The sequence below is a fragment of the Actinoplanes sp. HUAS TT8 genome (assembly GCF_051380535.1).
Classification (GTDB): Bacteria; Actinomycetota; Actinomycetes; order Mycobacteriales; family Micromonosporaceae; genus Actinoplanes.
Window position 1 is genome coordinate 6,660,686 of sequence record NZ_CP195646.1, and the last position, 57,671, is coordinate 6,718,356.

The 57,671-nt window shown below is 70.3% G+C and carries 34 protein-coding genes (1 of these 34 cut by a window edge); 11 read left to right on the forward strand and 23 right to left on the reverse strand.

Annotated features, from left to right (window positions below; genetic code table 11):
• Positions 1-397: 397 nt before the first annotated feature.
• From ACSHV8_RS29665 to ACSHV8_RS29680, 4 genes are all read right to left on the reverse strand, one after another.
• On the reverse strand, positions 398-6,652 hold the full coding sequence (locus tag ACSHV8_RS29665) for a DNRLRE domain-containing protein (RefSeq protein ID WP_436520921.1): 6,255 nt from the start codon (positions 6,650-6,652) through the stop codon (positions 398-400).
• A 263-nt stretch (positions 6,653-6,915) separates the two neighbouring features.
• Positions 6,916-7,395, reverse strand: a complete 480-nt coding sequence (locus tag ACSHV8_RS29670; protein WP_436520923.1) for a hypothetical protein — start codon at positions 7,393-7,395, stop codon at positions 6,916-6,918.
• A complete protein-coding gene (locus ACSHV8_RS29675) occupies positions 7,395-13,538 on the reverse strand; it encodes an RHS repeat domain-containing protein (RefSeq protein WP_436520925.1) in 6,144 nt (2,047 codons plus the stop codon). Before ACSHV8_RS29675 ends, ACSHV8_RS29670 begins: the two co-directional genes overlap by 1 nt.
• A 10-nt stretch (positions 13,539-13,548) precedes the next feature.
• Positions 13,549-16,917, reverse strand: a complete 3,369-nt coding sequence (locus ACSHV8_RS29680) for a LamG domain-containing protein (RefSeq protein WP_436520927.1) — start codon at positions 16,915-16,917, stop codon at positions 13,549-13,551.
• Positions 16,918-17,276: 359 nt separating this feature from the next.
• Here ACSHV8_RS29680 and ACSHV8_RS29685 point away from each other — a divergent pair, with 359 nt between their 5' ends.
• Both ACSHV8_RS29685 and ACSHV8_RS29690 read left to right on the forward strand, forming a co-directional pair.
• On the forward strand, positions 17,277-18,995 hold the full coding sequence (locus ACSHV8_RS29685) for a tannase/feruloyl esterase family alpha/beta hydrolase (RefSeq protein ID WP_436520929.1): 1,719 nt from the start codon (positions 17,277-17,279) through the stop codon (positions 18,993-18,995).
• An 82-nt stretch (positions 18,996-19,077) separates the two neighbouring features.
• A complete protein-coding gene (locus ACSHV8_RS29690; RefSeq protein WP_436520931.1) occupies positions 19,078-20,028 on the forward strand; it encodes a hypothetical protein in 951 nt (316 codons plus the stop codon).
• Positions 20,029-20,095: 67 nt separating this feature from the next.
• On the opposite strand, the gene ACSHV8_RS29695 is transcribed toward ACSHV8_RS29690, so the two are convergent.
• The 6 genes from ACSHV8_RS29695 to ACSHV8_RS29720 all read right to left on the reverse strand — a co-directional run bounded on the left by ACSHV8_RS29695 (position 20,096) and on the right by ACSHV8_RS29720 (position 28,937).
• The gene (locus ACSHV8_RS29695; RefSeq protein WP_436520933.1) at positions 20,096-21,016 is read right to left on the reverse strand and encodes an SCO6745 family protein; all 921 of its coding nucleotides are present in this window, start codon (positions 21,014-21,016) and stop codon (positions 20,096-20,098) included.
• Positions 21,017-21,132: 116 nt separating this feature from the next.
• The gene (locus tag ACSHV8_RS29700) at positions 21,133-22,881 is read right to left on the reverse strand and encodes a M28 family peptidase (RefSeq protein WP_436520935.1); all 1,749 of its coding nucleotides are present in this window, start codon (positions 22,879-22,881) and stop codon (positions 21,133-21,135) included.
• A gap of 202 nt (positions 22,882-23,083) precedes the next feature.
• Positions 23,084-24,796: an ABC transporter family substrate-binding protein gene (locus tag ACSHV8_RS29705; protein ID WP_436520937.1), complete on the reverse strand. Its 1,713-nt coding sequence runs from the start codon at positions 24,794-24,796 to the stop codon at positions 23,084-23,086.
• 82 nt (positions 24,797-24,878) lie between these two features.
• Complete coding sequence (locus ACSHV8_RS29710; RefSeq protein ID WP_436520939.1) at positions 24,879-27,020, reverse strand: ABC transporter ATP-binding protein; 2,142 nt, start codon at positions 27,018-27,020, stop codon at positions 24,879-24,881.
• Positions 27,017-27,952 carry an ABC transporter permease gene (locus tag ACSHV8_RS29715; RefSeq protein WP_436520941.1) on the reverse strand — a complete coding sequence of 312 codons (936 nt, stop codon included), beginning with the start codon at positions 27,950-27,952 and terminating at the stop codon, positions 27,017-27,019. Before ACSHV8_RS29715 ends, ACSHV8_RS29710 begins: the two co-directional genes overlap by 4 nt.
• Positions 27,953-27,962: 10 nt before the next feature.
• Positions 27,963-28,937, reverse strand: a complete 975-nt coding sequence (locus tag ACSHV8_RS29720; protein ID WP_436520943.1) for an ABC transporter permease — start codon at positions 28,935-28,937, stop codon at positions 27,963-27,965.
• A 628-nt stretch (positions 28,938-29,565) separates the two neighbouring features.
• On the opposite strand from ACSHV8_RS29720, the gene ACSHV8_RS29725 reads away from it, so the two are divergent.
• Entirely contained in the window at positions 29,566-32,571 is a 3,006-nt protein-coding gene (locus ACSHV8_RS29725) for a tetratricopeptide repeat protein (protein WP_436520945.1), read from the forward strand.
• Here ACSHV8_RS29725 and ACSHV8_RS29730 read toward each other — a convergent pair.
• From ACSHV8_RS29730 to ACSHV8_RS29740, 3 genes are all read right to left on the reverse strand, one after another.
• Positions 32,553-35,888: a TIR domain-containing protein gene (locus tag ACSHV8_RS29730; RefSeq protein WP_436520947.1), complete on the reverse strand. Its 3,336-nt coding sequence runs from the start codon at positions 35,886-35,888 to the stop codon at positions 32,553-32,555. The genes ACSHV8_RS29725 and ACSHV8_RS29730 overlap by 19 nt on opposite strands.
• A gap of 287 nt (positions 35,889-36,175) precedes the next feature.
• On the reverse strand, positions 36,176-37,972 hold the full coding sequence (locus ACSHV8_RS29735; RefSeq protein ID WP_436520949.1) for a CocE/NonD family hydrolase: 1,797 nt from the start codon (positions 37,970-37,972) through the stop codon (positions 36,176-36,178).
• A 70-nt stretch (positions 37,973-38,042) separates the two neighbouring features.
• Positions 38,043-38,510, reverse strand: a complete 468-nt coding sequence (locus ACSHV8_RS29740; protein ID WP_436520951.1) for a peroxiredoxin — start codon at positions 38,508-38,510, stop codon at positions 38,043-38,045.
• A gap of 95 nt (positions 38,511-38,605) precedes the next feature.
• On the opposite strand from ACSHV8_RS29740, the gene ACSHV8_RS29745 reads away from it, so the two are divergent.
• Positions 38,606-38,977 (forward strand): PadR family transcriptional regulator, encoded by a 372-nt coding sequence (locus ACSHV8_RS29745; RefSeq protein ID WP_436520953.1) that lies wholly within the window; start codon positions 38,606-38,608, stop codon positions 38,975-38,977.
• A complete protein-coding gene (locus tag ACSHV8_RS29750) occupies positions 38,974-40,341 on the forward strand; it encodes a permease prefix domain 1-containing protein (protein WP_436520955.1) in 1,368 nt (455 codons plus the stop codon). The genes ACSHV8_RS29745 and ACSHV8_RS29750 overlap by 4 nt, the downstream gene beginning before the upstream one ends.
• Positions 40,342-40,345: 4 nt before the next feature.
• Here ACSHV8_RS29750 and ACSHV8_RS29755 read toward each other — a convergent pair whose 3' ends face one another.
• Positions 40,346-40,939: a DUF4352 domain-containing protein gene (locus ACSHV8_RS29755; protein ID WP_436520957.1), complete on the reverse strand. Its 594-nt coding sequence runs from the start codon at positions 40,937-40,939 to the stop codon at positions 40,346-40,348.
• 377 nt (positions 40,940-41,316) lie between these two features.
• Here ACSHV8_RS29755 and ACSHV8_RS29760 point away from each other — a divergent pair, with 377 nt between their 5' ends.
• Positions 41,317-42,852 (forward strand): polysaccharide deacetylase family protein, encoded by a 1,536-nt coding sequence (locus ACSHV8_RS29760; protein ID WP_436520959.1) that lies wholly within the window; start codon positions 41,317-41,319, stop codon positions 42,850-42,852.
• A 94-nt stretch (positions 42,853-42,946) separates the two neighbouring features.
• Here the strand turns inward: ACSHV8_RS29760 and ACSHV8_RS29765 are convergent, their stop codons facing one another.
• The 6 genes from ACSHV8_RS29765 to ACSHV8_RS29790 are packed head-to-tail and all read right to left on the reverse strand — an operon-like array spanning position 42,947 to position 49,516.
• Positions 42,947-43,951 (reverse strand): N-acetylglucosamine kinase, encoded by a 1,005-nt coding sequence (locus ACSHV8_RS29765; protein ID WP_436520960.1) that lies wholly within the window; start codon positions 43,949-43,951, stop codon positions 42,947-42,949.
• On the reverse strand, positions 43,948-45,204 hold the full coding sequence (locus tag ACSHV8_RS29770; protein WP_436520962.1) for a 6-phospho-beta-glucosidase: 1,257 nt from the start codon (positions 45,202-45,204) through the stop codon (positions 43,948-43,950). Before ACSHV8_RS29770 ends, ACSHV8_RS29765 begins: the two co-directional genes overlap by 4 nt.
• Positions 45,201-46,079, reverse strand: coding sequence for a carbohydrate ABC transporter permease (locus ACSHV8_RS29775; RefSeq protein WP_436520964.1), 879 nt, complete (start codon positions 46,077-46,079; stop codon positions 45,201-45,203). The genes ACSHV8_RS29770 and ACSHV8_RS29775 overlap by 4 nt, the downstream gene beginning before the upstream one ends.
• On the reverse strand, positions 46,076-47,002 hold the full coding sequence (locus ACSHV8_RS29780; RefSeq protein ID WP_436520966.1) for a carbohydrate ABC transporter permease: 927 nt from the start codon (positions 47,000-47,002) through the stop codon (positions 46,076-46,078). Before ACSHV8_RS29780 ends, ACSHV8_RS29775 begins: the two co-directional genes overlap by 4 nt.
• A gap of 3 nt (positions 47,003-47,005) precedes the next feature.
• A complete protein-coding gene (locus ACSHV8_RS29785) occupies positions 47,006-48,322 on the reverse strand; it encodes an ABC transporter substrate-binding protein (RefSeq protein ID WP_436520968.1) in 1,317 nt (438 codons plus the stop codon).
• An 18-nt stretch (positions 48,323-48,340) separates the two neighbouring features.
• A complete protein-coding gene (locus ACSHV8_RS29790; protein ID WP_436520970.1) occupies positions 48,341-49,516 on the reverse strand; it encodes an ROK family protein in 1,176 nt (391 codons plus the stop codon).
• A gap of 190 nt (positions 49,517-49,706) precedes the next feature.
• On the opposite strand from ACSHV8_RS29790, the gene ACSHV8_RS29795 reads away from it, so the two are divergent.
• Positions 49,707-50,927: a chitosanase gene (locus tag ACSHV8_RS29795; protein WP_436520972.1), complete on the forward strand. Its 1,221-nt coding sequence runs from the start codon at positions 49,707-49,709 to the stop codon at positions 50,925-50,927.
• A 532-nt stretch (positions 50,928-51,459) separates the two neighbouring features.
• Here the strand turns inward: ACSHV8_RS29795 and ACSHV8_RS29800 are convergent.
• Together ACSHV8_RS29800 and ACSHV8_RS29805 are read right to left on the reverse strand one after the other, a co-directional pair.
• Complete coding sequence (locus ACSHV8_RS29800) at positions 51,460-52,095, reverse strand: TetR family transcriptional regulator (protein ID WP_436520974.1); 636 nt, start codon at positions 52,093-52,095, stop codon at positions 51,460-51,462.
• A gap of 111 nt (positions 52,096-52,206) precedes the next feature.
• Entirely contained in the window at positions 52,207-53,037 is an 831-nt protein-coding gene (locus ACSHV8_RS29805) for an oxidoreductase (RefSeq protein ID WP_436520976.1), read from the reverse strand.
• A 165-nt stretch (positions 53,038-53,202) separates the two neighbouring features.
• On the opposite strand from ACSHV8_RS29805, the gene ACSHV8_RS29810 reads away from it, so the two are divergent.
• On the forward strand, positions 53,203-53,796 hold the full coding sequence (locus tag ACSHV8_RS29810) for a restriction endonuclease (RefSeq protein WP_436520978.1): 594 nt from the start codon (positions 53,203-53,205) through the stop codon (positions 53,794-53,796).
• 136 nt (positions 53,797-53,932) lie between these two features.
• Here ACSHV8_RS29810 and ACSHV8_RS29815 read toward each other — a convergent pair whose 3' ends face one another.
• Entirely contained in the window at positions 53,933-55,051 is a 1,119-nt protein-coding gene (locus tag ACSHV8_RS29815; RefSeq protein ID WP_436520980.1) for an acyltransferase family protein, read from the reverse strand.
• Between the two features lie 311 nt (positions 55,052-55,362).
• Here ACSHV8_RS29815 and ACSHV8_RS29820 point away from each other — a divergent pair, with 311 nt between their 5' ends.
• The 3 genes from ACSHV8_RS29820 to ACSHV8_RS29830 form a co-directional block, all read left to right on the forward strand.
• A complete protein-coding gene (locus ACSHV8_RS29820) occupies positions 55,363-56,304 on the forward strand; it encodes a helix-hairpin-helix domain-containing protein (protein WP_436520982.1) in 942 nt (313 codons plus the stop codon).
• Entirely contained in the window at positions 56,301-57,296 is a 996-nt protein-coding gene (locus ACSHV8_RS29825; protein WP_436520984.1) for an OmpA family protein, read from the forward strand. The genes ACSHV8_RS29820 and ACSHV8_RS29825 overlap by 4 nt, the downstream gene beginning before the upstream one ends.
• 97 nt (positions 57,297-57,393) lie before the next feature.
• Positions 57,394-57,671 carry the start of a DUF6518 family protein gene (locus ACSHV8_RS29830; protein WP_436520986.1) on the forward strand. The gene runs 415 nt beyond the window's last position, so the window shows 278 of its 693 coding nt (coding positions 1-278); the start codon lies at positions 57,394-57,396; the stop codon falls past the right edge of the window.

A 57,671-nucleotide genomic window follows, 5' to 3' on the forward strand; every position in this document is an offset into this window, starting at 1 on the left:
GGTTTTCGTGCTTTCCGGTGCCGTCTGATCGCGACCGCCTCGATCACGGCCTCGCCCAACCTGCAGACCGATGACCAGGTCGCGTTGTCCTTCAGGTGGGCAGCGAAGTCGCCGGCCTCAGCCGGCTCTGCGTGTACAGGTTGGGCGACGCCTGTCCGCGCGCCGTGCTGACACTGGGCAAGCTGGATGCACGGCTCGCCGGGCCGCTGGCCGACGCGGACGCCACTGCTTACGTCGCCGGCTGGGAAGGCCGACGCCCAGGAGGCGATCGCAGCCGGCACTCGCACATGCCGTGGCGTCGTCCTGTAGATACCGTCGGCCGGAAGGCGGAAAGGCCCGCCAGAAACTGGCGAGCCTTTCCTTTTGGCATTGCGCTATACGACGGCGACTGCAGCCGTCAGCTCGCCCAGTCCCTGATGTTGAACCATCCCCAGTCCTGGATCCGAATCCACGTTTTCTTGCTTCCGAGTCGGTGCCGGTTAACGTAGCTTTCCGACTTCTCGTTGTACATCGAGTCGACGTCCCACATACAGCCGTGGGTGCGGGAGTTCTGCCCGTCCTGAAGCCACTGCCGCGTTCCCTTACCGCTCGGCTTGGAGGCGATGCGGATGCGGTGACCGGTCAAATTCTTGACCTTGCCGCAAGGTTTCCACCACTTCCAGCCGCGCTCGCAGTCGGTCTCGCCGCGGCCGTCGAGGTCGAAACGGTTGATCGGGTCGGCCGGGTAGATGTAGGCGTTGTCGTTTCCTCCGACGATCGAGTCGACGGAGAGGAAACGTCCGGTGGACGGGTTGTAGAGCCGCAGGCCCATGAGGACCAGCGACGCCTGCGCATCGCTGGAGCGCTGCGCCCCGCCGAGCCAGCCGTACCGTGTGCCGGCCGGAACCGTGCTCCGGGTCGTGCCGAATTCGGTGGACTCGAAGTACGCTGACGGGCTCGCGCCCGTGGTGTCCGTGGCGGACGGCACGTGGTTCGGCACCGTCCCCACGATGTCACCGTGGAGGTTGGTCAGCTGCAGGACGGAGGTCCCGTCGGAGCCGGCGGTGACGGCCAGGTTCTCGCCGATCCCGGAGACGTACCGTTCCCAGGTGTAGCTCGACCCGGCGTTGACCGAGGTCGCGATCCAGGACGGTGAGTCCGATTCGCCGGCGTAGTGGTTGACGATGCGCCGGGATTCCGTGCCGGAGACGGCGTCGGTGACCTGCCGGTAGCGGCCCGCCGGGTCCAGCGTCACCGTCTGGGTGTTGCTGCCCTGAGTGGTCTTCGCCGGCATGTCGTTGTCGTAGTAGGTGACGCTCAGTGCGCTGCTCCCGGAGGCCAGGGCGGCCGCCGGTACGGTCAGCGTGCGGCCCAGCTGGTCGTAGGTGTAGCCGCTGGTCGTCGCCCGGTTGGCGGTGTCGTAGGTGTTGGTGACGGTGCTGCCGGCCGTCGTCGTCTGGCAGGTGCCGTCGGCGTTGGCGGAATACGTGCGCAGCGTGGTGCGATCGGACTGCTGGGTGTACCCGTACGCCCGGGTGGTGCAGGAGCCGTCGACGTTGTCCTCGACCCGGGTCAGCCGGCCGACGTTGTCGTAGGTGTATTCCTGCGCCGATGCCGCCGACTGGGCCTGTGCCGTCCGGCCGGTCGCGTCGGGTGTGGCGGTGAACGCGAGGGTCGCCGCGGTGCCGCCGCTGTAGGTGGGCAGCGTGTAGGTCAGGCTCGTCGACTCGCCCACGTTGTCGTAGGTGCGGACGGCCGTCATCCCGTTCGGGTACGTCTGCGACACCAGCCGTCCCTCGGCGTCGTAGACGCCGGTGAAGGTGGACAGACCGCTGCCGAGTCCGGCGTCGAGTCCGGTGATCACCCGGCGGTGTTCGGTGCCCGAGCCGTAGGTGAACGTCGTGATGCCCTTGCCGTCGTTCACGCTCTTGACGTTGCCGTCGATGTCGTAGGCGTAGGTGGTGGTGTTCCCGTCCGCGTCGGCGTACGTGAGCTGCCGCCCCAGCGAGTCATAGGTACTGGTCAGCACTGTCGAGCCGGTGGTGCGCCGGGTCTGTTTCCCGGTCGCCGGGTCGTAGTCGACCGTGGTCGCCGGGACGGTGGTCGAGCCGGAGAGACCCGTCACCGTCACCGTCGTACCGGTTTCGCGGCCGTCGAAGTCGACGGTGCTCGTGGTCGTCCGGGTCACCGATCCCACGGTTTCGGTCACCGTGGCGATCTCGCCGTACAGGTCGTAGGTGTAGGCCTTGGTGGGCAGGGCGTAGCCGGCCGAGGCGGCGCCGCCCGGGTCCGTGCGGCAGATCTTTCCCGCCCAGTACGGTTTGCCGCCGCAGGCGCTGTAGGTGGAGTTGGCCGCGGTCGTGTAGTACGTGGTGATCGTGGTGTTCGCGTCGGTCGCCGCACCACCGGGCAGCCGGGTCTCCAGTACCCGGCCCGCGTTGTCGTAACGCGTCCTGGTGGTGAGGTCGTTGGCCGCCGAGGCGTTGGTCCCCATCCAGGTGGTCACGGTGGTCGCCTGGTTCAGCACCCAACCGGAGGTGTCGCCGGTGACCGACGAGCCGTCGATCGGGTCGTACCCGGTCGCGGTGGTCCGGGTGTCGGCCGCGGGAACGGTGCTGCCGTCCAGCGCGACCGGCGTGGTGACCGTCCTGGTGGCCAGGTGGTACCGGTCCGTGGTGGGCGCCCCGGAGTCGTAGGTGTACGCGGTCCGGATCCGCACCGACGCCGTCTCGCCGTTACTCAGTTCGACCGGGTGGGCCGGGGCGAGCGTGCTGAGCAGGTCGACGCCGTCGGCGTCGTAGGTGCTGACGGTGGCGAGCAGGTCGGCCCGGGCGGCCGAGGAGCCCTGCGCGGCCACGTACGGGTCGGTGTCGGTGGTGGGGTTCAGCGCCTGAGCCCGGTTGCCCGCTTCCAGGACCCAGGTCTCGTTGCCGTGGTCGTCGTACCGGGTGGACGCGATCTGCCAGGCGCCGGCCCCGTACTGCGCGGTGTCGACGACCGTGCCGTTGACGTCCGCGTAGACGATGTCCGAGTACGGCCAGTCGCCCGCGTTCGGCGCGTACGCCCCGTTGGTCCCGGCGGCCGGCACGTGCGAGGCGGGGAAGACCGCCGCGCCCGAGTACGCCAGGTCGGAGATCTGGCCCCAGGTCGCCGCGGCCGTCCCGGAGACGTCGGGCGCACCGGACACACCCGAGACGGGCAGGTCGTAGGCGACCGCGACGACCGCGACGCCGTTGGCCGGGTCGGTGCGCGACACGCTCGCCAGCCGGCCGGCGCCGTCATAGGTCAGCGTCGCCGGGTTCAGCCCCGGCTCGCTCACCGTGACGATCCGGCCGGCCGTGTTGTAGGTGTACCGGTTCTTCTGCGGGGTGCTCTGGCGCGGATCCCAGGTCGCGCGCAGGTGCCCGGTCGAGTCGTACTGGTAGGCCGCGACCTGCTTGGTGACCATCGCCGAGGTGGCCGGGTCGTAGCCGACCCAGCTGATCCCGGAGGCCAGACCGGTGTAGTCGCCCCACGTCGGCTCGTCGGTGCCGGTGGCCGTGGTCGCGGTGGCGTAGGTGATCCTCAACGCGGTGCAACCCGGGTTCTGGTACGAGGTGGGCGTGCACGTCACCCCGGCCAGGACCTCACCGAGCACGGTGGTGACCCGCCCGTACGCGTCCCGGGCGTAGGTGGTCTCGCCGTCGCTGCCGGTCTCGTCCACCCAGGTCACCAGCCAGGTGCCGGCGCTTCCCTTGATCCATGTGGTGACGGTGCCGTCGACCTCGGTCAGTTGCCAGCCGGTGTAGGCGGTGGTGTCGGACGGGTCCGCCGGGTTCTTGATCGACGACGACTTGATCAGGGTGCTGCCGTCGTTCGCGGTGCCGACGCCGAGGTACTTGCCGGAGCTCTGCTTGACGTAGACGTGCTCGGTGCCGTCCGCCTTCTTGATCGTCACCGAGCCGGAGGCCGAGTTGTCGGTCAGGGTGCTGTCGCCGAAGGCGCTGGCCGGCAGTCCGGCGCTCCAGCCGGCACCGAAGATGCCGGTCGGGCCGGTGGTCGCGGCGGCCGGGGCCAGGCTGTTCGCGGTCCGTTCGACGCCGAGGTCACCGACCGCGGCGTCCGAGAAGGACAGCTGGAAGTCGCCGGTGGTCAGGGACACCGTTCCCGGCGTCAATGCCCGGGTCGCGGCCTTCTCCCCGAACGACGTCGCGGCCAGGACGAACATGCGCTCGGCCGAGTAGCCGACGGTGCCGGAGGCGGTGGTGAGCTTCGCCCGGACACGCAGGGCACCGTCCGGCTCGCCGGCCGCGCCCAGGGTCGCGGCGACGTTCCAGTTGTAGCCGGTGAAGGTGGTCAGGCCGCCCGAGGTGGTTCCGGTCAGCGGCCAGGCGCTGATCGGGGTCGAGGAGCCGTTGGGGGTGACATCGGCGGTCGGCAGATCGGTCCAGGTGCTTCCGGTGGAACCGGCCGCCCACTGGTAGGTGATCTTGGTGTAGGTGGCGTTCGCCGAGGCGGACAGCGCCACCGCCTTGGCCGTCGATGCCCCTGCGGTGGGCGTGAGCACGCCGCCGGCGCCGACGCCGAACGTGTACGCGGTCGTCCCGGTCGACAGGTGCAGCGCGGTGTCGCGGCTACGGGCGTACAGGGTGTGCCAGCCGACCGTCGTCGGGATGGTGGAGACCGTCACCGCCGAGCCGAGGTTGGTGGAGTCGTTGGCCAGGTTCGGCGCCGACGGGTCGTCCAGACCCCAGTAGTAGCCGGAGCCGTCGGTGGCGCTGGTGTCGAACGAGCACGACGTGGCCGAGGCGGCCTGCGCGCTCCACACCCCGGCCGGGTAGGCGCCGCAGGTGACGACCGGTGCGGCCGGGGCCACGGTGTTCAACCGGAACTTGGAGGCGGTCGTCGAGGTCAGGCTGGACGGGCTCCACGCCGAGTAGTCGTAGCCGCCGGAGCCGTTGACCACCCGGGCGCGAACCTGGTACATGATGCCGGTGTTGGTGCTCAGCGTCCCGGCCGGCACGGTCACCGACGCCTTCGAACCCGGTGTGACCGGTGCCGAGGTGACCGTGGCGATCTCACCGGTGCCCTCGGACGTGTTGTTCACGTCGTGCGAGAGCTTCACCTGCAGTGCGACCGGCGCGCCGTCGGCGTTGCTGACCTTCGCGGTGAACGTCGGGGTCAGCGAGGTCGAGTAGACCCGCGCCTTGTCCAGGTATCCGTCGATGACCGTGCCGGTCACCTTCGGCGAGAACGTCACCGCGGACGGCGTACCCGGATAGGTGTTGTAGACGACGCTCAGCGTCGGGTACCGGGCCGTCGTGGTGCAGCTCGTCGTCCCGGTCGCGTCGACGTTCATCGAGCAGAAGTACTTGGTGTAGGTGGTGTCGCTCTCGTTGGACGCCTTCAGCAGCATGCCGTAATCGGCGATCGTGCCCGACGCCCAGGCCTGCACCATGCCGGCGACGTTCAGCGATCCGGTGCCGTTCGGGCAGCCGAGGTCCTCGTTGCCGTAGGCGAACGACGCCGACGCACCGTACGAGGTCGTGTACGACGGCTGGTTCGCCCAGGTCACGGTGCCGAAGTCCGCCGTGATCGGGTACGCCTGCATCGCCCGGGCCGTGCAGCTGCCGGAGTAGTTGGTCCACAGCTTCAACGTCGCCGAGGTGACGTGCGCACCGCTCGGGACGCTCTTGACGGTGTTGAACCGCACCAGCGACCGGCGGATGTTGCCGCTGGCCGACACCCCGATCCGCAGGTCGCTGTCGGACCAGTGGGAGTCGGTGTCGGCCTGGGTCACGTAGGTGTCGCCGTAGCGGGACACCGACGACACGGCCGGATCGATCCACACCGGGTACACCGTGGCCGGGTCGGTCAGGAACGCCATCCCCGCGCTCAGATCGACGTACTGGGTGCCGTCGTCGTCGGTCGACAGCTTGACCGGCAGGCTCTGCACCTGCGTGCGCTCCTCCTCGACGATCTTCGAGGAGTACATCTCGGGCTTCGGCATGGTGAAGACCACCGTCGAGGTGGCCTGGCCGGCGCTGGTCTGCACGAAGTCGTAGCCGCCGGTCTCGTTGGCGACCATCGTGATTCCGGTCAGGTCGAAGCCGAGCTTGAGCTTGGGCGCGCTCTTCGGGGCCGACAGGAGTTTGAGTGACTGCTCGAAGCCGTCCGACGTGGCGGTCAGCACGAGCTGCTCGTTATCGGTCATCTGGTAGATCGCGTGCGGGCCGTCGATGGTCGGCGCCGGCAACGCCGTCGCCCACTGGAGGTCCATTCCCCGCTTGCCGTGGTCCAGGGACACCGCCGGACCGTCGCCCCCGCCGGAGAAGACCACGTCGGCGGGCGACACCTTCGGCGCGTATCCGCCGTCGACCTTCGTCAGGTCGTAGTTCACGTCGGCCCAGGAGCCGTCCGTCTGCCGCACCCGTACCGGCGCCGCCGACAGCTCCGTGCGCAGCGTGCCGTCCGGCCGGGCGTAGGTCAGGGACGTCTCGGTCGTCGCGCCGGTGACCAGGATGTCGTGCCGCGTCGTTTGAGCGGCCAACTGCGCCGACACCTCATCGGGACGTTCGTAACTCTCCTTCACCGCCCCCGCGGCGGCGCCGGCGACCACCGGGGTCGCGAGCCCGGGCACCGGCGTCAGACCGACGCCGGCCACCGCGACGACCGCGGCGGTGCACCAGGCCACCCCTCTGCGGCCCCAACTCTCGGATCTGTTCTCGGGTGGAGAACCTCGCACCTGTTACCTCATATCGATTGGTCCACGCCCGAAGAGCGTGATGAAGATCGAAATCAGGCACACGATCCCATTGACCAAGCAGAACCTCAAGATCAAATACAGATGAACCCTTGATGTACGGGCATGAACGCGCCCAGCTCACCAGGCGATCACGGCCAGGGCGAACGGAAACGCCCCGCCCCGTGGTTGTCCACGAGGCGGGGCGCGTCCGTTCAGTTGCAGCCGTACTTCTTCTGGAAGTCCTCCGGCGACACCTGGTCACCATCGACCATGATCTTGCCTTCGCGCAGGTCGGTGGCGTCGAACACCGCGCCGTAGTTGTTGTCGCCGAGGAACGCGGTGACCTCGACCCGTTTGGTAACTGTCTGGGTGGCCTGGTTGTCGGTGATGACCTGGTAGCCCTCGGGCACCTCGCCGATCTTGACCGAGGACACCTGGCGGGCATCCTGGGCGTCGATCTGCCACATCGGCGCCGCGGGGACGTTGCCCTTGTCGTCCATCACGTTGACCCTCAGCTTTTTCAGGTAATAGGCGGGGGCGCACTGGCGGCCGAGCACCACCACCAGCGCCTCGCCGTCCTTGCGCAGGCCGATCGGCGGGGTCGCCCCGCAGCCGGCCAGCAGGGTCCCGGCCCCCAGGAGGACGAGGGCCAGGGCGATCGCTCGTATCCTCGGTCGCGTCGATGACATCATCAGTCGTAGTACCCGCCCTTGTGCAGATCAGCGTCCGATTCGAACCAGTTGTAACAGGCGGCCGGGTTGTCGCAGATTCCGCCTTGGGCATCCTTGGGCGGCCCGCTGATCTTGTAGCGGAGCGCGGAATACCCGGACGCGAGTCCATAGGCGGCGAAGTATCCGCCAGGGTTGCCGACGTACCAAGAGTACTGAGTGGAGTGCCGCCGCTCGTGCTCCAGCCAGTCGTTGTCCGCCAGGGCCTCCTGCCGGCTCCGTGACGTCGTGGTCACGTTGCCGATGGTCATGCCGCCGGAACGGGCGTGCTCTCCGCTGGTGCAGAGCACGATCAGGTGCTTCGACCAGCCGCAGTCGGCGCCGGTGGCCTCCCCGTATCCCCAGCCGATCGCGGTCGACGGGAGGTTCGAGGTGAAGCGCAGGACGTCCTTGAACTTCGTCCAGGCCGGGGTGGGCGGCGGGGGCGGCGGCGGCTTCGGGCGCGGCTTCTGGAACGGGAAGTTGTAGTTCCGCTTGGGCTTCGCCGTCGGGCGCAGATCCTTGCGGGTGGGTCCGTGCCGGACCGGGGTGCGCCGGATCTGGACCTGCTGACGGTGCCGGGCCTTGGAGTGGTTGTCCTTGTAGTCCGGCGGGTCGCCCGGCTTGCGGTGCGCTCGTTTGGCGCTGTTGTCGCAGGTGTCCCAGCCGCTGCCGGACCCGCACTCGGGCCGGGTGCCGGACGAGTCCGACATGGTCACGGGCGTGTTGTTGGCGTAGGCGTACGCGTTCCACTGTTGCGGGTCGGCGACGTCCTGCAGTGGGTCGACCGAGATGAACTTGCCGAGTCCCGGGTCGTACTCGCGGGCGCCCAGGTGGGTCAGCCCGCTCGGGTCGGCCTGTCCGCCGAGGAATCCGCGGCTGTTCACCCAGGCCGCGGCCGGGCCACGACTTTCGCCGTACGGCGTCTGCCGCCGCTGGGTCAACGTCTGCTGAGCGTCCGCCTTGACCGCGAGCAGGCTGGTGCCCTGCCCGTCGGAGGCGAGCCAGCACAGCCCGCCGCCGGTGCGCTGCCCGATCACCTCGTCGTTGAACGAGTAGTACCGGGTGGCGCTCTTGACTCCGCCGGACAGTTTGAGCTGCGTGGTCCCGAACTCCAGCGTGGTTCCGGTGGGGTCGCGGGTGACCAGGCGGTTCCCGTCGGCGTCGTAGACGTAGCCGGCGGTCCCGGTCTTGTCGGTGAGCGTGGCCAGGTGGCCTTCGGCGTCCCAGGTGAGGTTCTGCTGGTCGGCCGAACCGGTCCGCGAGGCCAGGTTCCCGGTCTTGTCGTAGGAGTAGTTCGTGGTCGCCCCGGCCTTGGTGGTCGAGGTGACCGCGTGCGGCCGGGCCTGGCCCGCGCCGGCGTACGTGTACGAGGTCGTCACGTCGCCGGTGCTGCCGTGGTCGACCTGCTTGAGCCGGTTGCCGACCCGGCCGACCGGGTCGCTGGCCGTCCCGAAGTCCCAGCTCTGCCAGTACGGGGCCGGCCCGCCGAGGGCGGACGCCGACGCGGGCGCCGAGCAGTCCGACGACGCCGGGGTCCACGCCTCACGCAGGCGCTTCAGACCGTCGTACTGGAAGCACTGGGTGTCGCGACCGGATGTGGCGTTGTCGTCGAGCATGGTCACGTTGCCGGCCGCGTCGTAGCCGATCGACGTGTTCGCCAGGTAGGCCGAGCCGACGCTGCGGGTCACCGCTCGCCGCTTGACCCGCCCGGTCGACTCGTCGTAGTAGCGCGCCGACGAGACGAACGCGGCACCGGTCGCCTCGGTGGACCGGGTGATCGTGCTCGGTTCGAACAGGTTGGTGTAGGTGGCCTGGTTGACGTAGTACGTCGCGCCGTCGTAGTTGGTCTTCAACGCGAGCGGCCGGCCGTAGGTGCTGTCGTACTCGTACGTCAGCGTCTCGGCCGTCAGACCACCGACGGCCGGGAGCGTGACGGTGGCCGGTGAGCCGTCGACCCGGTAGGTGTAACTCGTGGTGTAGTCACCGGCGAGCGCCCCTTCGGCCCCGGGAATGGAGACCCGGCTCATCTTCGCGCGGTACTCCGCGTCCACCGTGAGCAGCGTCGACTTGTACTCGCTGGTCACGCCGCCGGTGGTGACGTAGCGGGAGCTGCTGCCGGTCAGGCCCTTGGCCGGCGTGTCGTAGGTCCACGCGGCCCGCACGGTTCCGGTGGTGCTTCCGTCCCGCGTCGAGGTCTTCCGGCCCAGCACGTCATAGGTGTACGCGATGGTCCGGCCCTCGGCGTCGGTCACCGATTCGGTCTGGTCCTTGTCGTTGAACTTCAGGTCGGCGGTGCCCTTGTCCGGGTCGGCCACCCTGGTCTGCCGGCCGCGGATGTCGTACGTGTACTTCCAGGTGTTGCCCGAGGCGTCGGCGATCGTCGACACATGCCCGACCGGGTCGTAGGTGGTACGGGTCTCGTCGTAGGTGCCGTCGTGCAGTTCCCGGACGGCGACCGTCCGGTCCCGGGCGTCGGTCCAGGTCGAGGTGGGGGTCTCCCCCTGCGGCGGGGTCACGTCGGTGTGGTCACCGTGGTACGTCGTGGTGGTCCGCCATTTCACCGCCCCCTTGGACAGCTCGGCCACGTCGATCTCCCGGCCGGCGCCGTCGTAGCTGGTGACGGTCTGCCGCCAGATGTCGGCGTCGAGGCTGAGCCCGTCGGCGATCTTGCCGGTGGGCAGTCCGGGCATCACATGGTCGGCGTTCTCCTTCCAGGTGCGCCCGGCCGAGTCGTAGAACGTGTCGGTGACGATCTTGTCGGTCGGGGTCTCACCGCCGTACGCGACGCTCTGGGTCTGCCGCTCGCGGACGAAACCGTCGTAGAGCGTGTAGCCGACCCGGTTCTTGCCGTTCGCGTCGAGCGCGGTGCTGGTCACCACCGACGCGTCCTTGACGGTGATCCCGTCCGCCTTGATCAGCTGGTAGTCGAAGCTCGACGACGGCGAGTCCGGGAAGGAGGCCCGGGACCGGCTCGGGTTCCACACCTTGGCGGTCCGGCCGGCCGCGTCGTAGACCACCTCGGTACTGCGCCCGTTGGTGTCGGTCACCTTGACCGGCAGGTGCCGGATGCCGTCGTAGTCGGTGGTGGTCGTCCAGTTCAGGGCGTTGGTCTCGACCGTCCGGGTGACCGGGCCGCCACCGACCGGGGTGTAGTCGGTGTGTTTGTTCGCCCCGGTCACATCGGTGACGTCGGTGACCCGGCCGAGGCTGTCGTACTTGGTGGTGCTGTCGGTGTGGTAGCTGCGGGTGCCACCGCTGAACCCGGCGATCGTCTCCACCGCGGTGACCTGGCCCTTGGTCAGGGTCGCGCCGCCGTCGAGCTGGTACCGGGTGTCGCTGATGACCTGCTCGCTCGTGGTGGGTGGGGTGTCACACGGGCCGGCCCAGGCGTTCGTCCGCTTCACCGGGGTGAGCAGCCAGTTCTCGCCGGTGATGTTGCGGGCGAACTCGGTCACCTCGCACTGGTCGTCGGTGCCGGTGGCCTCGTCGCCCAGGTCGGCGACCTGAGTGACCATGCCGTACTGGTCGTGGGTGGAGACGACCTGGGAACGCTGCCAGCCGCCGCCGTCCAGCGCGGTCCGGTTACGCACCACGGCCTCGCCGGTGAACCGGGACTCGACGGTGCTCTTGCCGATGGTCCGGGTCGCGGTCGGCTCGGACTGCCACAGGTCGGTGACCGACGCCTCGACGATCGCGGCGCCGTTCCAGGTGATCTCCTCACGCGGCTGACCGGCGAACGCCTCGTAGTCGACCGCCGAACCGCCGTCGCGATCGGTCACGTTCACGGTCCGTTTGGTGCCGTCGGCCTTGAGGTCGCCGTGCATGCCCCGGTAGTAGAGGGTCTCGGTCTTGCTCTGCTCGCTGCCGGTGCCCTCGGTGGCGACCACGGTCGGGTAGCCACGCCAGTCGGCCCAGGTCTGCTCGGCCTCCGGGGTCAGTCCGTCGGCGTCCTCGTGGTGCCAGAGCGGCAGGTTGTCCGGGTTCAGGTAGTCGTAGTGGGTCACCTTCTTCTTCGACCCACCGGCGTGATCGATCTCCTGGATGTCGGTCAGCACGTACTTGTGGTAGTAGTCGGTGACGTCCTTGGTCTCGCCCGGTGGCTGCCACTTGACCGGGTAACAGCGCAGGCTGTTGGCGTCCAGGACGGCCGGGATCTTCGAACCGGCGACGCACTCCTTCGGGCTGTAGTCGACGAAGATCTGGCCGCCGGTCTCGTTGCGGATCGAGTTGACCCGCCACCAGTTCATCGCCAGGGCCCAGTCGGCGCCGGACGCGTCGACCCGGTTCGGCATCTGGATGCCCTCGAACGTGACGCTCGGATAGGCGACCGCGGCGGTCGTTCCCCCGACCAGGCCGGTGTACGTGATGCCCTTGAGCCACAGCCCGGCCCGCGTCCCGTCACCGGGGTCCGGGAAGCTCTGGTCCAGATCCCACGAGTCGACCGGCACCCCGGACACCTTGGTGGTGACCTTGACCAGGCGCTTCTCGGTCCAGAAGGTCGGTGCGCCCTGCAGGCAGTTGGTCAGCGTGGACCCGGTGGTGCAGTCCAGGTCCCACGGCGTGTCCGGCCAGGTGGTCGCGTCCTTGGTGGTGCAGTTGCTCAGGCAGCGTTCCTTGGGGGTGAACTCGATCTGCTGCGGCGCGCTGGTGAACGGCGTGGTGCTGGTGTATTCGGTGCCGTCCCGGTTGTCGGTGCCGTAGTCGATCCGGTTCAGGTAGCCGCCGCGGGTGTAGTCGACCGGGGTCTTGGCGACCAGGTTCTTCGCGTACTTGCCGGTCTCCTTGGTGTACCAGTACGACATCGTGTTGCCGTTGACGTCGACCACGTAGTCGAGGTTCCACCGCCACGCCTGGTAGCAGGACGAGGCCGCGAACGTGCTCTGGTGACACGGTTCGCCGGTGTTGTTGCCGAACACCGGGGCGGTCCACACCGAGTTGGTCACCGGCTTGCCGGTGGACCAGCCGGGCAGCTGGTGCCGGCCGAACCAGTACTGGGTGCCGTCGGCGGTGGTCACCTTCCAGTACTCGTTGTCGTTGTCGCCGTTGGCGTAGGCCGGGGTGGTGAGCCGCTCGACCTTCGAGCCGTCCTCGCCGGTCAGGTGCCATTTGCCGTCGGCGCCCTTGAGTAGTTCGCCGGAGTGGCCGGACAGGGTCAGCACCGCGTTGTCGGTGCCCCAGCACTTGTCGCCGGTCTTGACCGTGTTGTTCGCGCCGGTCCCGCCCATGTCCTCCGAGCAGGTCTTGTACCGCCGCTCCACATAGGCCTGCGATGTGATCTTGAAACCTTCACCGACCGGGCCGGGCTGGTTGTTGGACGCCGCGTTGCGACCGTCGACGCTCTGCGCCGAGTAGGAGATGGCGACGTCCGGGTCCAGGCCGGCCGCCGACGGTGGCGCCACCAGCGGGTACGACCAGGTGAAGTCGCCGCTGGAACCGGACTGGCCCCAGGTCGCGGACGGGCTCAGGTCGGTCGCGGTGAACGTGCCGGCGCCGCCGGACGGTCCGGACGTGGCCGCGACCAGGGTGCCGGCCGCGGTGACGGCGGCGACCTCGGCGGTCACCGTGCCGGACTTCGGGTCGTTGACGGTCGGCAGTTCGACCGGGGCGCCGCCCTCGGGCAGGGCGACCAGCCGCAGCCGGCTCGCCCAGTCGGCACCGTAGGCGGAGGCGAACCGGCCGTACTCCACGGTCACGTCCAGATCGGCCGGCTTGACCGCGTCCGGCGCGCTGACCTTCAGCACCAGGCCGTCGAGGCCGGCGCGGGCCGCGTCCGTACCGGAAAGCGTCCTGACCCTGGCCCGCGACAGACCGGAACGCGCGCCGCCCACCAGGACCGGCAGGGTGCCCGCGCGGGTCTTGCCGGAACCGGCCGCCAGCGTGACGTCCGCGGTGGTCGCCGCCGGCCAGGCCGGCGCCGGGCGCTTGATCCCGGAGGCCCGGGCCGCGGCGTCGGCGGCCGGACGGGTGGTGCTCGTGGACTGGCGGGCGATCGGTACGGGCCGGTACTCCTGGGCCGTCAGCGGCTTCGCCGGATCGGCGTGAGCCGTCCCCGGATTCACCGCCAGGCTCGACCCCCCGGCCAGAACCCCGGCCAGGAGGACGCGCAACAGTCGTGAGGAATGCACGTCGATGCTCCTAGATCTCGTTGTACTGGACGGTGACGTCGTCGGCGGTGAGCGCGCCCTGCCAGACGCGGACCCGGTCGACGGCACCCGTGAAGAAGTTGGTGTCGGCGCTGCCGGACCGGAGCCGGCCGACCGTGAACACCCCGGTCGAACCCCAGGTCGCGCGGTAGGCGGTGGTCGCCTTGAGCACCCCGTTGACGTAGAGCTTCAGCTGACCGGCGCCGGCGTCGTAGGTCGCGGCCAGGTGCGTCCAGGCCGCGGTGGGCCCGGTGGCCGACGCGGTCACCTGGGTGGCGGCCGTGGTGTCGGTCGTCGGCATCCCGAACACCCAGGCGCCGCCGCCGGCCTCCTGGTAGCGCAGGTAGGCCGAGCTGTTGACCGTGCCGCTCTGCCCCCAGATCGCCTGGTTGCCGGTGGTCTGGTCACGGCGCACCCAGGCGGTGACCGAGAACGACTGGTCGGTGCTGATCACCGGGGTGGCGGTCGCCGCCGACGCGGACACCCCGTCCAGCAGCAGGCCGGTGGAGAAGTTGTAGCCGTCGCCCCACTGGGTGGTGGTGGCCAGGGTCAGCGGGCGGGCGTAACCGGAGTCGTCCACGACCTGCCGCGGCGCGTCCTCGTCCCAGTCCTCCATCTCCCACTCGGCGACCTTCACCGGCTTGGCCAGCGGCACGATCTCGGTGGCCGGGTCGATCACCCGGTCCCAGACCCGGGCCTCGCCGATGGTGCCCGAGACGAACTCACCGGTCTTGTCCCGGCCGACGTGCATCGGGCCGTTGCTGCCGGTGCCGGTCGCGGAGTACGCGGCCGAACCGTCGAGCACCCCGTTGACGTAGATCCGCACCTGCTGGGTACCGGCGTCGTAGACCCCGGCCAGGTGCGTCCACACGCCGATCGGCTGCAGCGAGGTGGAGATCGCGGTGGCCGGGCCGACGTTGAACCGGAAGTGGTTGTCGCCGGACGGCGTCGACTGCAGCGAGAAGTCCTTGGTGGTGAGCCCGTCCTGGCTGATGAACGACTGGTAGCCGGTGTTCGAGGAGAGCTTCACCCAGGTCGCGACGCTGAACGACCGGGCCGTGTCGACCACCGGGGCGGCGGTGTCACCGGACTGGGTGGTGCCGTTGAACTTCAGCGCGCGAGCCTTGCCGGTCTGCGCGTGGGTGCCCACGATCCGGTCGTCGACCCAGGTCGGGGCGTTGGTCAGGGTCAGCGCCGGGCCGCCGGTGACACTGTTCTTCGCGGTGGTGCCGGTGCCGTCGTCGAGCGGCCAGACCGCGGCCGGGGTGGACGCCCGGTCGACCAGGAAGGTGTAGTCGTAGGCGGCCGACGCGTTGCCGGCCAGGTCGAACGAGCGCACGGTCAGCACGTTCTCGCCGGCCCGGGTCGGGGTCGCCCACACCGTCGCGGCTCCCCCGGTCGCGCCGGGCGTCGCGGTCACCGGCGTGCCGCCGTTGACCTGATAGGTGTACGAGGCCACGTCGCCCTGCCCGTTCGCGCCGAGCGTGAAGCTGCCCGACCGGCCCAGGCTGCCGCGGGCCGTGTCCCCGTTCTCCGGGTAGAGGCCGTCGGCGCTGGCCACCGCCGGGTGCGCGCTCGGGCCGGTCATGTCGACGTCGAACTCACAGAGCGGCGAGACGTCGGACGTGCCGCCCAGGGTGTCGCTGACCTGGACCTGCCAGCGCAGCAGATCGCCGTCGGCGATCCCGCTGTCGATCTGGACCTCCAGTTCGGCCTTGCTGTCCGGCTGCACCTGGGTCTTGGTCTGCGGCCAGCCGGGCACGGTCAGCCAGTCGGTGCCGTTCCACCGCTGCAGGGTGAAGGCGCCGCTGAGCGTGCCGCCGTTGGGGCCGTCCGGGTCGGTCAGGGTCGCCTTGAGCCACGGCTTGGCCGAGCGCAGCACCGGCCGGCCGGTCCCGGTGACGCAGGCCTGCGGGGTGGCGGTGTAGTCGGCCGTCTCGGACATCTGTGCCGAGGTCGGCGTGTTCGGCAGCGAGTTGTACTCGATGGTCAGCTTGGTCGCCGCCGGGTCGAACTTCTTCCACCAGCTGGCGGTCGACTCACCGGCGCCGTCCGACTGCCGGGCGGTCAGCGCCAGGGTGTAGTCCTTGCTGCCCTTGACCGCGTCGATGTCGGTGCGCAGCGCGGCTGCGGTGAACTCGAGGGGCTTGTTCGGCTGCGGGTCGTTCGAGCAGCCGGCGCCGGTGCTCGGCTTGTGCGCGTTGCCGGACAGCTGCTGGATCCACAGTTTCAGGTCCGGGCCGTCCCAGGTCTGCTTGCCGGCCGCGGTCAGGGCGGCGGTGCGCCACAGGTTGACCGGGGTGGCGGTGCACGCCCACGAGTGGGTCATCGTGGTCAGGAACTTGGCGCTCTTGATCTGCTTGCCGGCCAGCGCGGTCAGGTCGAACGCGAAGAACGAGCGGGAGATCCCGGTGCCGTCCGGGTCGGTGCCGACCCGGGCGATGTTGTCGTTCTTGGTGGCGTTGCCCTTGTTCGAGTACCCCCACCGGGTCTTGTTGATCGTGGTGGACGGGTCGATCACCACCGGGTAGACGGTGGTGGCGCCGCGCAGCACCTTCGGGTCGGGCACGATCCGCAGGTCGGTGCCGTCCATCGTGGTGGGCAGCTCGGCGCGGTGCGAGAAGTCCGGGGCGGACCGGGTGAGCTCGCGGGCGGTGGCCGGGCCGGCCGCGTCCCACATGACCGCGTTCTCGGCCGAGACGACCTCGGTGCCGGCGCGGTCCCGGACCGAGAGGCCGCCGCCCTTACGGCTGCCGGCGCTCAGGCCCTTGGTGCCGACCCGGAACCGCAGCGTGTCCAGGGCCGGGTTCTGCGCGGCCTCCTTCGACCGCACCACCAGGGCCCAGGAGAAGCCGTCGACCAGGGCGGTCACCCGCAGGTCGACCCCGGCCAGCACCTCCGGGTAGACCGCGGTGTCGCCGTCCAGCCGCGGGGTGGGCAGGGCGGACGGCCAGGAGAAGGAGACGTCGCCGCCGGCCACCGGCAGGGACACCACCGGGTCGGTGCCGCCGGCCGAGAACCGGGTGGCGGCCAGGGTGGCGACCGGGGTGACGGCGCCGTCGGCCAGGCGCAGGCGCTTGTCGATCTGCTGCCAGCCCCGGCCCGGGGTGTTCACCCACCGGGGCACCGGGTAGGACTCGAAGACAAGGTTGCCGGTGGGCGTCGCGTAGGTCCGGGAGGTCTCGGTCTGGGTGCCCGCCACCGGGACGGACTCGCCGTCCCGGGCGGCCGCCGCGATCGCCGTGGCCTCGGGTGACAGTGTCGCGGGGGCCGCCGCGGCGGGTGCCGGCGCGGTCAGCAGAGCCCCGGTCACCAGCGCGGACGCAAGTATTTCGGGCAGGGTGAAGCGTCGTGGTGCCATGGTGTTTTCTCCCCGTGCGCGATCTTCCGACAAATCGTCGGATGATGATCGTTTAGGAAGCTATACAACCATCGATGAATGCCGCTGGTCCACCCCGTGAATCCACTGTGCCCGGCCGATTCCTCCCCCCGGCGCTGCAAAAACGCGGCATTTCCCCTGGTCGATGGGCTTCGGCCACCTCACCACGGGCCGGGCCGAGGTGATCGCCGACGCTCCCCCGAAATTCTCGGACATCGACCCCTTTTTATGCGCAATCCCGAACAAGAAGAATTCCCCGGGTGTCCGGTTCGGCATTGACACTCGTGCTTGGTGATATTTAGCTTTCGCCACCGAGATCCCGCGGAACGGGGAGGACAAACATGCGTGCTCACGTACGGTTTTTCCGGGCGCTGCCGGTCGCGCTGGCCGTCCTCATGGCGATCGGTGGTGGCCAGGCCCGGCCCGCGGCCCGGGCCGAATCGGCCACGGCCACCGCCGCCGGCCCACCCGTGGTGCTGCCGCGGATCGGCTGTGCGACCCTCGCCGGGCAGGACCTGTCCGGAACCCCCGAGGCTCCGGCGATCATCGGCTCGGCGACCGAGACGACCTCCCCCGACGGTTCGGAGTCCTGCGAGGTCAAGGGAACCGTGGCGCCGCAGATCCAGTTCGACGTGTTCCTGCCCACGAAGACGTGGCGGCAGCGGTACCTGCAGCTCGGGTGCGCGTCGCTGTGCGGGAACATCGACTTCTACGCCGACGCGGCCGACGGGTGTGTCCCGCTGAGCCGCGGCGACTTCGTCCTGGCCACCGACAACCAGGGCCATGTCGGCGTCTCCGGCTCCGACGCCACGTTCGGGGCCGACCCGCAGCTCCGGGTCGACTTCGGCTACCGGGCCGACCATGTCGTGGCCGTCGTCGCCAAGCGGCTCATCACGCTCTTCTACGGCCAGGGCCCGCGCTGGTCCTACTTCGACGGTTGCTCGCAGGGTGGCCACGAGGGCCTGACCGAGGCGCAGCGCTACCCGCACGACTTCGACGGCATCGTCGCCGGCGCCCCGGCCTCGGTGCTCACGGCGCTCATCGTGTGGTCGGCGGGCTGGCACGCCACGGCGAACACCGACGCGCGGGGCCGGCCGATCCTGACCGCGGCCAAGCTTCCCGCGCTGCACGCCGCCGTCCTGCGCGCGTGCGACGCCGGGGACGGCCTGGCCGACGGCCAGATCGACGATCCCCGGGCCTGCGCGTTCGATCCGGGGAGCCTGCGCTGCCCGGCGGGGAGCGACAGCGCCGACTGCCTGACCGAGGCGCAGATCGAGGCCGTCCGCAAGCTCTACGACGGACCGCGCGACGAGCACGGCCGGCGGATGTATCCGGGTGGTGAGCCGGTCGGCTCGGAGGCGAACTGGGCCCACTGGGTCACCCCGACCGCCGCCGGTGACCCGGCCGTGGCCGAGGCCAACGCGACGAACGCGCTGAAGTACCTCGCCTACCCGGGCGTCCGGCCGTCGGCGACCCTGCGCGATCTGCACTACGACTCGGCGACGTTCCAGGAGATCAACCAGCAATCCGGGATCTACGACGCGACCGACCCCGACCTGTCGGCCTTCCGCGCCGCGGGCGGGAAGCTCCTGCTCTGGCACGGCTGGGCCGACCCGGCGATCTCGCCCTACGGAACGATCGCCTACTACCACGCCCTCACCGAGCGCATGGGCGGGACGGCGGCCACGCAGCGGTTCGCCCGGCTGTTCATGCTGCCGGGCGTCGCGCACTGCGGCGGCGGTCAGGGGCCGGACGCGATCGACGCGCTCACCCCCACCCTGGCCTGGGTCGAGAACGGCGTCGCCCCCGATCGGCTCGTCGCCACGAAATACCAGGACGACGACGTCGTACGGACCCGGCCGGTCTACCCCTATCCGACGGTCGCCCGCTACGACGGCAGCGGCAGTGTCGACGATGCGGCGAACTTCACGCCGGCCCCGCCGCCCACGCCGTACCGGGACGACATCGCCTGGCTCGGATCGTTCCGTTCCGGCTACGAGCAGACCTGCACCTGGCGGGACGGCCACTGGGTCTGCACCCCGGCGCGGCAGCCGGGCTGACGCCGCCTCCGGACGGGCACCCACCACGCGCGGTGATCATCTATATTCACCTCGGTCATCCTACGTGGAGGTTCGAAGGACAATGCGCACCGGATTCCGGCAGTGGCTGCGATACACCATCGCGGCCGTGCTCCTCACGACCGGCCTCGTCGCCGCGTCGTCCACCCCGGCCAACGCCGCCGCCATGCCGGGCGGCCGGCACATCTACACCGTGGCGCTGGGGCACACCGCCAACGACGGCACCGCCTGGGTGCGCCTGGCCATGTACTACTTCAACACCGACAGCACGGTCAGCGAGAGCTACTGGTTCTGGTCCAGCTCCCAGCTGGTCGGCGCCACCGGCACCGGGATCACGACGCAGTGCAGCACCCACAACTGTGAGGTCCGCACCGCGCCCGGGTTCCAGCCCGGCGTCGCGGCGAAGGTGCTGACCGGCACGTACGCGATCACCGACGACCAGACCACGATCACCTGGAGCGGCGGCACCACGGAGACGTGGAAGGTGACCGAGCCGTCCACCACGATCGCCCGGATCGACCTGGTCTCCACCAGCTACGGCGCGACCGGCGGTTACGGCTACGGCAGCAACGCCTCCAACAACGCGTTCGTCAACGTCGGCAGCATCCCGAAGCAGGCGTACCCCGGCACGTACACGGGGTGGACCCGGCACCCCACCGATGCGGTCGGCACGGTCGACTCGGGGACCAGCACCATCGCCTTCAACCAGTTCCAGGCCTGCACCACGAACTGCGCGACCATGCTGAGCGCCCCGACCACCGCGTGCAAATCGTGCAGCAATGGCAACGCGTCCCCGATCCGCTACTACCTGGCCGGCTCCGGCCGGCGTAACTTCTACGAGCACTGGTGCGTCTGCCTGACGTCGGCCACCTGCTACACCGGCGGCTCGCACCGCAAGCCGACCCTGCAGGTCCTCGACGACAACGGCGCGTTCCACGGCTGGGTCGGCGTCGAGACCTCCAACTCGGCCGCCGACGAGGGCTACTTCGGCTACTTCCAGTACACCCAGCTCTAAGCCGATCCCGGAGCACCCCTGCGTTGTTCAGGGGTGCTCCGAGGTCGATCCTCAAGACCGGAAAAGATCAGCTTTTGTACGAGACGGCGCTGTCCACCTTGAGCAGTCCGGCGGCCACGATCGTCCGGCTCAGCGGCCGGGTGAGCTCGGCCAGGCGGGTGCAGCCCTCAGCGCCGAGGATCGTGTAGGCCGGGGTGGCGAGCCGGTCGGTGGCCGCCTCGATCCAGGCGCGCTGGGCCCGGCCGGCCTCACTCAGGACCGGACTGTCGCCGTCGATCAGGCCGCGGTGCCGCAGGTCCTCCACGGTGCCGGCCCACTGCTCCTCGCTCCAGCCCCGGCTGGCCCGCAGGAACCGTTCGGGCACCTCGCCCGAGGCCGCGTGCAGCACCAGCGCCTCCAGGCCGGTCAGGCCGGCGAGCAGCAGAGCGGCGACATGCCCGTCCCCGCGGAACTCGCGCAGCACCGTCTGGGCCTGCCAGAGAATCAGATGCGGCGGCTCGGGCCAGGGCAGGGCGGCGTGGGCGGCGAACAGCGGACGGCCCTGCGGGTGGGCGGCGGCGGATTCCGCGGCGCGGCGGGCCAGGGCGGCGGCCTCGGCCACCTCCGGGCCGTGCACCGCGTCGCCGAGGCCGCGGGTCAGGGCCGCGTCGGCCGCGTCCAGCCGGGCCGCCAGCAGTGCCGAGGGGGATGCCTTCGCCCAGGCGGCGGGCAGCGCGGCGGTGACCAGGCGCGGGTTGAAGTTGAAGAAGGCGGCGGTGACCGGCTCGGCCCCGACCGGTCCCAGGGCGGCCGCCCGTGAGGCGAAGTAGCCGGCCCGCCCGGTGACACCCAGCGCCGCGTACCGCTCGTGGGCCTCGGGCACGAAATAGATCATGCCGTGCAGTGGCTCGGCCACCCGCCAGGTGTGGCGCACCAGGGCCGGGTCGATCGCCGCGGGCCGCAGGCCGCCCGGCTCGGTCAGGTCGTGCGGATCCGTCGCAGCCGTCATGACGCCACCCCTCCGTCGCAGAAGTTACTCGCAGGTAGCTTTGCATGGAAGGGCATCGCTGTCACGCACCGGCTCGATGCCGCGGGCTGCGCGCCCGCGGCATCGTCCGGTGGCGGTCAGCTGACGGTGAGGGCGGTGTCGTCGATGGCGAAGGTCGTCTTCAGCGAGGAGTCCTCGGTCCCGGTGAACTTGAGAGTGACGGTCTGCCCGGCGAAGGCGGCCAGGCTGTACGAGCGCAGCGTGTACGCGCTGACGTTGAGGTTGGAGAACGTCTGCAGCGTGGTGGTGCCGACCTGCACGGTCAGCTTGTCGTACTGGGTGCTGCTGGTCGTCTCGGACGTGGTGATCTTCAGGTAGAACGACAGTGTGTAGCTGGTGCATCCGCTGGGGATGGTCACCGACTGGGACAGGGTGTCGGTGTGGGTCGACCCGTAGCCGTCGAGCTTCGCGTTGCGGGTGCCGGTCCGCGGCGCCGCGTCACCGGTGTTCGCGGCCACGACCGCGCTGGTGGCGGTCCACGGTGTCGTCGCGGTCTCGAAGCCGGGGTTGCCGAGCTTCTGGCCGGCGCCGGTGCAGCCGCCGGTCGAGCCGATCGTCAGCGCGTACGTCGCGGTCCGGGTCGCGGATCCCGTTCCGGTCACCGTGATCGTGTACGAGCCGGCCGCGGCGGCCGTGGTCGTCGCGACGGTCATGGTCGACGAGCCGCCGGAGGTGACCGAGGCCGGGCTGAAGCTCACCGTGACCCCGCTGGGGGCTCCGGAGCTGGTCAGGGCCACGGTCTGGGCGCTGCCGGAGGTGGTGGCCGTGGTCACGGTGGCCGTGGCCGAGGAGCCCGGGGTCACCGTGGCCGTGCTCGGGCTGAGCGCCACCGAGAAGTCGTTGGCCGTCGAGGTGGCCGTGGTCAGGGTCCAGAGGGCGTACTCCTCGGCGTTGGCCCAGCGGCCCAGCGAGGTGGTGTTGACGTTGGACGGGTACGAGTCGCAGGCCTTGTGGTAACAGGAGTCGTAGGCCGCCCCGGCCGTGCCGCCCCACTTGGTCACCTGGGCGCTGGTCTTGGTGTAGCTGGCCCCGGTCGAGTTGATCGACGACGGGATGCCGGCGTTACGGAACGAACCGTCGTCGCTGCAGCACTCGGTCGACGTCTCGGTGGGCACGCTGATCGAGGTGAAGTACTCACGCAGCTTCACCGCGATGGCGTCGGTGCCGGTCACGAAGTAGCCGCCGTTGGTGGAGGCGACCATGTCGAACGTGCCGTACGCCTTGATCGCGCTCTTCTGCGCGGTGGTCAGCGAGTTGACGTAGAACTTGGAGCCGATCAGACCCTGCTCCTCACCGGCCCACCAGCCGAACCGGAGGTGGTTGGTCATGGTCGGGTTGTTCGCGGCCAGCCGGAGCGCGGCCTCCAGGAGGGTCGCCGTCCCGGAGCCGTCGTCGTTGATGCCCGGCCCGGCCGACACGCTGTCCGAGTGGGCGCCGAACATGTAGGTGTTGCCGGTATCGCCGCCCGGCCAGTCGGCGATGATGTTCTTGGCCGAACCGCCGCTGCAGGTGGTGCAGGTCTGCACGGTGACGGTGAAACCGGCCGCCTGCAGCTTCTGCTGCAGATAGGTCGTCGTCGCGGTGTGCCCGGCGGTGCCGGTGGCGCGGTTGCCGCTGTTGCTGGTGGCGAACGTCTGCAACTGCTGCAGGTGGGCGTTGACGTTGGCGACGTCGACGGTGGGCGGAGCGGCCAACAGGGACGCCGGCACGGATGCGGCGAACGATCGCTCGCCGGTCGAGGCCACCGCCGGCAGGGCGCTGAGCGCCACCGTCGTCGCGGCGACAACAGCTAGGGCAGGTCCTGCCATCACTGTTCTGAGTCTCATCAGGGGCTCCTAGGGTCGAGGCCGCATCACGGCCATCCCGTAGGAGATCAGGAGCGCGTCACCGCGCACAAGATATCGAAACGCTTATATCTCTGAGACACCATTGCGTACGTACGGAAATCTGATGTTGATCTTGAAATGAAACACGCCGCACGGAGATGACTCTCCGTGCGGCGCGATCGGTCTTGCGATCCGTCAAGGATTACTTGACGAAACCGATGTTCTCGTAGATGACGTTGGCGAAGCCCTTGGCACCGAAGTTGGCCACGGTCTTGTTGGTGGCGATCAGCTCGGGGCGCTGGTAGAGGGTCAGCGAGTGAACCTCCTGCCAGATCAGGGCGTCGGCCTGGTTGGCCAGGGCGGCCGCCTTGGTCCGGTCGAGCTCGGCGGTCGCGTCGTCGAACGCCTTGTCCAGCTCGGGCGAGCCGATCCGGGCGTAGTTCTGCTGGACGTCCAGCTCACCCTTGGCGTTCTTGACCGGGTTGGCGTAGATCGACTTGGACGAGCTGACCGGGAACTGGGTGCCCAGCCAGGCGAAGACCGTCATGTCGAAGTTGCCGGGGGTGACGTACTTGTCGAAGAAGTCGTCGACCGGAACCGCGTTGATCTTCACCTTGACGCCGACCTGGGCCAGCATGTTCTGCACCAGCTCGGACTCCTGGGCCGAGGACTTGACGCCGGTCGGGATCACGAAGTTGATCTCAAGCGCCTTGCCGTCCTTCTTGCGGACGTCGCCGTCGAGCTTCCAGCCGGCCGCGTCGAGACCCGCCTTGGCCTTCTCCAGGTCGTACTTGCCGACCTCACCGGAGTTGTCCTGGTAGCCGGCCTGGTTCGACATGAAGATGTGGTTGTCGAGCGACTTCGGCTGGATACCGAGCGGGCCGAGCAGCGCCTTGGCGATGGCGGTCCGGTCGATGGCCTCGGCGATCGCCGTGCGCACCTTGACGTCCGAGAGGTTCGCGCTGGTGCCGTTGATGGTCAGGTGCCGGAAGTTCGGGCCGGAGGCCTGACGGATCTCGGCGGTGCTGATCTGCTTGGCGCGCTGGTAGGCGTCCACGTTGGAGCCGATGTCGACGAAGTCGATCTCACCGTTGGCCAGGGCGTCGACCTGCGCGTCGGGCTCGATCGCCCGGTAGACGATCTTGTCGAGCTTGGCCGGGTCGCCCCACCACTTCTCGTTCTTGACCAGCGTGACGGTCTTGGCCGTGGCGTCGAGCGAGTCGAACTTGAACGGGCCGGCCGTGGTCTTCAGCGGCGCCTTGGCCCAGCCCTCGTTGAAGACCTTCGGGTCCTTGTTCGTCGACACCGGGTAGAACGGCACGAACAGCGACTGCCAGTCGGCGAACTTGTTCTTGAAGGTGACGACCGCCTCGTGGTCGTCCTTACCCTTCGCGATGCTCTCGATGTTCTCGTAGCCGTTGGACGACGAGATGTTGTAGGCCTTGTCCGTGCCGGCGCTGGCCTTCCACTGCCAGAGCAGGTCCTCCCAGGTGATGGGAGTGCCGTCGTCCCAGGTGGCCTTCGGGTTCAGCTCGTACGTGACGACCTGCTTGGGGTCGGTCGTGAGCTTCGGCTCGGAGGCGAGGTAGTTCTTGTTCCACACCGGGGTGGCGTCGGCCTCGTAGTTGTACAGCGCCGGCATCAGAGCGTTGATGATGTTGGCGTTGTCACTGTCGGTGCCGTCGAGCTCGTAGTAGTTGTAGTTCGCCGGGATGCCGCCGAGGGCCCAGGTGAACGTGCCGCCGTCCTTGACCGCGTCGCGCGACTTCGGGTTGATCTGGTTCTCGCTCGCCTTGGGCGGCGGCGCGGCCTGATTGGTGTCGGTGTTCGACGCGCCGCTGCACGCGACGGACCCGATCAGGGTCGCGACGACGATCGGCGCGAGAAGTGCCCTCGCACCCCAGTTGTTCCTCACCAGTGCCTCCACACCTTGGCGTCTGATCTAGACGCGATTAATTCATTTCCGTCGGTCGGCACGGACAGGCCCGTGCCGGCCGTTAGATCGCCGCGACGGGTGCCGGGTAGTGGCAGGCCGCCTCGTGGTCCGGGCCCGGGGTTTCCCGGCCCATCAGCACCGGAGACTCATCGAGGCAGCGCCGTTGCTGGGCTTCGTCGAGCTCGTGGGCGAACTTGGGGCACCGGGTCCGGAACCGGCACCCGGACGGCGGATTCGCCGGACTCGGCAGGTCGCCGGTCAGCAGGATCCGCTTGCGCTGCCGCTCCTTGACCGGATCCGGCAACGGGATCGCGGAGAGCAGCGCCTGGGTGTACGGATGCGTCGGCGCCTCGAAGACCTGCTCGGACGTGCCGATCTCGACGATCCGCCCGAGGTACATCACGGCCACCCGGTCGGCGATGTGCCGGACCACCGACAGGTCGTGCGCGACGAACAGGTAGGCCAGCCCGAGCTCGGCCTTCAGCTTGTCGAGCAGGTTGATCACGCCGGCCTGGATGGAGACGTCCAGGGCCGAGACCGGCTCGTCGAGCACCAGCACCTTCGGTTCCAGCGCCAGCGCCCGGGCGATGCCGATGCGCTGCCGCTGCCCGCCGGAGAACTTGGCCGGGTACCGGTCGGCGTGCTCGGGCCGGAGCCCGACCAGGCGCAGCAACTCCCGGACGCGCTTCTCCCGCTCCGCGGCGGGGATGCCGTGGGCGGCCATCGGCTCGGCCAGGATGTCGCTGATCGGCAGCCGCGGGTCGAGCGAGGCCATCGGGTCCTGGAACACCACCTGCAGGTCGCGCCGGATGGCGAACCGCTCCTTGGGGCTCATCTTGGCGGTGTCCTTGCCGAGCACGACGATGTTGCCCGACGTCGGCTTGGCCAGCTCCAGGATCTCCATGATGGTCGTGGTCTTGCCGCACCCCGACTCGCCGACCAGGCCCAGCGTCTCACCCTCGCGGATGTCGAAGCTGATCCCGGCGACCGCCTGGAGGCTGCCGACCTTGCGCCGCAGCACGCTGCCGGTGGTCAGCGGGTACTCCTTGACCAGGTCACGGACCTCCAGGACGACCGGGCGCTCCTCGCGCGGCGGCCGCTCCAGCACGATCGGCTCCGGCAGCACGCTGGCGAAGACGTCGGTGCTGCTCATCCCCTTGCGGACGATCTCCAGGCTGCGGTGGCAGGCGGCCAGATGCCCGGAGCCGTCGGTGGTCACGCCGAGCAGGTCGGGCTCGGTCTCCTCGCAGGCCTCGATCCGGATCGGGCAGCGCGGCGCGAACGGACAGCCGACCGGGAGCGCCACCATCGACGGCGGGGTTCCCTCGATCGGCGTCAGCCGCTGCCGCTCACCCAGGTCGAGACGCGGGATCGAGCCGAGCAGGCCCATCGTGTACGGCATGCGCGGCCGCTGGTAGACCTCCTCGACCGCACCGGTCTCGACGACCCGGCCGGCGTACATGACCATCATCCGGTCGGCGAAACCGGCGATCACCCCGAGGTCGTGCGTGATCATGATGATCGCCGCGCCGGTCACCTCGCGGGCCTTCTGCAGCACCTCCAGGATCTGCGCCTGGATGGTCACGTCGAGGGCCGTCGTCGGCTCGTCGGCGATGATCAGCGCCGGGTCGTTGGCGATCGCCATCGCGATCATGACCCGCTGCCGCATACCACCGGAGAACTCGTGCGGGAAGCCCTTCGACCGCTGCCGGGCGTTCGGGATGCCGACCAGGTCGAGCAGCTCGATCGCCCGCTCGGCGGCGGCCTCACGCTTGAGTCCCTGGTGGATCCGGATCGTCTCGGCGATCTGCTCGCCGACCGTGTAGACCGGGGTCAGCGCCGAGAGCGGGTCCTGGAACACCATGGCCAGCCGGCTGCCGCGGATCTGTGAGATCTGCTTGTCACCGAGGCCGAGCAGCTGCTTGCCCTGGAAGCTCGCCGAGCCGGTGATCGCGGCGGTCGGCGGCAGCAGGCCCATGACGGCCAGCGACGAGACCGACTTGCCGGAACCGGACTCACCGACGATGCCGAGCACCTCGCCGGGGCGTACGTCGTAACTGATCCCCCGGACGGCGGTCACCGGCCCGGCCGGGCTGCGGAACGTCACCGACAGGTTCTCGACCCGCAGCAGCGGCTCGGCGTCGGATCCGAAGCCCGCGGCCAGGCCGGACAGGGGGGCGGGAGTCACCCTGGCGTCGGTCACTTCGCACCTTCGATCTCGGAGTTCGGGTCCAGCGCGTCACGCAGGCCGTCGCCCACCAGGTTGACGGCGAGTACGAGAAGCACGAGAACTCCCGCGACGAAGTAGAACTGCCACCAGTTGGTCAGCGCCGCGCCCGAGCCGTCGGCGATCAGGGTGCCGAGCGAGACGTCCGGCGGCTGCACGCCGAAGCCGAAGAAGGAGAGCCCGACCTCGGACAGGATGATGCTGCTGACCCCGACGGTCGCGTCGATGATCAGGAAGGACGCCATGTTCGGCAGGATGTGCCGGAGGATGATCTTCCAGCCGGGCACTCCCATGAAGCGGGCCGCCTGGACGAACTCGCGCTCGCGCAGCGACTGCGTCATGCCGCGGACCACCCGGGCGGTGATCATCCACTGGAAGCCGGCCAGCAGCACGATGAAGAGCAGCCAGCTCCCGTCCCGCAGCGCGGTCGAGAAGATCGCGATGATCAGGAAGCTGGGCAGGACCAGCATGAGGTCGATGATCACCCGGATCACGACGTCGGTGGCGCCGCGGAAGTAACCGGCGAACGCACCGGCCACGGCGGCCACGGCGGTCGACAGCACCGCTCCGAGCAGACCGATGATCAGCGATTTCTGCAGGCCCCGAAGCGTACGGGCGAAGACGTCGCCGCCGGTCTGGTACGTGCCGAACCAGTGTGTCGGGTTCGGCGGCACCTGGAACGACTGGAAGTCGAGCTGGTCGTACTTCCACGGGTAGAACAGCGGGCCGAGGTAGGCCACCGCGATCAGCAGGGCGACCACCACGAGGCCGAGGACGGCCACCCGCTGGCGCAGGAAGCGCCGCAGCACCAGGCGGTTGCGCGAGATCGAACGGCTCGGTTGCAGGCCGCCGTCCTCAGGATCGGGGCTGACCGATCCGACGACGACGGAGTCGGTGTTGACAGTCATCTCGGTCCCCTCAGCTCGCCCGGACCCGTGGGTCCAGCGCCGCGTAGACCACGTCGGAGAGCAGGCCTGCAATCAGGACCAGCACCGCGACGAAGAGGGTCACCCCGGCCGTCGAGTTGATGTCGTTCTTGGTGATGGAGTCGACGAAGTACTCCCCCATCCCGTGCCAGCCGAAGATCTTCTCGGTGAAGGTCGCGCCGACGAAGAGCAGCGCGAACTGGTACGAGAAGAAGGTCGCCATCGGGATGAGAGCGGTCCGCAGACCGTGCCGGGTCAGCGCCGACCAGCGCCGCAGACCCTTGGCCTGCGCGGTGCGCAGGAAGTCGCTGCCGAGCACGTCGAGCATCGAGTTGCGCTGGTAACGGCTGTAGAAGGCGAAGCCGTTGACCCCGATCGCGAGCACGATGGTCGGCAGGATCAGGTGCCCGATGCGGTCGCTCAGACCGGCCCAGGACCAGGTGTCCAGCCCGGGAGTGATCTCGCCGGTGGTGAACAGGATCGGGGTCGACTGATTACCGGTCGCCTGGTTGAACCAGATGCCGCCGTTCTTCATCAGGACCGCGAGCACCACCGTGGGGATCGACAGCAGGACGAACGAGATGACGGTTAGCGTCTGATCAGACCATTTGTGCTGTTTGATGGCGCCGTAGGCCCCGGCGATCACCCCCAGCAACGTGCCGAGGATCGAGCCGATCAGCATCAGCCGCAGGCTGACCCACATCCGCCGGCCCATCTCGGTGTTGACCGACTCACCGTCGACGGTCTTGCCGAGGTCACCGTGGACGACACCCTTCACCCAGGTGCCGAAGCGGTCGACGAGCGGCGTCTTGTCGTTCATGTTGAGCTCGTTGAGCCGCTGATCGACGACCGCCTCCGCGGGGGCCGGGTTGCGCCCCTCGTACCGACTTCGCGGATGTAGCTGCGTAGCAGCCAGAACGTACGCGACTATCGTCGCGACCACCGCGAGCAGAACGAGGTAACTCACCCTGCGCAGGAGGAACTTGCCCATTACACCATTGCCTCCACGCCCGCACTCAATATCTAACTGGGCGGGACGTTAGCAGAGCTATCGAGACCCGCCAAGATCGTTTATGAAGTCGTTGCCGCATCGATGTTCAACTGGCTGATGCCCGCCCGAGGGCCAGATGTTTCGCGCTTGATTCCCGGTCATTAACAGGGCGGTATGCGCGAACACCGACGAGGGCGCGGAACAATAGCCCGGCCGGTGTTACCCGGTCAATGCGCCTTCGTCGAGTAATTCAAGAACCCGGCCCGGGCCCGCCCGAGGGGCACCGGCCTCTTTTCGCGACCACGGTGGAACTGTCGCAGATAAGATCATCGAGCCATTGGCTCATGTCGGTCTCCGGACACTCGAATCGCCGCGGGCCGCGGCTCCCGGCCGAGGCGGCGGTGTTCCGGACGTGCCGGGCAGGCAGGTCGCTCGCCTTCCGAGTCGCTGCGGCGTCCCGATTCCCCCGTACGCATACGTAACCGGGCGATAGCGACCTGCCTCCCTGAACGACCACAATGCTCGCCGCCGGACCTTGTACGAAGCATGGGAGACTCGTACGGTCCTTGAATATTTCTTGAATCGCCTGGTGGGCGGAGGTCAGTTGGCGGCGGAGTTCGGCGTGCTCGGTGCGGTGCGGGCCCGGATCGACGGCGAGTTCGCCGACCTGGGACATGCCCGGCAGCGATGCGTGCTGGGCGTGCTGCTGGTCGAGGCCGGCCATCCCGTCACGGTGGACCAGCTGATCGACCGGGTGTGGGGTGAGCACGCCCCGCAGCGGGCCGCCGGCACCCTCTACAGCTACCTGTCCCGGCTACGCAGCGCCGTGGCCGGCGCCCCCGGGGTGGAGATCCAGCGGGAGCCGGGCGGCTATCTGCTCACCGTGGACCCCCTCGCCGTGGACCTGCATCGGTTCCGCAGCCTGATGACGTCGGCCCGGGAGGCCGAGTCCGACCGGGCCGCCGCCGACCTGATCGCGCAGGCCCTCGACCTGTGGCGGGCCGATCCGTTCGCCGGCCTGGACACCCCGTGGCTGGCCGCGATGCGGCGCACCCTGCTCGGCGAGCGGTTCGCCGCCGAGCTGGACCGCAACGACGTGCTGCTGCGCCTGGGCCGGCACAGTGAGCTGCTGCCCGAGCTGTCGGCCGCCGCCGCCGAGCATCCGCTGGACGAGCGGCTGGCCGGGCAGTCGATGCTGGCGCTGTACCGCTGCGGGCGCCAAGGCGACGCCGACGAGCAGTACCGGCGGATCCGCCACCGCCTCGCCGACGAATTGGGCAGCGACCCGGGCGCGGCCCTGCGCCGGCTGCACGAACAGATCCTGGCCGCCGATCCGGCGCTGGACGTCGCCGCGGGCGACCTCGGGCGATCCGGCCCACCGCCGACCACGGCGACACCGGTGCCGTCGCAACTGCCCGCCGAGGTCCGGGCGTTCACCGGCCGCGCCGGCGAACTGTCCGCGATGGATCATCTGCTGGTCGCCCCTGGCGGCGACGAGCCGCCGCTGACCGTGGCCCTGCTGGCCGGCACCGCCGGGGTCGGCAAGTCGGCGCTGGCCGTCCGGTGGGCGCACCGGGTCCGCGACGCGTTCCCGGACGGGCAGCTCTACGTCAACCTCCGCGGCTACGACGCCGAGCAGCCGGTGGCCGTCGCCGACGCCCTGGCCGGGTTCCTCACCGCGCTGGGCGTGCCCGGTCCGGAGATCCCGCCCGGCACGGACGACCGCGCCGGCCGCTACCGGTCCGAGCTCACCGGCCGCCGGATGCTGGTGCTGCTGGACAACGCGTCCTCGGTGGAGCAGGTCCGCCCGCTGCTGCCCGGCTCCGGCTCGTGTCTGGTTCTGATCACCAGCCGGGACTCGCTGCCCGGCATGGTGGCCGTGCACGGCGCGCAGCGGATCAACCTCGACCTGCTGCCGCCGTCGGACGCCGTCGGGCTGCTGCGCAAGCTGATCGGTGCCCGGGTCGGCGAGGACCCGGTGGCCGCCGAGGCCCTGGCCGCGGCCTGCGCCCGGCTGCCCCTGGCCCTGCGGATCGCCGCCGAGCTGGCCGCCGACCGCGCCGACGTGCCGCTGGCCGACCTGGTCACCGAGCTCGGCGACCACCACGAGCGGCTCGACCTGCTGGACGCCGGTGGGGATCCGCGGGCCGAGGTCCGGGCCGTGTTCTCCTGGTCGTACCGGAACCTGCCGCCCGGCGCGGCCCGCACGTTCCGGCTGGCCGGCCTGCTTCCGGGCGAGACCGCGCACGTCGATGCCGTGGCCGCGCTGATCGGCACCGACCGGGGTGAGGCCCGGCGGCTGCTCGGCGTGCTCGTCCGGGCCGGTCTGATCCAGGTCGGCCGGGGCGGGCGGTACGGCATGCACGACCTGCTGCGCGCGTACGCCGCCGAGCTCGCGGCCGGGCACGACAGCGAACCGGACCGGCGGGCCGCCCTGACCCGCCTGTTCGACCACTACCTGGCCGAGTCCACCGCGGCCATGGCCGCCCTGTACCCGACGGGCCCGGCGACCGGCGACCCGGACGCGGCCCGGGCCTGGATCGAGGCGGAACGACCCAACCTGGCCCTGATCTGCACGTACGGCGCGGCGCACGGCTGGTGGGCGCCGACCGTCGCCCTGGCCGACACTCTGTTCCGCTACCTCGACGCGGGCGGCCCGGCGGCCGAGGCGGCGACTGTCGCGCGGGCCGCCGTCGCCGCGGCAACCGCGTCGGGCGACCGGGACGCGCACGCGCGGGCGCTGTCCCACCTGGGCCGGTTGCACCGGCGGCAGGGCCGGCCGCACGAGGCGGCCAACGCCTATCAGGAGGCGCTGGTCCGGTACGCCGAGCTCGGTGACCGCGCCGCCGAGGCCATGGTGCTGCGCAACCTGGGCAGCGTCGACTGGCTGCTGGGCGACTACCGGCGGGCGGCCGACCACTATCGGCGGGCGCTGACGCTCTACCGCGACCTCGGTGACGACGCCGGGCACGCCGACGCGCTGGTCCGCCTCGGGCTCATCGACACGCGGCTGGGTGAGCCGGCCCGCGCGGCCGGGCGCTTCGGGGCCGCCCTCGACCTCTACACCACCCTGCACGACCGGTTCAGCGAGGCGTACGTGCTGTCCCTGCTGGCCCGGCTGCCGCACCGCCCGGCCCCGCTCGACGAGGCGGCCGACCGGCTCGAACAGAGCCTCGGCACGGCCCGGCGCACCGGCGACCGCACCGCCGAGGCGTACGTGCTGACCGACCTGGCCGCGATCCTGGTCCGCCAGGGCCGGCTCGACCAGGCCGCCGACCATCTACGCCGCGCGCTCGTGCTGCACCGCCGCATCGGGGACCGGGCCAGCGAGGCCGAGGCGCTCAACGACCTGGGCCGCATCCTGCACGCGGCCGGCACCGCCGACGAGGCCCGGGCCCAGCACGACCAGGCCCTGGAGCTGGCCGAGGAGATCGGCGAACGCTACGAGACGGCCCGCGCCCACGACGGCATCGGCGCCGCCCTGCGCGACGCCGGCGAGCTCGACCGCGCCCGGCCCCATCTCGACCAGGCGCGGCGGATCTTCGCCGGCCTGCGGGTGCCCGCCGCACCCCTGCTCGGTGTGCCCGACGGTCAGCAGGTGGCCTGGTAGGGCAGCTCGGGGGCGTACTGGCTCCACTCCTGCGCGTTCAGTCCCCGGCCGCTGACCGCGCACGCGTTCCCGGCCGGGTCGGCGGCCAGTGCGGCCGGCACGGTGGCGTCCCAGAGCGTGACCGTGGTGCTGGTGGCCAGGAATGCTCCGGCGGCGGCGATGGTGTGCCCGTCCGGGCTGAACGTCGCGTAGAAGCTCTGCAGGTCCGGGCTCTTCAGCGTCGCGTAGACGACCGGGCTGTCCGGGTCGGCGACGTCCCAGAGCATCATCGCGTTGTCCAGGCTGGCGCTGGCCAGCGTCGTCCCGTCCGGGCTGAAGCCGACCCAGCGGACCTCATTGGTGTGCCCGGTCAGCGTGGTGATCCGGCGCGGCTGGGACGGGTCGGCGACGTCCCAGAGCAGGACCGTCATGTCGTCGGTGCCGGCGGCCAGGGTGCGCCCGTCCGGGCTGAACGCGAGCGAGTCGGCGGTGTAGACGATGAAGTCCTTGAGCGCGATCGCGGTGAACCGCGCCGGGGCGGTCCGGTCGGTCACGTCCCACAGCGACACCTTGTACCCCTCGCCGACCGCCATGGTCCGCCCGTCCGGGGTGAACGCGATCGAGGCCATCGGCGCGTGCAGGGCGAGCGTGGTCAGCCGGGCCGGGTGGCTCCGGTCGGTCAGGTCCCACAGACTGGTGGCGCCGTCCCGGCGGGCGATGACCAGGGTGCGCCCGTCCGGGCTGAACGCGACCGCCTGGACGATGTCGCCGGTCTCCGGGATGTCCCCCAGCGACACGGGCGTGTCCGGACGGGTCATGTCGAGCAGCGTGACCGAATCCTTGGCGCCGGTCACGGCCAGGGTGCGCCCGTCCGGGCTGAGCACGATCCCCTCCGCGGTGCCGCCGCCCAGTGACACGTCGGCGCCGCGGACGGGAGCGGCCGGATCGGTCAGGTCCCAGGGCACGGCCTTGCCCTGCTCCCCGGCGACCATCAGCGATCGGCTGTCCGGTCCGTAGGTCAGTCCGACGATCTCGCCCGGGAACGGCCCGGGGAGACCGGCCACCGGTTTGCGCGGGAACGCCCCGCCGGTGTTCCACAGCGTCGCCGTCTTCCCCCCGGACGCGGTGATCATCCGCTGCCCGTCCGGGCTGAAGGCCAGCGTCCCGACCGCGCCGTCCGGCGTGTTCACGGTGGCCAGCAGGGTCGACAGCCAGGCCCAGGTGCCGGTCTGGACGGTCCACAGCGCGGTCGATCCGTCCGAGTCGGCCAGAGCGAGACTGGTGCCGTCCGGGCTGAACCCGATCGCGCTCAGGTGCGCGTCGCCGGTGGCCGCGAGCTGGGAGAAACCCTGCCGGGGATGGGCCGGATCGGTCAGGTCCCACAGCCAGACGTAGTCGTCCGGGCCCTCGACGGCCACCAGCGGCAGCACCGGGTCGAACGCGACGACGGCGTCGATGACCGGATCGCCGTAGGGGATCACCAGGTTCGCGCCCCGGACCGGCTGCTTCGGGTCGGTCAGGTTCCACACGGTGACGGCCGGGCCGCTGGTCACCGCGGTCCGCCCGTCCGGGCCGAAGGTCAGCGGGTAGGCCCCGGTCAGGGTCGCCAGCGGGCTCGGGGTGTCGCCGGTGACGTCCCACAGGACGGTGTTCTTGTCCCGGTTGCTGACCGCGACCGTGTGACCGTCCGGGCTGAACGCCACCGACACGATCCCGGCCGGATCGGTCAGCGGGGCGAGCGCCACCGGGTGGGCCGGATCGGTCACGTTCCACAGTGTCGCGGTCGAGGTCCCGTCGGCCACCGCGAGCGTGCGCCCGCCCCGGTCGGCGACCAGCGCGGCACCGGTCGTGACGGTGGCCGGCAGCGACGAGATCCGGACCGGTTCGCCCGGGTCGGTGGTGTCCCACAGCGACACCTTCGCGTCGGCGTCCACGGTCGCGACCACCCGCCCGGCCAGGGCCGCGACCGTGGTCACGCCGCTCAGCGTCCCGGCGTAGTGGGTGGACATGACCAGGTGGGACAGCTGCTGCGCGGTCTGCGCGTCCGGGTGCAGGTGCTGCGCGGCCACGCCCAGCATGAGCGCCTTGCGCGGGTCGTCGTCGATCATCGTGCGGGCCCGGCTCAGCAGCCGCCGGCTGATCTCGGCGCGCTGCTGCTCGGCCGCCGCCTCCCGCTGACGGCGGGCCTCCTCGGCCGCCTCGCGGGCCAGCTGTTCCTGCCGCTTGCGTTCCGCCTCGGCCCGGCGGGCCGCCTCCCGGTAGGTGTCGGCCAGCGCCTTCTGCTGCTTGGCCCGTGCCGCCGCCTGGTCGGCCAGGTCCTGCTGGCGCCGGGCGTTGGCCAGCTCCCGGTCGGCGTTGGCCTTCTGCCGCTTCGCTTCCTCGCCCGCGCCCTGGGCCAGCGCCTGCTGCTTCTCGGCGTTGGCCTTCTCCCGCCGCGCGCCGGCCCGGTACCGGTCGGCCGCCGCCTGTTCCTCGGCCGCCTGCTCCGAGGCCTGCTCGGCCAGGGCCTGCTGATCGTGGGCGAGCTGGGTCTGCCGCTGGGTCTCGATCTTGGCGGCGCTGGCCCGGTCCTCCTGGACCTTGGCGTTGGCCTGCTGCCGGCGCGACTCCTCGGTGGCCTGCTCGGCCGTGCTGCGCTGCTCGGAGGCGACCTGCTGCTGCTCGTGGGCCTCGGCCGCCGCGGTCGTGGCCCGATCGGCGTTACGGACCGCGACGACCGAGGTGGTGGAGGCGACCAGGGTCAGCAGCACCAGCAGGGCCGCGGCGACCGTCCACGACCGGCGGGCCCGCCGGTGCTGCCGGACGTCCTCACCCTCCAGCTCGTCCTTGCTCACCCCGTGCATCGGCGCCGCCAGCTGCGCGATGGCATCCCGGAAACGGACGTGCTGCAGGCTCAGGTGCAGGTCGTCGCGGGCCCAGCGCAGGTCGAGGTAGAGCGGTTCCTCGGCGAACACGCCGCGCAGCGCGGCGGGCACCGCGGTCGAGTCTTCGGTGAAGTCGCCGACGGCCGGATCCCACTGCCACTCGCCGTCGGTCACCACCGGCAGGATGTTGTCGGCCGACTTGGTGGCCAGCCAGTGCTCGATCTCCCGGTTCACCCAGGGCGAGCCGGCCGCCTCGGGCGAGGCCATCAGCACGAAGTGGTCGGAGCCGTCCAGCGCCTGCTGGATCGACGTCCACAGCTTGGGGGTCACCGCCAGCCCGGTCTGGTCCCGGAAGATCCACAGTGCCCGGCGCCGGTGCCACGGCTTCGCCAATCGGTGCAGACCGCGCTGGACAGCCGGGGCCAGACGCCCGTCCGCGGCGTGGCTGTAGGAGATGAACCCATCGAAGTGCATGACTGTTCCTACGGTCGGCGTGATCGGCGGGGACCGATTCTCCACTTCACCGGCCCACCGGTAAAGCCGACCGACCATCCCGGACTCGGGCGGGCCCCCCGTATGGCGCAGATCCACCCTTATGTGCTTTGATCTATCCGGGCCGGGCATCTTCCCCCGTGGATGCCCGGCTCCATAATCTCCGTCCGCCGTGACGTCGACCGGCGAAGATCAAGGTCAAGATCAAGATCCGATTGCCGGCGTACGGCCGGTGAACCGCCCCGAAAGCAGTCCACCGGCCGCTGCGGTCAGTGGTGGCCGCGCGGGTCGAGCGGGAACGTCCCGGCACCGACCCCGGTCAGCGTCCGGGTGTACTGCCGCCGGTAGGTGTCGAGGAACGGCGACCGGTCGCCCTGCGTCGGAACGTCGAAGCGAGGGTTCTGCAGCGCCAGGCTCAGCCGCGCCCGGGTGACCGCCACGATGTTGCCGCTCGGGACGTCCCGCCAGCTCCCGCTGCCGATGGTCCCGATCTGCACGCCCAGCTGATGACCGGCCTCGAACGTCCAGTCGGTCGACTTCAGGTCGAACGAGACCCGACCGGCCTTCTCGACGAGGGACACGTTCTCGTCGAACATCACCGACGTCCCGTCCGCGGCGACGTCCCAGAGCCGGACCATCACGTTGCCCGCCGCACTCGCGTTCAGCGTGACCCGCGGGGTGGCGGTGATCCGCAGCCGCGACGTCACCGGCGTGGACCAGGAGAAGTAGCTGTGTGCATCCCCGGCCGCCAGGGGTGTCTGGCGCAGGCCGGCCGGCGGGGCCGGGTCGGCCGCGTGCTCCATGTCCCACTGCGTCCCGGCGACGGCCGGGGCGGCCAGGGTCGACGGGAGGCCGTCGTCGACGTACTGCCCGTCGGGGAGACCGGCCGTGGCCGACGACGTCGCCAGGGGCCAGGTCGGCTGCGCGCGCCAGACGCCGGTACTGTCCTCGACGGCGAACGCCGGGTCGTGGACCTGCGGCCGGATGCCCTTCAGGTAGTAGTCGTAGAAGCGCATGACCTCGTCGAAGAAGCCGGCCCGGCCCTGCAGCAGCTGCCCGTCGCCGTTCGTCTCGTTGCCGCGCACGTGCTCCCACTGGCCCATCCAGCCGCGCTCGACGCCCCGGTGGTTGCCGAGGAACTCCTGGACGTCCTCGGGCTTGGTGTTGTTCTCGATGAATCCCTGGGTCACGAAGAGCGGCGTGTTCGTGCCCTCGGCGCTCGCCGCCAGGTTCCGCGCCCGCCAGTAGGACGAGTCCAGGTCCGGGTTGTTGTTGTTCGTCAGGTTGTCGGTCAGGCACTCGGGGTGGCCGGTCTCGTAGGCCGCGGCGGCCCGATAGCGGGCGGTGTCGTCGGGCAGCGTCGGCATCGTGGCGATCCCGTTGTACGCGTTCGGCGTCCCGGTCACGTTGGGTCGCGGCACCCCGTTGCTGAACAGGTAGTTGTACATGTTCCAGACCGGCTCCTGGGCCACGACCGCCTTCAGCGCGCCGAGCCGCAGGTTGTTGCCGACCAGCCCGGTCACGGCGTCGTAGGACTTGCCGTACATGCCGACCTTGCCGGTCGACCAGGGTTGCCGGGCCGCCCACTGGATCGCGGCTCGAACATCCGCCTGCTCGCCCGGCCCGACCCAGTCGAGGCACCCGGTGCTCCCGCCGAAACCCCGAAGATCGACCATGACGTACGTGTATCCGCGCGCGAACAGCCCGGTGCCGCCGGTGAAGTCGGCGAACCGGTCGGACGGACCGGTCTGCGTCCAGCCCTCCGGGGCGGTCTGACCGGTGTGCGAGAAGTACGGGCCGACGGCCAGGATCACCGGCGTCCGGGCCCGGGGCGGGAGGCCGGCCGGCCGCAGGACGTCGGCGTGCAGCTCGACGCCACTGTGGTCGGCCGACGGGAAGTACGCCTCGGTCCAGACCGCACCCTCGGGCACGCGCGGATTCTCCTCGTGGGTGACCCCGGTCGTCGCCGGCGACGCGGAGGCGGCCGTCGCCGGGCCGCCCACCGCGAGTGCCGCGACCGTGATCAGCGCGCCGGCCGCGGCTGTGGCCCGCCTGCGTATGGTCATCCGACCCTCCAAGCCATAGAGCAGTGTCTCTGCATGGCCTGACGCTAGCGCGCCGGAGTCCCCGGTGGAGTCACGCCTTGGCGGCGACCGCCACGGCCAGCGCGTCGGTGGCGTGCTGGTTCATGTCCATCTCGCTGTGGATGACGTCGAGGATGCGCTGATCGGTGCCGATCACGAACGTCATCCGCCGGGTGCTGAGCGCGCCGAGACTCAGCCGGCGCTTCACGCCGTACGCCGCAATCGTTTTTGAATCGGGGTCGGACAACAGCGGGTAATCGAACGTGTTGGTCTCCGCGAAGAGTTTCTGCTTCTCGACCGGATCGCGGCTGATGCCGACGCGCTGCACGCCGGCCTCCCGGTACTCGGTCGCCAGGTCCCGGAAGTGGCAGGCCTCGGCCGTGCAACCGCGGGTCATCGCGCCGGGGTAGAAGAAGAGGACGACCGGGCCGTCCGCGATCAGATCGGTCAGCCGCCGCGGCGTGCCGTCCTGGTCGGGCAGTTCGAAGTCGGGCGCGAGGTCGCCCTTACCGATGCTCATCGCCGCAGGGTACGTCAGTTCGAGATCGAAACCGTTGCGACGCTTGTTACCTAGATCTACTATGCCTTGCAGTTCTAGGTAAAGGAGGCCGCTCCGTGCGGGTGACCAAGGATCTGGTGGCCGCGTCGGCCACACCGATCGTGCTCGGCATCCTGGCCGAGGGCGAGAGTTACGGCTACGCCGTCCTGCGCCGCATCAGTGAGCTGTCCGGCGGCGAGCTGGACTGGACCGAGGGCTTCCTCTATCCGCTGCTGCACCGGCTCGAACGCCTCGGGCACGTCGAGTCGAGCTGGCAGACGGTCACCGGCGAACGCCGCCGTAAGTACTACCGCATCACCCGGCAGGGCCAGGCCGAGCTGGCCGAGCAACGCCGGCAGTGGGCGACCGTCGTCGAGGCGCTCACCCGGATCTGGCCCGACGTCGGCGACCTCCGGTCGCTGACCTTCCCCCTGGAGGGCAACGCGTGACGGTGACCGACGGCCCGGACGAACTGGAGGCCCAGTTCGCCCAGTGGCGCGACTACGTACGCCGCCGCACCGAGCTGCTGCCGGCCGACGCCGACGAGCTCGAGGACCACCTGCGCAACTCGGTCGACGGCCTGATCGAACTCGGACTGCGACCGGACGAGGCGTTCCTCATCGGGGTCAAGCGGATGGGCGGCCTGGACGAGCTGTCCCGCGAGTTCGCCCGCGAGCACTCCGAGCGGCTGTGGAAGCAGCTGGTGTTCACCGGCGACCCGGTCAAGCCCCGCCAGTCCCGGCGGGACCTGATCGCCATGCTGGTCTGCGCGGCCGGCGCGGCCGTCTCGATCAAGATCCCGGCGCTGTTCGGCCTGGGCTTCGACGACGACGACGGCTCGTTCTACTTCACCAACCTGTCGCTGTTCGTGCTGCCGTGGCTGGCCGCCTTCCTGGTCTGGCGACGGCAGTCCGGCCCCCGGGTGTGGGGCGCGCTGGCCGCGTTGTTCGCACTCGGCGCGATCGGGGCCAACATCTATCCGCTGGACGACGAGTCCCAGTCGGTGATCCTGACCGCCGGCCACCTGCCCGTCGCGCTGTGGTTCGCGGTCGGCGTCGCCTACGTCTCCGACGACCTGCGCTCGTCCCGGCGGCGCATGGACTTCATCCGCTTCAGCGGCGAGTGGTTCATCTACCTGGTGCTCATCGGCCTCGGCGGCGGCGTGCTGATCGCCTTCTTCGTCGGGACGTTCACCGCGATCGGGATCGAGCCCGGCGACTTCCTCGCGAACTGGCTGCTGCCCTGCGGCGGGATGGCCGCGATCGTCGTCGCCGGGTGGCTCGTCGAGGTCAAACAGGGCGTGATCGAGAACATCGCGCCGGTGCTGACCCGGCTGTTCACCCCGCTCTTCGCCGTGGTGCTGCTGGCCTTCCTGGCCGCCGTCGCCGTCAACGGCCACGGCATCGACGTCGACCGGGAAACGCTGGTGATGTTCGACAGCCTGCTCGCGGTCGTCCTGGGCCTGCTGCTCTACTCGATCTCGGCCCGTGACCCGCTGGCCCCGCGCGGCACGTTCGACGTGCTGCAGCTGGTCCTGGTGGTCAGTGCGCTGGTCATCGACGCGCTGGTGCTGCTGGCCATGACCGGCCGCATCGCCGAGTACGGCGGCACCCCGAACAAGGTGGCGGCGCTGGGCGAGAACATCGTGCTGCTGGCCAACCTGGCCTGGGCGGCCTGGCTGCTGCTGACCTTCGTCCGGCGGCGCGGCGGCTTCACCGCGATCGAGCGCTGGCAGACGACGTACCTGCCGGTCTTCGCGGTGTGGATGTGGGCGGTCGTCCTGCTCCTGCCGCCCGCCTTCCACTACCGGTGACGCGCTAGCCGAGCCGGACCTCGGCGCCGCCCGAGAGCAGGGAGTCGTGCAGTTTCACGGTGGCCGGCCTGGCCTTCTTCGGAACGTCGAAGACGAGCCGGCCGGCCACCCGGCCGCCCGGGTCGAGCTTGTGCAGGAAGGATTCGGTGCCCTGGTTGGCGTAGATGCCGGCCACCTCGTCGCTGCCGTACTCGGTGCCGGCCGTGTCGTACAGCTTCTGGGCGCGGCCGACGAACAGCTTGACGCCGTCGCCGATGTTGCGCACCGACAGACTGACCACGCAGAACTTGCCGGTGGCGGTGCGCTTCAGGTGCTCGACGCCGATGCTCGTCCGCGAGCAGTCCACCCGGGTGACCACGAACTCCAGCTTGCCGTCGCGCACCGGATCCCCGAGACCCGGACCGGCCGGCGAGGGTTTGGCGACCGGCCCGGCGACGACCGGCTGCCCGTGGTTGTACGTCTCGGCCGCGATCCCGGCCGCGAACAGCACGATCACGGCGACGAGCGAGGCCACCACCGCGACCGTCACCTTGACCGGCGAGACGCCCCGGGCGGCCCGGACCGGCCGGCGCTGCTGACGACGAAGGTCGTGCGACATCGGACCACTCCAGGGAGACCGGCCGTTTTCCTCCCCTCACTGTCAGCTACGGTGTCGAGCTGAACCAGCGATTCGGCATGATCAGCGCCATTCTCCGCCTGATCGGACAAGTACGGCGATCAGCCGCAGGCCGAACACCGCCATCTCGACTCCCCTCGCCGCCGGAGGATCACGGCCGACATCCGTGACATCTGTCATAGGTATGGGCGGTTGCCGCTGCTTCCGCAGGTTGCGCACCAGAATTGATCGATAAATGTGATCCTTTCGGACGAAATTGACCGAGAGTGCTAGCGTCGCCCGCTGGCGAGCCGAGCGGTTCGGCGACCGGCACTGCGGACATGTCGGCAGTCGCATGATGGAAGCGGAGGTACGTACCGATGTCCGACGAGCCCAGGGCGACGACACCGGGCGGCGCATCATCCGACCAGCCCGACGCGGAGCCCACACGCGTCACGCCGGACGAGGAGGCCACGGTGGCGATCCCGGCCGACTCGGCCGCGGACGAGGCCACCGCGGTGATCCGGGCCGAGACGTCGTCGGACGAGGCCACCGCGGCGATTCCGGCCGAACCGGCAGCAGACGAGGCGACGGTCGCCATGCCGATCGACGCCGCACCGGACGCAACCGACCCGGCGGACGCAGCCGACACAGCAGATACGGCCCGCGCCGATGATTCGCCGGATTCGCCGAGTTCAGCGGACTCGGCGGACCCGGTGGACGAGGCCACCGCGGTCATTCCGGCCGAGACGCCGGCGGATGAGGCCACCGTGGCCATGACGGCCGAAACGCCGGCGGACGAGGCCACCGTGGCCATGACGGCCTCCGCCGAATCGGATTTTTCGGAAATGCCGGAAGAGACGACAACGGTGATCCCGGCCGACGAAGCGACCGTCGCCATGCGGATCGACACCCCGCGCGACGAGGCCACCGTGGCCATTCCGGCCGGCCGGGCGTCGGAGGACGCCACGCTGGCCGGCCTGGCCGGCAAGACGATCGACGAGGCCACCACGGTGATCTCGGGTGGGGCGAGACCGAGCAGGGCCACCCCGGTCGCCCCGCCCGCGGGGACGCCGGAGCCGGCGGCTTCGCGCGGTTTCGTCGTGACCCGGCGGCGGCTGCTGCTGGGCATCTCCGGGGCCGGCGTCGCGGCCGCCGCGGCCGCGTTCGCCGTGCACTCGGCGACCGATGAGCCCGGGAAGGGCGCGGCCGAGCCGGTGCCCGGCCAGCCCGTGGTCACCCGGTCGCGGATCCCGGAGAGCGCGCCGGTCACCGCCGCCCCGAAGCCGCTGCCGGTGCAGCGCAAGCCGATCTCGACGCTCGCCGAGTACACCAAGGCGACCGGGGGCAAGCCGTTCCCGACCGATGCGATCGCCCTGACCATCGACGACGGCCCGCACCCGGTGTGGACGCCGAAGATCCTCCAGCTGCTCGACAAGTATCAGGTGCCGGCGATGTTCTGCATGATCGGCAACCAGGTGCTGGGCCACGAGAAGACCGCCCAGCTGGTCACCGGCGACGGCCACCAGCTGGCCAATCACACGTGGAGCCACCCCACCGAGCTCGGGGAGAAGCCGAGCCGGGTCGCCCGCAACGAGATCCGCAAGGCCCAGGCGAAGATCACCAAGACGACGGGGTACGTGCCCAAGCTGTTCCGTTCGCCCGGTGGCGACTGGTCCCCCCAGTTGCTGAAGGACATCGCGCACGCCGGGCTGCTCCCGCTGGACTGGAGCAACGACCCGCGGGACTGGACCATGCCCGGTGTCGCCACGATCGAGCAGCGGATGCTGGCGGCCAAGCCGGGTCAGATCCTGCTCTGCCACGACGGCGGCGGCGACCGTTCCCAGACGTACAAGGCCCTCAGTGTCGTCATTCCCGCCCTGAAGGCTCGCGGCCTCCAGTTCGTGGCGCTCTGACCGGCCCGATCGCGGCCCGGTGGCCGAGGCACCCGGCGGAAACCGGGGATGACGCCTCGACCGCCGGGCCGGGATCAGAGCCTCGGCCGGCCGGTCAGGCCTCGACCAGGGAGGGCCCCGGCAGACGCTGGGTGATCGCCGCGCGCAGGGCCGGTTCGGCCGCCGGGACGGCGTTCAGGGAGTCCAGGGCCAGGAGGGCCGCGCCGGTGACCGGAGGGGCGTCCAGGACCGTGATCGTCGCCAGGGGGGCCTGATCCTGGACGCCCCGGACTATCCGGGCGTGCAGCTGCGGGTGCCGGGCCTGCAGGACGCCACCGCCCAGGACCAGGGCGTGCGGGCGGGACAGCAGGTCCAGGCGGCGGGCGGCCGAGCGGTGCTGGGCCAGGATCTCCTCGGCCTGGCGGTCGACCAGGGCGGAGGCGACCTCGTCGCCGGCCGCGGCGATCGCGAACAGGACCGGGGTCAGTTCCGGGAGCCGGTCCATCGGGATGGCGCCGCGGTGCAGGGCGATGCTCACCGATTCCACCGTGGGGTGTCCGAAGTGGTCGGCGACCGCGGCCGACAGGGCGGTCGGGCGGCTGCGGCCGTCCTCGCCCCGGGCGGCCTCGCGCAGGGTGTGTTCGGCCAGGTCGTGGCCGCCACCCCAGTCGCCCGAGACCGGGCCGAGGGCGACGAACCGGGCGGTCCGGCCGTCGGCCGCGCGGCCGACGCAGTTGGTGCCGGCGCCGCAGACGACGGTGACCGCGTCCGGCATCGACGTGCCGGCCCGGAGCAGCGCGAAGCAGTCGTTGTCGACCTGCGTGCGGCGGGCCCACTCCCGGGCGGCGATCGCGTCGTGCAGGGCGGTCACCTCGTCGGGCAGGTCGGCCCCGGCCAGGTAGGCCGCGATCGTCTCGACCGGCGTGTCCGGGGCCAGGCCGGCCTGGGTCCGGGCCGCCGTGACGAGTTCCCCGAGCACGGTGATCGCGCTGGTCAGGCCGATGTTGTGGGGTGACGACGTGCCGCCGCGGACGAACGCGAGCACCTCGCCGGCCGCGGTGCCGAGCACCACGTCCGTCTTGGAGTTGCCGCCGTCGACCGCGAGGAACAGGGCCGTCATCGGGCCCACGCGAGGTGGGCGCGCCCGGCGGCGATGAGCTTGTCGGCCAGCGGGTCCGCTTTTTCGTGCTGCCCGATCAGCGGGTGGGCCAGCAGCGCACGGTAGACGCGGTCACGGCCGCCCCGCAGCGCGGCGTCGAGCGCCAGTTCCTCGTACGCCGAAGTGTGGGTGATGAGACCGGCCAGGTCGGGCGGCAGGGGGGTGACCGGCAGCGGAGCCGGGCCGTCGAGGCCCGCCCGGGCCGAGATCTCGATGACCGCCTCGGCCGGGAGGAACGGCAGGATGCCGTTGTTGCGGACGTTCACCGAGTGGACGGCGTCGCCGTCGAGGCCGAAGAGCGAGCCGAGCAGGCCGACCGCGGCCTCCGAGTAGTAGGCGCCGCCGCGCTCGCCGAGCAGCGCCGGCTTCTCGACCAGGGTGATGTCGCGGTACATGTCGAGCAGCGTGGCCTCGATCTCGGCGACGCGCTGGCCGCGGGTCGGCGCGCCGATCGACTCCCGCACGTGCCGGTCGTGCGCGTAGAAGTACGACAGGTAGTAGGAGGGGACGGCGCCGAGCATCGTGACGATCTCCGACGCGACGTCCACCTCGTCGGAGATCTCCGACAGGTGCTCGGAGATCAGGAAGGGCAGCCGGTCGACGCCGTCCACATAGGCGGCCCGCTCCCAGGTCAGATGGTTGAGACCGACATGATCGAGCACGACCGCCGACGGGTCCACGCCCAGGTAGTTGGCGAACCGGCGCTGGAACCCGATGGCCACGTTGCACAGCCCGACCGCCTTGTGCCCGGCGTCGAGCAGCGCCCGCGTGACGATCCCGACCGGGTTGGTGAAGTCGACGATCCACGCGCCGGGCTTGGCGCGTTTCCGCACCCGTGACGCCACGTCGAGGATCACCGGCACGGTGCGCAGCGCCTTGGCCAGTCCCCCGGCCCCGGTCGTCTCCTGGCCCACGCAGCCGCATTCCAGGGGGAACGTCTCGTCGGTGATCCGGGCCTGCTGGCCGCCGACGCGCAGCTGGATGACCACGGCGTCGGCGTCGGTGACCCCGGCGTCCAGGTCGGTCGTCCAGGTGACCTTCCCGGGGTGGCCGTAATTCGCGAAGATACGGGCCGCGAACGCGCCCACGATGTCCAGGCGTTCGGCCGCCGGATCGATCAGGACCAGCTCGGAGACCATGGTGCCGAGCCGGGCGAACCCGTCCACGAGCTCTGGCGTATAGGTGGATCCGCCACCGACGACCGCGATTTTCAACCCTTGAATCCTGTCAGCGTGATGCCCTGCACGAACGCGCGCTGGGCGAAGAAGAAGATGATGATCAGCGGGGCCATGGCCAGCACCGTCGCCGCCGTGACCAGGTTCCAGTCGACGTGGTGGACGGTCCGGAACGAGGCCAGGCCCAGCGTCAGCGTCCACGAGTTCTCGTTCTCGCTCGTGTAGAGCAGTGGCCCGTAGTAGTCGTTCCAGCAGAAGAAGAACTGGAACAGGCCGGCCGCCGCGATGCCCGGGCGGGCCATCGGCAGCACGACCTTCAGCAGCGTGCGCCACTCGCCGGCGCCGTCGACCCGGGCCGCGTCGAGCAGCTCGGTCGGGATCGTCAGCAGGAACTGGCGCAGCAGGAAGATGCAGAACGCGTCCCCGAACAGCGCCGGGATGATCAGCGGCCAGAGCGAGCCGGTCAGGCCGTAGCGGGCCCACATCAGGTACAGCGGGACGGTCACCACCTGCGGCGGGAGCATCATCACGCAGATCACGACGAGGAAGAGCGCGTTGCGGCCACGGAATTTCAACTTCGCGAGCGCGTACGCCGCGGGCACGCTCGACGCCAGGGTCAGCACCGTCGCGGTCCCCGCGTACAGCACCGTGTTGAGCAGGTAGTGCGGCAACGGGGTCGCCTGGAAGACCCGCAGGTAGTTCTCCGGGTGCCACGTGTTCGGCCAGTAGTCGCTGGTCAGCGCCTGGTTGCTGGTCATCAGCGAGAGCAGGATCAGGTAGGCCACGGGCGTGATGAACATGATCGAGAGCACGATGGCGATGCTGTGCCGGGCGATCCAGACCAGCGTGTTGTGCCGGCGGACCTTCCTGTCCACGGTGGCCTTGACGGCCGGCCGGTCCATGACCAGCGTCATGATTCCTCCCCGGAGAACGCCTTGGCGCGGCGCAGCAGGATGACGGTGACCGCGAGCGCGACCACGAAGAGGGCGATGGCCAGGGCGTTCGCGTAGCCGAGGGCGTTGTAGCGGAACCCGACGGTGTAGAGCCAGACCGGGTACATGAAGGTCGAGCCGTCCGGGTACCCGAAGGACTGGGAGATCCCGGCGCCGACGGTGGCCTGCCCGCTGGCGATCGAGCCGGCCACCGCCGCCTGGTCGAAGTACTGCAGCGTGTAGATGACGCCGGTGACCGCCGCGAACAGGATCACCGGACGGATCGACGGCAGCGTGATCGACCGGAACTTGTGCCAGGCGTTCGCGCCGTCCAGCGACGCGGCCTCGTAGAGGCTCTCGGGAACGCCCAGCACCGCCGCCAGGAAGATGATCATCAGGTCGCCGCAGGCCCAGAGGCCGAGCAGGACCAGCGACGGCTTCGCCCAGGTCGGAGAGTTGAACCAGAGCGGGCCGTCGATGCCGATCTTCTCCAGCAGGTGGTTCACCGGGCCGGTGCCCGGCTTGAGCAGGTAGACGAACGCGATGGTGGCGGCCACCGACGGCACCAGCGACGGCAGGTAGAGGATCGTCCGGAAGACACTGGCCCCGCGCTTGAACTGCGCGAGCAGCATCGCCAGCCCGATCGCGAAGATGATCCGCACCGGGACGAAGACCGCCACCATCCACAGGGTGTTGCGCACCGACTGGAGCAGGAACGGGTCGTCCGCCATCTGCCGGTAGTTGCTCAGCCCCACCCACTGCGGCACGGAGAGCAGGTCGAACTTCGTGAAGGAGAAGTAGACCGCCGAGAGCAGGGGGTAGAGGAAGAACACCGCGATGCCGATGAGCGCGGGCGCCAGGAAGGAGAACGTGGTGAGGCCCCGGCGGAGGCGAACGCCGTCCATGGGTCAGCCGCCCAGCGTCATGACGCTGTTGATCTGCTTGTCGGCGTCGGCCAGCCCCTTGTCCAGGTCGGCCACCTGACCGGACTGGTACGTGGTCAGGAACTTCCCGAACGTCTCCTGGTAGGCCGGGCCGGAGGCCGAGGGCGGCGAGGTCATCGAGTTCGGGTTGGTGAAGATGTCGATGAACGCCTTGAAGTCCGGGTCCCCGTTCAGGGTCGGGTCGGCGATCGCCTTGGTCGTGGTCGGCACGTTCTTGAGCAGTCCGGCCAGCTTGGTGACGGCCGCGTCGTTCGTGGTCAGGTACTTGATCAGCTCCCAGGCGGCCTCGGGGTTCTTGGCGTTCTTGGAGATGCCCATGATGTTGCCGGTGACGTAGCCGCCGCCGTAGCGGGACGGGTCACTGGTCGGGAGCGGCGCAACGCCGTACTTCAAATCGGGTGTCTGGTCCTTGAGGAAGGCCAGGCGGTACTCGGCGTCGATGTTGATCGCGACCTGGCCCTTCTGGAAGGCGTTGTCGCTGCTGAACTCGTCGCCGAGGCTGGCCTTGAACTTGCTCAGGTTGTCGTAGCCGTACCAGTCGACCAGGTCCTTCTGCCACTTCAGCAGGGTCTTCCAGTTGGCGTCGGAGCCGATCGCGCTCTTGCCGTCCTCGGTCAGCCACTTGGCGCCGGTGGCCGGGGCCAGGTGCGCGGCCGCGTTCTCGTAGAAGTCGTAGAGCGGCAGGAAACCGACCTGCTTGAGCGAGCCGTCCGGGTTCTTGACGGTCAGCTTCTTGGCGTCGGCGGTGAGCTCGTCCAGGGTCTTGGGCGGCCCGGCGATACCGGCCTTGGCGAACAGGTCCTTGTTGTAGAACATCCCGTACGCGTCGGCCAGGAACGGCATCGCGCAGCGCTTGCCCTGGAACTCGGTGTACGACCGGGTCGTGGCGTTGAGCTGATCCAGGTCGACCTTGTCACGGTCGATGTACGGCTTCAGGTCGACCCACGCGCCGGAGGAGCAGAACTTGCCGACGATGTCGGTCGAATAGGAAAGGCCGATGTCCGGCCCGTTGCCGGCCCCGATGGCCTGGGTCACCTTGGAGTCGTCCTGGCCGGACTTGACGGTGACCTTGATGTTCGGGTGCGTGTTCTGGAAGTCCTTGACCACCTCGTCGATGGCCGCGGCCTCGCGCTCGGTGAAGAAGTGCCACAGTTCGACGGTTCCGGAGACCTGCGTACCCGGGTCGGCGATCTTGTTCTCTTTGGGGGCGGGAGTACAGGCGGTGGTCAGCAGAACGGCGGCGGTCAGGGCAAAAAGGGCATGAGGTAGCCGTTTGTTCACTGGGGGCCTCTCAAATAATCAGCTGTCGCGAATGGCGGCGATCAATGCTTCGCGGACCGCGGCGAGACCGGCGTCGAGCGCGCCGAGCAGCACCGCGTCGTCGTTTATGGAAGTGGCGGCGAATGTGGACTCCAGCGGGGCGGCCCGCCGGAACGCACTGTTCACCGCGTCAAGAAGTGCGTCGCCGCCGGCCTGGGCGGTCGGGCCGGCGAGCACCACGAGGTTGGGGTCGAGGACGGCGACGACCGCGGCCAGCGCGACCACGATCCGATCGGCCAGGGTGGCCAGGAACGGCCCGTGCCCGGCGGCCGCAGCGGCCGCGACGATCTCGGCCGGGGTACCGCCGGCGATGCCGTGGTCCCGAGCCAGTTCCTTGATCGCGCCGCCGCCGAACAGGTCCTGCAGGTCGACCTTGCGATGCGTGGAGTCCGGCGAGTAGAGCGGCATGTAACCGATCTCGCCGGCGCTCCCCCGGGTGCCCCGCAGCAGGGTCCCGTTGATGTCGATGGCCAGACCGAGACCGTCCTGGCCGATCCAGAGGAGCGCGAAGTTCTCCGCGTCCCCGGCGACGCCGCGGCTGCGTTCGGCCGCCGCGGCCAGGTTGACGTCGTTGTCGACGCCGATGTCGGTGCCCAGCGCGGTCGCGATCTCCGGGACCAGGCCGGGCCGGGCGAACCCGGGAACGTCGACGAGCCGGATCGTCTCGGTCCGGGGGTCGTAGGCGCCGGGCACGCTGAGCTGCACGTACCGGATCCGGTCGGCCGGAACCTCGGCCTGCTCGCGCAGCTGGGACATCACCTCGGCGACGGTGGCCACCGGGTCGGCGGCCAGGAAGTCGACCCGCGACTCGAACCGGGCGCGGATGGTCCCGGTCAGGTCGCAGAGCGCCGCCGCGACCGCCGGCGTGCCGCTGGTGCCGACGTCCCGCACGGAGATCGCCGCGGCGTACGCGGCATCGGGGTTCGCGTTGTAGATCTCCGCGTTCGGCCCGGGGCGCCCGCTGTCGTGCCCGACGACATTGACGAGTCCCGCCTCGGTGAGGCGCCGCAGCACCTCGGAGATCGTCGGCGTGGACAGCGCGGTGAGCTTGCGCAGATCGGCGCGCGTCAACCGGCCCGGGTCGAGCAGGTGGGCGAGCGCCGCGCTCTCGTTCATGGCGCGGAGCAGCTTGGACGAGCCGGCCAGACGCGTCAACGGAGCTCCCGGGGCGATCGTGAAGTGATTGGCAAAGTGTTTAACAGTTGGCTCAACCTTAGGCCCCGCTCGATCCGTGTCAAGGGTCGAATCTTCGTGATCGACCAGGATTGATAAACCAACTTAACAGTCGTAGAGTCCGTCCCCAACGCGCGCGCCACTCCCCCTCCCCCCATCGATGAGGAGCGCCATGAATCGCGTAAGGACAGTCGCCTACACCGCAATCGGCCTGGTCATCCCCAGTGCGGCCCTGGTCATCGGCCTGCTGCCGGCCAGCGCCGCGACCGCCGGCCCGATCAAGGGCCTGGGCGGCAAATGCATCGACGTCGCCGGTGCCTCCAGCGCCAACGGCACGGCAATTCAGCTGTACGACTGCAACGGCAGCGCGGCCCAGCAGTGGACCGTCGGCAACACCGACGGCACGATCCGATCGCTCGGCAAGTGCCTCGACGTGACCGCCGCGGCCACCACCAACGGCGCCAAGATCCAGCTGTACGACTGCAACGCCACCGCCGCCCAGAAATGGACCGTCAGCAACGGCACCCTGGTCAACAGCGGATCCGGCAAGTGCCTGGACGTGACCGACAAGAGCACCGCCAACGGCGCCCGCCTGCAGATCTGGACCTGCGCCGGCGGCACCAACCAGCTGTGGACCCTGCCCGGAGGCACCACCACGCCCACCACCTCACCGACCACCACCAGTGCCCCCACCGGCAAGAACCTGGACGACGCGGCGAAGAAGGACGTCGCCATGCAGATCGTCTCGGCGGCCGAGAACTCGTCGCTGAACTGGCGGGCGCAGTTCTCGTACATCGAGGACATCGGCGACGGGCGGGGCTACACGGCCGGCATCATCGGCTTCTGCTCCGGCACCGGCGACATGCTGGAACTGGTGGAGGCGTACACCGCCACCAAGCCGTCGAACGTGCTGGCCAAGTACCTGCCGGCGCTGCGCAACGTCAACGGGACCGACTCGCACTCCGGGCTCGACCCCAACTTCACCAAGGACTGGAAGACCGCGGCGGCCGATTCGGTGTTCCAGGCCGCCCAGGAATCCGAGCGGGACCGGGTGTACTTCAACCCGTCCGTGCGGGACGGCAAGGCCGACGGGGTTCGCGCACTCGGACAGTTCGCGTACTACGACGCTTCGGTCGTGCACGGCTACGACGGCATGCGGGCGATCCGCAGCCGCGCGCTGGCCAAGGCCAAGCCGCCGGCCCAGGGTGGGGACGAGCGGACCTGGCTCAACGCGTTCATGGACGAGCGGATCGTCGAGATGAAGAAGGAAGAAGCCCACTCCGACGTGAGCCGGATCGACACGGCGCAGCGGGTGTTCCTGAACAACGGCAACTTCGACCTGAACACGCCGCTGGACTTCAAGGTCTACGGCGACTCGTACCACATCGGCTGACCTGACCGAGCCGCCCGGAACCACGGGGGTCCGGGCGGCTCACCCAGGCACGTGGTCAGGTTTCCCACCTGCAGCCCGAACAGTCCCTGCGGTACCGGCGGCGGTCTCGCTCTCGGTCCGGGGCCGGTGTCACCCTGGCTGCACGAGCCGGGCTGGTGATCGACCCAGAACTGGGCGCGCCGGAAAACCTCGCTGCGGGCGATCCGGCCCCCGACCAACGCCGCCGCCGAGGCTGCGATCGGGCTGGCGATGACAACCGTGGCGACGGCGCCCCAGACGAGCCCGAGCCCGAGACCAGGGATGCACCGGGCGAGCCCGAACCCGGCCACCAGCAAAGCAGCGAGTGCGGCGCGGCGCGAGTGCGGCGCGGCGCGAGTGCGGCGCGGCGCGAGTGCGGCGCGGCGCGAGTGCGGCGCGGCGCGAGTGCGGCGCGGCGCGAGTGCGGCGCGGCGCGAGTGCGGCGCGGCGCGGCGCGAGTGCGGCGCGGCGCGGCGCGGCGCGAGTGCGGCGCGGCGCGAGTGCGGCGCGGCGGTCAGAGCAAGCCGGTCAGGACCACCTGCAGGGCTCGGCCCAGCCGCGCCGGGAAGTCGACGCGGGATGGTGCGAGCCGCGGGTCAAGGAGCGCCTCGGCCACCGACGGCGCCGGGTTCGCGAACGGCCACAAGCCCGCGACCAGCAGGATCATCATCGCGACGAACTCGCGGGCGGCCGGGCCGGCGAGGGCCGGGATGCTCTCGGAGATCAGGTCGGCCAGCCGGGCCTGCAGCGCGCTGTGGGCCAGCTTGAACTCGCGGACCGCCTCGGCCGAGATGTTGCGTTCCAGCTCGGTGCCGAGCGCACTCCACAGTTCGCAGATCACCGGCTCCCGGCCGAGCCAGTCGGCCAGCACCGTGGCCACCTCGGCCGGCTCGCCCGCGGGCAGTTCCAGGACGTCGATCCAGTCCGACAGGGTCTGATTGAGCAGCGCGAAATAGACCCCCTCACGCGTCCCGAAATACCGCACCACGTTGGTCTTCGACAGCCCGACCCGGCGGGCCAGCTCGCGCAGGCTGATCTCGCTCAACGGCATCTCACCGAGAAGGTCCGCCGCCTCGCCGAGAATGGCGCCGCGGCGGGCTTCCCGCTGCTCAGGGCTGCGGGCACGCTGAAAGTCCAGGTCGGGGCTCATCGCCGGCCAGGCTACCCGCCACGGCAGCCGGCCAGGTCACCCACCACAGCCCCCGCCCCGGTCACCCACCGCTGCCCCGGCCAGGTTTCCGAGGCACGGCGGCCGGCTGGGTCACTCGGCATAGCTCACCGACTCGCTGACCGTGCGCCATTTGGCGTCCGAGGCAGCGAGGCGCTCGGCCTGGGCCTGGGCGACCGCGAACGCGTCCGAGCCGAGCAGCAGGTGCAGCGGGGGCTCCGGGTCGGCGGCCACGGCGATCAGCACCTCGGCGATGCGGACCGGGTCGCCCGGCTGGTTGCCGTCGGCGGCACGCAGGCGGGCCACGGCCGGCTCGATCACCGGGCGATAGTCCTCACTGATCGCGTGCGTGGTCATCGACGTGCCGGCCCAGTCCGTGCGCATGCCGCCGGGCTCGGCGATCGTCACCCGGACCCCGAAGCCGGCGACCTCACGGGACAGGACCTCGGAGAAACCGCCGACCGCCCACTTGGCCGACTGGTAGGCCCCGAGACCCGGGCCGCCGACGCGCCCGCCGACCGAGGAGACCTGGATGACGTGCCCGCTGCCCTGCCGCCGCATGACCGGCAGCGCGGCCCGCGTGACGTTGACGACGCCGAAGAAGTTGGCCTCGATCTGGGCGCGGAACTCATCCTCCGGCATCTCCTCGATCGCTGCGACGTCCGCATAACCGGCGTTGTTGACCAGCACGTCGAGCCGCCCGAAGGTGTCGACCGCGACGGCCACCGCGGCCCGCGCCGCGGCCGGGTCGGTCACGTCCAGGGCGACCGCGCGGACCCGGTCGCCATATTTCACGACGAGATCTTCGAGCTGCTCGGGGCGCCGCGCGGTGGCGACGACGCGGTGGCCGGCCTCGAGGACGGACTCGGCGATCTGCCGTCCGAGGCCGCGCGAGCTGCCGGTGATCAGCCAGACGTTGTTCATGATGCTCTCCCGCATTCGACAAGAGGCCAGTGGAACCTTACGAGGCCAAGCTTAAGAGGCCACTGGCCTCTTGCCAACGTTTGCGACCCGGATCACGCCCGCCGGACCGAGCCCCCCGGCGAACGGCTCACCGGAAGTGTCGTACCCGTCGCCTACCGTGCAGGTGTGGCTCGACGCAGGCGCCGGCGACGCAAAGCCGGCAACGAGGGTGGTCTGGTCGTCTTCGGTGGGCTGGGGCTGATCGCCCTGCTGTCGGTGATCGCTCACCAGGCCCGGGCGCATCCGGTGGCGGCGACGCTGATCGCGCTGGCTCTCGCCGGGGTGGCGGCCGGCGGGCTCTGGTTGTGGACGGCCGAGCGGCGGCGGATCGCCGCCCACGAGCGCCGGGTCGCGATCACCGACGGCATGACCGGTGACCAGTTCGAGCACTTCACCGCCCGGCTGATGCGGGCCAGCGGCTTCCGCGGCGTGCGGGTGGTGGGTGGCAGCGGCGACATGGGTGCCGACGTTCTCGCCCGCACGCCGGACGGCCGGCGGGTCGTCGTCCAGTGCAAACGGTTCGCCGGCAATCTGGGCAGTCCGCACGTGCAGCGTTTCGCGGGCACGGCTCGCGACGTCCACGGCGCCGAGGTGGCCCTGCTGGTGACCACCGGCCGGCCGACGGCTCAGGCCCGCGAGGTGGCCGAGCTCTGCCGCATCACCCTGGTCGACCGCACCGACCTGGCGAATTGGCTGTCCACCCGGGCCCTCGACTGCTGAGCCGACCCCACCGGCGAGACGCCGGCCGGCAGGCCACCGGCCGAGCCGACCACCCCGACCCGAGCCGGCTGAATCGACCGAGCCGGCTACGACGACCCGAGCCGGCCAAGCCGACTGAGCCGACCAGGCGAAGGCGTCACCCGCCGAGGCCGACCCGCTGGGCCGGCGGCGCGGGCGCGTCACTCGCCGCGAGCCGCCGCCGCAGGAAGCGAGCCACCGGCCGTTCCACCCACCGGTGGACCATCCAGGCCAGCCCCAGCATGAGCAGGATGACGGCCACCACCGCCACCGCCGGCGGCAACGCGTGCAAGTGCTGCAGAATCGTTCCCCCGATGTGCTGATGCAGCAGGTAGAACGGGTACGTGAGCAGCCCGGCCGTGGTCAGCGGCCGCCACCGGATCCGGGCCGTCCATCCCAGCGCCACCACGGCCATCACCAGGAAGAGCCCGGTGACGATCACCATGGCGACGGTAAGCGAGAGAGGTCGATGCTCGCTCCGGCCGGTCTGCGCGACCCGCGCCCCGAGCGAGTACATCCCGAGCCCCCAGGAGAGCCCGACCAGCCCCCAGTGCCGGATGTCCGAGCCGAATCGGTGGATCAGGAAGAACCCGATCCCGGCCACGAAGTACGGCGCGTACGGCGGTTGCAGCACGGTCACCAGGATCGGCATCCCGGATTTGACCGCCACCACGGACGCGATCAGCCACGCGTACCCGAACCAGAGGACCCGCCGCTGGGTCGCCCCGAGCCACACCACGACGGCGAAGAGCAGGTAGAACCGGGCCTCGGCCCAGAGCGTCCAGTAGGACAGGTCGACCGACACGACGCCGAGCGGCTCGTTCAGCATGGTCAGGTTGACCACGATCTGTTGCGCCGTGACCGGCCGGTGCAGTGACGGCCACAGTCTCATCACCGCGGCCGTGAGCAGGACGGCCGGCCAGTACGCGGGGAAGAGCCGCACCAGCCGGGAGCGCGCGAACCCGCCGACCGTGCGCCCCCACGCGCTCATCGAGATGACGAATCCGCTGATCATGAAGAAGAGTTCGACACCCAGCCATCCGTACGACGAGGCGTGCACCAGCCGCGGGAACGGCACCCGCCCGTCCCACAGCCGGTCGGCGTTGAGCGCGGTGAAGTGGAAGATCGCCACCGACAGCGCGGCGCACAGGCGCAGTCCGTCGAGCACGGCGACCCGGTCGGCGGCTCGTCGTCGCGCCGCGGGGGCCGGCGCCGGCCGTTCCTGAATGAGGGTCACGCCGGGTCCGTCCTCACCACAGTGACATCGATCAGCACGACCGGACTAACGACGCATCGGCCGATGGGCGACGCCTCACCGTAATCATCGCGGGAATCGGGGCCCCGGAATAGCATTCGATCCGTAGTCGGATACCTACCCGCTGCGCATTTTGCAAGATGCAAATAAGACGATATTCTGATCATGACACGGCTCCCGGACGCGGGAAATCCGGCACCGCGCGCTATCCGTGAACGTCTTTGCATGCAGGACATTCCGTCGCGGTTTCCCGCTAGTTCGACGGCGCTTCATCGCGCCCGTTTCCGGAGGTCATGGTGGCCTGGTTCATCGGCCAGTCGATCGTCTTCATCCTGCTGTCGTTCCTGGTCGGCGTCGTGGTCGGCCGTCTCACGGTGCGCCGGGCCACGCCGTCCGAGCGGGTTTCCGGCGGGCCGGCGGAAAAGGCGGCGATCGTGCCGATGCCACCGGAAAAGGTCACGGTGAGTCAGCCGGTCGAAACCGTTGCCGAGGTTCGTCCGGAATTGGTCGAAAAAGCCGTCAAACCGAAGCCGCGTCCGCGAAAGGCGGCGGCCCCGGTGACAGAAAAGGCAGTTACGGCGGAAAATCCGATTCCCGCGGAAAAGCCGGTTGCCGTGGAAGATCCGATCCCGGCCCCCATCGACGAGCCCGCTCCGGCCCCGGAGCCGGAGCCGGCCGACGAGCTGGAGCGCATCGAGGGCATCGGCCCGAAGATGGCCGACGCCCTGCGCGCCGCCGGCCTCCGCACGTTCGACCGGCTGGCGACCGCCGACGCCGCCAAGCGCCGCGCGATCAACGCCGCCGGCCTGACCTTCGCTCCGAGCCTGGTGACCTGGAGCCGCCAGGCCCGCCTGCTGGCCGACGGCAACGAGGAGGCGTTCAACGCCCTGACCGCGCGTCTGATCGCCGGCCGGGAGACCACCCCGGAGGACGACGACCTGGAGCGGGTCGAGGGCATCGGCCCGATGATGGCGACCGCGCTGCGGGCCGCCGGCATCCGCACGTACCGGCAGCTGGCCAAGGCCGACGACAACTCCAAGCGCCAGGCCGTCCTGGCCGCCGGCATGAACTTCGCCCCGAGCCTGGTCACCTGGAGCCGCCAGGCCCAGCTGCTGGCCGACGGCAACGAGGAGGCGTTCAACGCCCTGACCACCCGCCTGGTGGCCGGCCGGGACACGGAGGCGGCCCGCGCCGCCGCCAAGATCATCGATCGGGACGCCGAGGCCACCCGATGAGGACCGGGAACCGCCGCCTCTGGCTCGCCGCGCTCCTCGCCGTCCTCGCCCTGGCCGGCATCACCACCGCCCAACTCGTCCCGAACCGTCACCGGATCGAGTCCACCCTCACCGACCGGTCCGTCCAGGCCCTGGCCGCCGCCGGGCAGAGCGACGCGGCGGTCACCTTCACCGGTCGCGACGCCGTCGTCGTGACCGATTCCGACGCCAAGGCCGACCAGGCCCGCCGGGTGCTCACGGCGGTGGACGGCGTCCGCGCGGTCCGGGTCACCGTCGAGGCCCCGATCGCCACCACCCCGCCCACGTTCCTGCTGGCCACCGGCCACGGATCGACGGTGCTGACCGGCACGGTCCCGACCGCCGAGGTCCGGGCCGCGCTGCACGACGCCGCCACCGCGACCTTCGGCGCGGTCGACGACCGGGTCACGGTCGCGGCCACGGTCACGGCCGACCCGCTGCTCACGGCCCTGCCTTCACTTCTGCGTGCGCTTCCGGTCCAGGCCGACGATTTCGCCGTACGGCTGGAAGGCGGCACCGTGACCCTGAGCGGAACCGCTCCCGAGGAGACGACCCACCTCGCCCTGGCCGCCGCGGTCGAGCGCGCAGGCGTGCCGGTCGTCGATCGGGTGACCGTTCCTGATCTGCAGCCGCGGCTCTCCGCCGTACCCCCGCTGGAATTCCGGACGGGAAGCGCCGAGCTGACCGAGGCCTCGCGGAAGTCGCTGCGGGAGGTCGCGGCTCTGCTGGAGTCGAATCCGAGCGCGAACGTCCGCATCGACGGTCACACCGACTCCAGCGGCTCGGAGGCGACGAACCTGTGGGTCAGCCGCGCCCGCGCCGACGCGGTGCGGACCGGCCTGATCGGGCTCGGCGTGTCGGCCGACCGCCTGACCGCGACCGGTTACGGCGAGTCCCGTCCCAAGGTCGCGAACGACTCCCCGGAGCACCGCGCCGAGAACCGCCGCGTGGAGATGACGGTGGTGACGGGCTGAATCGGTCACGGGTCGGCCGTTCGGCCGATGCGGCGCCGGTCCGGGTCCGACCGGGGCGGGATGCGCCCGTCCCGTCCGGATTCCTACGATCGTGGCCATGACGATCGACGGACAGGCCGGCTGGTTCTCAGGGGTCGCCCACGACCCGCGAAGCACCCCGGAGAGCCGGCCGGGGCGCCGCGCGCTGCTGGTGGCACCGCTGGCCGGACTGCTGCTCGGCGTGCTCGACTTCGTGTGGATCAAGTTCGTGCCGTTCCCGTTCGGCGGGCTGGGCAACTCGATCGCGGTCTGGGCGGTGGCGGCGTTCCTGCTCACGCTGCTCAACCGGTGGAGCCTGCCGGTCAGCGTGGCCGCCGCGATCGTCCAGCTGGGCGT

What these genes read in the sequence shown, in the direction of transcription:
- ACSHV8_RS29685 (WP_436520929.1), top strand. Translation starts at nt 17,277, where the DNA reads ATGCGTGCTCACGTACGGTTTTTCCGGGCGCTGCCGGTCGCGCTGGCC.
- ACSHV8_RS29825 (WP_436520984.1), top strand. Translation starts at nt 56,301, where the DNA reads ATGAGGACCGGGAACCGCCGCCTCTGGCTCGCCGCGCTCCTCGCCGTC.
- ACSHV8_RS29775 (WP_436520964.1), bottom strand. Translation starts at nt 46,079, where the DNA reads ATGACGCTGGTCATGGACCGGCCGGCCGTCAAGGCCACCGTGGACAGG.
- ACSHV8_RS29755 (WP_436520957.1), bottom strand. Translation starts at nt 40,939, where the DNA reads ATGTCGCACGACCTTCGTCGTCAGCAGCGCCGGCCGGTCCGGGCCGCC.
- ACSHV8_RS29805 (WP_436520976.1), bottom strand. Translation starts at nt 53,037, where the DNA reads ATGAACAACGTCTGGCTGATCACCGGCAGCTCGCGCGGCCTCGGACGG.
- ACSHV8_RS29700 (WP_436520935.1), bottom strand. Translation starts at nt 22,881, where the DNA reads ATGAGACTCAGAACAGTGATGGCAGGACCTGCCCTAGCTGTTGTCGCC.
- ACSHV8_RS29780 (WP_436520966.1), bottom strand. Translation starts at nt 47,002, where the DNA reads ATGGACGGCGTTCGCCTCCGCCGGGGCCTCACCACGTTCTCCTTCCTG.
- ACSHV8_RS29740 (WP_436520951.1), bottom strand. Translation starts at nt 38,510, where the DNA reads ATGAGCATCGGTAAGGGCGACCTCGCGCCCGACTTCGAACTGCCCGAC.
- ACSHV8_RS29795 (WP_436520972.1), top strand. Translation starts at nt 49,707, where the DNA reads ATGAATCGCGTAAGGACAGTCGCCTACACCGCAATCGGCCTGGTCATC.
- ACSHV8_RS29695 (WP_436520933.1), bottom strand. Translation starts at nt 21,016, where the DNA reads ATGACGGCTGCGACGGATCCGCACGACCTGACCGAGCCGGGCGGCCTG.
- ACSHV8_RS29730 (WP_436520947.1), bottom strand. Translation starts at nt 35,888, where the DNA reads ATGCACTTCGATGGGTTCATCTCCTACAGCCACGCCGCGGACGGGCGT.
- ACSHV8_RS29735 (WP_436520949.1), bottom strand. Translation starts at nt 37,972, where the DNA reads ATGACCATACGCAGGCGGGCCACAGCCGCGGCCGGCGCGCTGATCACG.
- ACSHV8_RS29680 (WP_436520927.1), bottom strand. Translation starts at nt 16,917, where the DNA reads ATGGCACCACGACGCTTCACCCTGCCCGAAATACTTGCGTCCGCGCTG.
- ACSHV8_RS29690 (WP_436520931.1), top strand. Translation starts at nt 19,078, where the DNA reads ATGCGCACCGGATTCCGGCAGTGGCTGCGATACACCATCGCGGCCGTG.
- ACSHV8_RS29715 (WP_436520941.1), bottom strand. Translation starts at nt 27,952, where the DNA reads ATGACTGTCAACACCGACTCCGTCGTCGTCGGATCGGTCAGCCCCGAT.
- ACSHV8_RS29800 (WP_436520974.1), bottom strand. Translation starts at nt 52,095, where the DNA reads ATGAGCCCCGACCTGGACTTTCAGCGTGCCCGCAGCCCTGAGCAGCGG.
- ACSHV8_RS29765 (WP_436520960.1), bottom strand. Translation starts at nt 43,951, where the DNA reads ATGACGGCCCTGTTCCTCGCGGTCGACGGCGGCAACTCCAAGACGGAC.
- ACSHV8_RS29820 (WP_436520982.1), top strand. Translation starts at nt 55,363, where the DNA reads ATGGTGGCCTGGTTCATCGGCCAGTCGATCGTCTTCATCCTGCTGTCG.
- ACSHV8_RS29670 (WP_436520923.1), bottom strand. Translation starts at nt 7,395, where the DNA reads ATGATGTCATCGACGCGACCGAGGATACGAGCGATCGCCCTGGCCCTC.
- ACSHV8_RS29760 (WP_436520959.1), top strand. Translation starts at nt 41,317, where the DNA reads ATGTCCGACGAGCCCAGGGCGACGACACCGGGCGGCGCATCATCCGAC.